This window comes from Rhizobium sp. CFBP 8752 (assembly GCF_014842035.1).
In the GTDB taxonomy this organism is placed as follows: Bacteria; Pseudomonadota; Alphaproteobacteria; order Rhizobiales; family Rhizobiaceae; genus Neorhizobium; species Neorhizobium soli.
The window spans coordinates 225,875-283,545 of sequence record NZ_JACYUZ010000004.1; the positions used below are offsets into that span (position 1 = coordinate 225,875).

Sequence of the window (57,671 nt, forward strand, 5' to 3'; positions counted from 1 at the left end):
TAGTAATCTTCGGGAGACAGTCATGCCTAAGGTTTTTATAAGTAATATTGCAGGTATCGCGCTTGCCACTGCTCTAGTTTCAGGTATTGCTGACCTTTCTTCGGCTCATGCACAGTCGGCTTTGCCAACGGCGGGATGCTTCGTCGCGCCGGCCCGGATGTCTGATGCCGAGATCAGCGCGTTTCTCGCAGCTCCAGAAAGTCTGTTGTCGCAGTTCTCGTCTGGCGGACTTCCACTGTCCAATCAGGCTCGTTCGCTCGCCGGATCCAGCGCCGACGCACTGTCCCCGCTGATTGCCATCGCTGCAAAGGCTAATGCCGGTCAGGCTGCGGCGATCGGCGCGGGGCTTGCTCGTGCCGCAAGGGCCTGCGCTACCGTCAATCCCGAATATGCCTCCCGTATCCAGGATGCTATCGCGGACAGCGGCAATCGCGCCCTCGAGACAGCGTTTCTCGCGGCCAACAGCGAAACGCAGACTGCGTCTCTTGGCGGCGGCCTCAGCGGTGGCGGCTCGGCAACCGGTGGCGCTGGCGCGATTGGCGGCGGCGGCACGCCAGGTGGCGGCAGCAATGGTGGCGCTGGAACGACTGCGTCGACCGGCTCGGGCTCGTCCAGCTTCTCTTCCGGCGGCGGTAGCGGATATTACGCGAGCGAAGACGGCGGCTCGACGACGATCGTCGAAGGCAGTTCGACCACGGCGTCGTTCTGAGGCGGCTACTGTCTGGCATTTCATTGAGCGAGGTTTTTCTTGCAGATTCATAACAAGAGTTTCTCTGGTGGCCTGCAAGGCGACGATGTCGATCTAGAGCGCTCCGTTCAAGGAATTGATTTCGACGCTGTTTTAGCGATCGCCAGACGACAATGGATGATCGTAGCGGCCGCAGTGGCGGCCGCTATTGTCCTAGGATTGGCGTATATATTCACGGCAGTTCCTCTTTATACGTCCAACGTCAGCGTCTTGATCGACCAAGGCAATAGAGAAGTCGTTCAGCAGCTTTCGACAATTGGTGGCGTGGTCGACGACGAGGGTTCCGTTCTCAGTCAAGTTGAACTCCTGAAATCGGACACGATTGCCTTGTCCGTCGTGGATAAGCTCGACCTTACGAATGATGCGGCGTTTGCGAGTGCCGGAGGGTCTGTCATTGGAACAATGGCCGGAACGCTCCGGTCGCTGGCAAATGTCTCTTCGTGGTTCGTTGTTGAACCCGAAACCAGCGATCAGGTGGAGGCGAAACGCCGCGCCGCTGCGAACACGCTCCTTTGGAACATGGAGATCAGCCGCGTTGGTCGCACTTATGTTTTGAGCATCAGCTACACCTCTCCATCGTCTTCTCTCTCTGCGAAGATCGCCAACGCGATCGGAGAGGCCTATCTGGTTGACAAGCTCAATTCGAAATATGAGGCAACCAGGCGCGCAAGCGGCTGGCTGCAGGATCGCATAGCCGAACTGCGCCAGAAGGCTTTGGACTCGGATCTTGCAGTCCAGAAGTTCCGCAGTTCCAACGGCCTCGTTGCTGCCGGCTCGGTTCTGGTTGCTGACCAGCAGTTGTCCGAACTCAACAGCGCATTGATCGTCGCGCAGTCCGATACCGCGAAAGCTGAGGCGCGCCTGCAGCGGATCGCGCAGATCATCGCTTCGGGCCAAGGAGACGCGATCGTTACGGATGTTCTCGACAGTTCCATTTCCAACGAACTGCGCCAGAAATATCTTGATGCCTCCAAGCGGGAAGCGCAGATATCCGATCGTCTCGGAGTCAATCATATTCAAGCGATCAGGCTGCGCAGCGAAATGACGGAATACAACCGTCTGATGTTCGAAGAGGTCAATCGTATCGCCGAAAGCTACAAGAGCGATCTCAACGTTGCCAAGGCCCGGGAAAAGAGCCTGACGGATTCGGTCGCGCAGGCCACAGGCATCAGCGCCACCGCGAGCGAGACCCAGGTACAGCTGAGAGAACTCGAGCGGGAAGCTGACACCTACAAGAACATGTACCAGACCTTCCTGCAGCGGTATCAGGAGGCCGTACAGCAACAGTCCTTCCCGGTCACAGAAGCACGTATCATCACGCGAGCCGCTGCACCCGACAGTCCGAGCCATCCCCGCAAGCCATTGGTGCTGGCACTGTTCGTGATTATCGGTGCCGCGGTCGGGAGTGGCCTTGGCGCGTTTCGCGAGTTCCGGGACCGTTTCTTCAGAACCGGCGAACAGGTTCGCGACGTTCTCAATCTGGAATTTCTGGGCATTGCGCCAATAGTGGCTCCGGCAAGGGCCGTCGATGCTCCGGATAGCTCTGACGGTCGTGGCATCGGCCAGGTTCGAAAGACCCATGCCGTTTCGAATTACGTCATCGATCACCCACTCTCCGCCTTCGCGGAAACGCTTCGAAGCGCCAAGATTGCTGCAGACCTCGCGCTTACCGGCAAGAGTTGCAAGATCATCGGCGTCGTTTCGTCATTGCCTGGAGAAGGCAAGTCAACGATTGCGGTGAATTTTGCCGAGTTGCTGGCGGGGCAAGGAAACAGAACCGTCCTGATCGACGGCGATTTGCGCAACCCGGGCGCGACGCGGGCGATCGGGAGACATGCGGAATCCGGCCTTCTTGAAGTGCTCATCGACAACAGGGATCCGCAGTCGCTTTTCCTCCGAAACGATCGGACTAAACTTGCGTTTTTGCCTGCAGTTGTCCGTCACCGCATTCCGCATTCGTCCGAACTGCTATCGTCCGCGCGCATGCGCCAGGTGCTCGCAGACATCAGCAATACCGCAGACTATATCATTATCGATCTGCCGCCTCTTGGCCCGGTCGTCGATGCCCGCGCCATTGCAGGCCGAATTGACGGGTTCATCTTCGTCACCGAATGGGGCAAGACAGCACGCCGGGTCGTTCGTCAGGTTCTCGCTTCCGATCCCTATGTCCGCGACAAGTGTCTTGGTGTCGTGCTGAACAAGGTCGACCAGGAACGGATGAAGCTCTACCGAGCCTATGGCTCCAGCGAATATTATTACTCGCGATACTCCCAGTACTACCAGGAAGGCTGAGAATGACGCGGCGTGGTCGCAGACCGCTTCTCATCGGAGCGGTCGTCCTGCTCTGCATGGGAAGCCTGGCGATCTCGGTGACACAGATCTCACGCTACGCCCGGTTCGGGACCATGCGACACATCGCGGCCCAGATTGAACGCGACAAACCGGTCTCGCGGGAGTTGCTCGAAGGAACTCTACCGCAGATGAGACTGCTTCTCAGAGACGATGTTTGCCAAAGCGAATTCGTCAAAGCAGCTGTAACGGTTACGCTCTTCCGGCTGGATACACAAAGCCCGGATGTCGATTACGACAACTGGTCGAGCGCGCTTGGGGAGGCAGAGACCGTGGTTCGCTTTGCGCTTCACTGCCTCCCGAGTGATGGAAACTTCTGGGTCCGGTATGCGATGGTCAGGCAAGCGGTCGGGGAACAGCCAGAGGAAATCGCAAAGCTCGTCACGCTGTCACAGCTTTACGCCCCCGCAGAAGAAAACACGATTGCGGCGCGGTTCCGCTTGTACAACCGCCTGACGAAGCCGAGCCTTACCCTCGCGGCAGCACCGCTGAAAGCGGATCTTGCGGTGGTATGCTCCTTGAAAGGCGCTGCCCTGCGGCGGCGTTTGCCTTTGGCGAACCCAGTCCTTGCCCGTGAGGTCCAATCTTACGCGCAAGATTGTCAACTCGGTCGATCGTTGCGCGACAAAACGGGGAGATAGGTTCGGCCACCCAGCCGGGCGTCAGATCGTTCGAGAACGGTCGGTCGCGACCAGTTCTCGAAGGAACAAGTGAACCCGGTTCGCCTCCGCCCTGTTTTTCCTTCCGAGAGCGGAGGACCATTCCGCATGATCCTGGCTCACTCTTGCGGGTAGAGACACGGAACCCGTCAGCGATCGGGTCCATTCATTCTGCGGGGCGCTCCTTAGATGCTCCGTCGCCGGCCTATTTCCACACGGTCAAACACGGCTTCCGTCATCCAGTTTCCCGAGAAATGCAGAAGCACTGCTGCGATAGGCCTGCTGCGTTCCTGCCGACATCCGTCGCCATGACGCATACATCTGCGCCAAACGGTGGTTGTCCGACAGTGACTCGGCATTACGGGCGAGGAAATCCCAGTACAAGGCATTGAAGGGACAGGCTTTCTCGCCAGTTTTCTGCGACACGTCATACCGGCAGCTTTCGCAGTAATTGGACATACGAGAAATATACGCGCCGCCTGCGGCGTATGGCTTGGAGGCCATAAACCCACCGTCGGCAAACTGACTCATTCCGATCACATTCGGCAGTTCAACCCATTCGTAGGCGTCGGCATAGACTTCCAGATACCAGCGATGGACCGCGTAGGGATCAAGACCTGCCAGCATCGAGAAATTTCCGACCACCATCAGACGCTGGATATGATGCGCGTAGGCATGGGTAATCGTGTGTTTGATCACTGTGGACATGCAGGCCATGTCCGTTTCACCGCTCCAGAAAAAGTCCGGCAGGGGACGGGATGCGGCGAAGAAATTGCTTGTCTCGTATCCCGGCATTTTCAGCCAATAGATGCCGCGGATATATTCGCGCCAGCCGATGATTTGGCGGATGAAAGCCTCGACCGCATTCAGCGGCGCGTGTCCTTCGAAATACGCGCGCTCCGCAGCCCGGCATAGTGCGAGCGGATCGAGCAGTCCAACATTGATGTAGAAGGAGAGAAGCGCGTGGTTCAGGAACGGCTCTTCGGCCAGCATCGCGTCCTGCGTTTCGCCGAAATTCGGTAGGAAATCGCGGATGAATCCATCGGCTGCCTTCTCCGCATCGGTGCGGGTCACTGCAAACGAGAAATTCTCCGTCGAACCCATATTGTTCGGGAACGTGCGCTCGACGAGCGCAAGAACCTCCTGCGTTGCTGCGTCGGGCGGAAAGACATGATGCTTCGGGCGAAACAGGTCGGGTTTGGCAGGTTTGCGATTTTCACTGTCGAAATTCCACCGGCCACCTTCGGGGTGGTCACCGTTCATCAACAGGCCGGTCTTGCGCCGCATGTCCCGATAGAAATACTCCATCGTCAGAGCCTTGCGGTCCTTGGCCCAGGCTTTGAACTCCGTCGTCGAACAGATAAACCGCGTGTCCTGCCGCACCTCTACCGGCAGATTTACCAAACCTTGCCAGTCTTCCATGGCCGAAAGAACGCGCCACTCGGCAGCTTCGGTGACGATGATCGATCGGGGTGACGTCTCTGCAATCGCGCGCAAAAGCTCGGTCGTGAAGGAGCCTGAATTGTCGCGATCATCAAGCCGCACGTACCGGACGCAGAAGCCTTTCGCACGCAGCTCATCGGCAAAATGGCGCATTGCGGAAAAGATGAAGGCGAGTTTCAGTTTGTGATGCTCGACATAGGTCGCCTCCTCCACCACCTCGCACATCAGGACCATATCCTGCGTGGGATCGGCACCCTCAAGGCTCGATACCGACAAGGATAGCTGATCGCCAAGAATGAAAATGAGGTTGCGGGTTGGATTCACGGCTCCTTTGATCCTCTCCTATAGTGACGGATACCGTGCCTTTCCGCCAAACCCCTGCAAGAGCAGAGGTCGGGATTGAAGAGGGAGCATGTCGATCTTGTCTATCCGGTGAATGCCGACGGGGTCGAAGCGTTGCATTGCTATACGCGAAAATCACAGGCCAATGATGACGGCGCGAGTGTACGCGCCGCCGCCTCCCATTTCGCTCGTCGATTGTCCATTCTCTGATCGGACCGCGAGCTGTGCGCAGACAGGCTTGCCCGTCGGTCCAGCCCCCGAGTTCGAACGCTCCTCACGCCGCCCCGCTTCATTCGCGAAGGCTACTGGTCCAGCACCTTCCGTATTTTATCAGCAAGCTGATCGAGGCTGAAGGGCTTTTGCAAGAGGTGCGTTCCACCCTCCAGCACGCCGTTATGGACAACGGCGTTGCGGGTGTAGCCAGTCGTATAGAGAATATTCAATTCTGGCATCAGAACCTTGGCGGCGTCGGCCAATTCGCGGCCTGTCATCCCCGGCATCACGACATCAGTAAACAACAAGGTCGGCTTGAGACCGGCCCTGATCAAGGTGAGCGCCTGCTCGCCCGATGAGGCTTCGAAGACGGTATATCCCAGTTCCCGAAGCGCCTCGGTGGAGAAAACGCGCACGCGCTGGTCGTCCTCTACGACAAGGATCGTCTCGGAAACGCTGCCCCGGCCCGGCTGCTTGACGACGCCCTGGATGTTTACGGGGGCTTCAACCTCACCGTGATGCCGCGGCAGGTAGATCTTGATAGATGACCCGACGCCTTCTTCCGAATAGATTTTGACGTGCCCGCTCGACTGCCTGACGAAGCCGAAGATCTGGCTTAGTCCCAGACCCGATCCCTTGCCGACCTCCTTGGTGGTGAAAAACGGATCGAAAGCCTTCGCCATAACCTCGGGCGTCATCCCTGTTCCGGTATCCGATACGGCAATCATGACATATTGCCCGGCTGCCACTGCATTGTCCTGCGCGTATTCGTCGGAAAGATACGAGTTTGCGGTTTCGACCGTCAGGTTGCCGCCGCGGGGCATGGCATCGCGGCCATTGACGGCGAGGTTGAGAATGGCGTTTTCCAGCTGACTGCTGTCGGCATAGACTTTCCACAGTCCGGCCGCCAAGACGGTTTCCACGGAAACATGCTCCCCGAGCGTGCGGGTCAGCAATTCCGACATTCCGGCAATCATGCGATTGGGGTCGATCACCTCCGGCTGAAGCGGTTGCCGTCGCGAGAAAGCGAGAAGGCGGTGCGTCAGTGACGCAGCTCTCGTTGCGCCATCTTTTGCGGCCTCGATGTAGCGGCCGACATCGACCTCACCGCGCGCCAACCGCTTTTCGAGCAGGCTGATCGAACCCAGTATGACGGCCAGCATATTGTTAAAGTCATGCGCGATGCCGCCCGTGAGCTGACCAACGGCTTCCATCTTCTGCGCCTGGCGCAACTGGTCCTGCGCGTCGACCAGCTTCGCGGTTCTTTCTTCTACTTCACGCGCCAGTTGCTCGCGGGACTTCGACAGAATATCGCGTGCATCGACGATGTCCTGGATATCGGTGCATGTCCCGAACCAGCGGCTGATTTCGCCATCCTCCTTCCGCACAGGCTGCGCGCGGCCGAGAACCCATCGATAGTTACCGCTACGATGTCGGAGGCGGTACTCGATGTGGTAGGGCTCTCCTGTGACGAGGCTGCGACGCCAGGTGGACCAGGCGCGATCCTGATCGTCAGGGTGGAATACGCCGTTCCATTCCTCGCCGTCTGTCGAGCCTTGCGGGACGCCCGTGAAGTCGTACCAACGCTGGTTGTAATAATCGTGGTGGCCGTCGGGTTGCGTGGCCCAGATCATCTGGTCGATCGAATTGGTGATCGCACGGAAGCGTTCCTCGCTCTCCCGCAGCGCGATTTCGACAACGCGGCGATCGGTGATGTCAAATGACACACCCGGAAACCGCAATGGTGTACCGTCCGGCGCAAGCGTGACGCGGCCTTGGGCAGTCACCCACCGGACGGAACCATCCGCGTCGACGAGCCGGTATTCCTGCGAAAATATAGTGCCCCTCTTCAGCGCTTCGTCGATCGCGGATTGAAGGGCCGGCAGATCATCGGGATGAACCAGACGGAAAAAAGCACCGATCGGAGCGCCGCTGGCGGCAACGCTCCGCTCAACGCCGTAGATCTTGGCAAATCGCGCGTCGGCCACCACGCTGTCGTTCGGGATGTCCCAGTCCCACGTCCCGACAGTTTCTGAGGCGCCGAGTGCGTATTCCAGTCGCTCTTCGCTCGCCCGCAACGCCCGTTGCGCAGAGAGGCGGGCGGTCGTCTCGGTACCTTGGTTGAAAACCCCGACGACACGACCTTCCGCCGAAAAGATCGGTGCGAAGCTGTAGTCCCAATGCGTATGCTGAACGCGTCCGCCGCGAAGCATCGGCAGCATTTGATCGGCCACACGAAAACCCTTGCCCGTCTCGACGACGGCCATGAGTTGCGGTTTTATGATATCCCAGATGTCCGCCCAGACGGTCGACGCGGGGCGACCCAATGCCCACGGGTGTTTCTCTCCAGCGATCGGCGACCACGCATCGTTATAAAGGAGACGCATTTCGTCTCCCCAGTAGATGGCAGTTGGCAGGTCGGTATTGAGGCACAAGGCCAGCGTGGTCTGCAGCTCTATCGGCCAGTCCTCGATAGGTCCTAAGCTGGTTGTGTTCCAATCGACCGCGCGAATCCGCGAAGCCATTTCGCCTTCTATCTCTGAAAGGATCTGCATCACGTCAGAGGCTCACTGGCTGTTCGGCACATGAAGGCTACGCTCATTTCAGTTTAATGGCTTCAGTCTGGAGATCGGGTCTAACAGAAAACGGGAGGGGTGGGGAGACGGTGTTTGACGCGTGGAGGATGGTGGCCACAGTCTGTGTTCAACCTCTAAGGCGAAGAGTTGTTTCCGCAGAATATTCCCGAGAAGCCGGTCTTCTCGCGCAACTGCTGTCTCCGGCAAAACCAGAGGCGGCGTCTTGGCGGACCGGTATGAGTCAGCGAGCCCTCGGTACGGCGCAAGAGGTCACCGAATTAACCACACCGCCAAAAGACCAACAGCGACGACTGTTGTTGCGGCACCGTAGCCGTAAAACGATTCAAGCAATTTGCGGTGCATGGGTTTCGTATCTCCATCCCGTGCGTCGGACGGGGCCCCGGTCATTGTCATTTATGCAAAGGTCTCAGTCGAATTCGTCGCCTCAAGCGATCCCTCGCGTCGTAACGGTAAACGCGGAGTCATCCCTTGGTCGCTCTGCATAACGCCGTTTGCGCAAAATGGTTCCATAAGAGCATGTCAAAGCATACACTCTCTGATGGTCTGGAGAAGTACGCCCGGCCCATGGGGTTTGGGGATAAAGCGTTCTGCAAACGTAAGCTCGGATTGTTGAAGCGTCCAGTTTCCCGACGTGAGGATGATCCGGATCGGGGGCCATCTATCGCGCACCATCCGAGCGAGTTCCACGCCTTCACCCTCGGCAAACAGGTCGATATCCGTCAGGAGAAGTTGGATATCGAAGTTGCTCTCCAGGATGTCTATGGCTTGGGCTGCATCGACCGCGGCGAACACCTCGTACCCGGCATCCTGCAACTCCTCCACCAATATAAATCGGAGGACGGGCTCATCTTCAACGACGAGAATAACTCCGGCTTGGCTCATTTCGGACCTCGGCATCACATTCTCTGTACGTTACCGTACAATTGAACATTTTGGCGAGGCATCAGTTCCGACTTTTACACAGGCGTTGCCTGAATCTGAGCCGAACTCTCATTCACATCCTCTACGGCTTGATGATCGGGCGAACGAGAAGTCGCGACAAGACGTTTCGGCCGCGTGTGTAAGGCGCGAGATCGACGTCGCTAACCAGCCTTGCCCCGCCTTCCCGGCGCTCGAGCGTGATCTTGCGGCTGTGAAACTGTTCAAGCTCTACGCGGTGTGCCACGCTCAGGATTGTGGCGTTGGGCAGCTCGTCGATCATCATCTCCATGATTTTGTCCTGCGTCTTTTCGTCGAGAGCGGAGGTCGCTTCATCAAGGACAATGATGTCAGGGTCGTTGAGGAGAAGCCGGGCAAACGCCAACCTCTGCTTCTCTCCTCCTGACAGCGTGTGGTCCCATGGCGCTTCGTCCTCGATCCTGTCGCGCAGGTGCCCGAGCCCGACTTTGTCGAGGGCAACATGAATTTCTTCTGCCGACCACGTGTCTGCCGGTTTCGGGTAGGCGACGGCGCGACGCAGGGTGCCCGAGGGGATGTATGGTTTCTGGGGTAGCATGAACAGTTCCTGGCCCTTGCGGAAGTTGACACTTCCTTCTCCCCATGGCCACAGCCCCGCAATGGCTCGCACCAGCGTACTCTTGCCCGAACCGGATTCACCCGCCACGAGGACGCGTTCGCCGGGCCCGATCTCCACCTGCGTTTCCTTGACAACGGCAGTGCCGTCGCCAAGCGAGACGGAGACCTCGTTCAGCCTGAGCATGGTGTCGCCCTCAGTTTCGCCATGCTTGATCCGTCCGACAGTTTCATTCTGTTCGGCCTGTTCCAGACCATCAAGTGAAACCATCAGCGAGGCTACGCGACGGGCGCAGGCATTCCAGTCGGCGAGACGGGGATAGTTGTCGACCAGCCATCCAAACGCACCTTGAACGATTGTGAATGCCGATGCCGCCTGCATGACCTGACCCAGTGACATGCTGCCATCGAGGAACTTTGGGGCACAGAGCAGGACCGGAACTACCGGTGCAATGAGCATCGATCCGTGCGAGACCAAGGACGTGCGCATATATTGCCACGCAAGCAGACGCCACTGCTGACGGACATTAGCGAAGGTCCGATCGAGATCGTTGCGCTCTTCCTCTTCGCCGCCCAGCAGCGCGATGCTCTCGCCGTTTTCGCGCACGCGGGTCAGTGTATAGCGGAATTCGGCCTCCACTTGGTTCTTATTCTCGGACACTTTCACAAAGTTCCGGCCGATGACCGCGATCGAACTCGATGTGATGATGGCATAGACGACCGCCGCAATCACGAGGAAGCCGGGTATGGTGACGTAATTTCCGGCGATCGGAATGGTCAGCGCGCCACCGATCGTCCACAGGACGACGATGAAGGTCGACGCCGACACGAAAGCCGAAATCACCCCTGACGTGAAATCCACGGGCGATTCCGTCGCGATCCGCATATCCTCGGAGATGCGGGCTTCCGGGTTCTGGTGATCGCCTCCGATCAGGTTCAGCTGGTAGTAGCGTCCATTCGTAAGCCACCGCGAGATCAATGATTTCGTGAGCCACGAGCGCCAGCGGCGCTGCATCAGCATGCGCAGATAGACCTGCGAACTGACGAGCGCGACGCTTCCAAGCACGAGCGGCGGAAACAGAAGGCCTAGCGAATAGACCTGATCGGCATTCCGCTGCTCGATCGCATCGAACAGTCCGCGGTTCCAGACGTTGATACCATACTGGAAAGCGACGTTGACACCGATGAGCGCGAGAAGCGTTATCGAGCATACCCAGGCGATCTTGTCGCCATCGCGACCCCAGTAGCCGCGAGCGCTGACCCAGAAACGTTTGAGAAGATAGGCGCGCCGTGCCTGTTCTGCCTGTTCCGGGGTAAGGGTGGCGGCTGTTGCGCCTGGCTTGGTCGAGGTGGTTTCTGACATTGACACTCCGGTCGAGATCGTCCGCTGGGCAGCGCACTTAGAAACTGTAGAAAGATTGACGGAAACGGAAAGCAGGTGGGGTAGGTGTGGCCTATGCCTGCGGATCGAATGGCGCTGCTAAAGCGACAAGCTGCGCTGCGGCCATCGCTCTCGTTTCAAACATGATTTGCTTTGCTGGAGTGCCAAAGTGGCGTTGTACGAAAACGCTATGTTCAATCATCGTTTCTCCTCCCCTGATACCCGCAGGTGGCGCAGAAACGTAGTTTGGAACATTAAGGTTCCTGCCGCCGGAAAGACGATAGACACTAGGATTTTTGAGGGGTGTCGGGACTAGGTTCCCAGTCGCCACTAGGCCTGCCCGTTGAGCGAGCGTCGACGGGGTATGGCCACGGAAAAGGACAGGTGAATCTTGTGTCGACATCTTTCAGTCGGGGAGGAGGGCGTGACCGGACATTATCCGGTCACGGAAAAGGTTCAGCGGGCGTTGTACTTCCCGTCTACCTCGTTGATCGCCTGGACATTTCCGGCCGAGCGACCGTTCTCGTCAAAAGTCTGCGCCAGAAAGGCGTCCGCAATCGCCTTGGCCAGTTCGGTGCCGATCACGCGGGCACCCATGGTAATGATCTGGGCGTTGTTGGAGAGGGCGGCGCGTTCAGCCGAATAGGTATCGTGTGTCAGTGCGGCGCGGATGCCGGGGACCTTGTTGGCCGAGATGCAGACACCGATGCCGGTTCCGCAAACCAGGATGGCCTTGTCATAGGTGCCGTCGATGACACCGGAGGCGACACGGTCGGAAAGCGTCGCGTAGAACGCATCGGGACCGGCATCGGTACGCGATACTTCATGCACGTCGAAACGGTCTTTCAGATGATCAGCGAGAACCTTTGCGAGGCCTTCGCCGGCGCTGTCTCCTGCAATTGCAAGCTTCATGGTCATGTCTCCTCAGAGTTTGGCGGCACATTTTGCCAGGATGTCGAGATAGCCCTCGGCATTCCAGGCGGAACGGCCAATGAAGAGCCCGTCGATATGAGGGCTCGAAATCAGTTCTTCGCAATTGCCGGGATTGACCGACCCGCCATAGAGGCAGGGGATGCGGCGTCCAAGGATGGACTGCGCCACATCGATGATCTCGGCATGGCGGGCGGATGCGTAATCTGCGGTGGCGGGTATGCCATTCTCGCCGATCGCCCAGACCGGTTCGTAGGCGAGCAGGATCTCGGCATTCTTCTGGTCGCCCGACAGTTTGGAAAGGGCACCGCGAACCTCATCCGCAAGGACCTGCTGTGCGTTGCCGCTGTCGCGATCGGCGAGCGTCTCTCCGATGCAGATCAGCGGGATGAGCCCGTGGCGAACCGCTGCTTCGGTTTTCAGCCCGACGGTTTCATTCGTCTCGCCGAAATGCTCGCGCCGCTCGGAATGGCCGAGCTCGACGATGTCGAGCTTGCAGTCCTTCAGCATCAGCGGCGAGATCTCGCCGGTCCATGCACCCTGATCGGCCCAGTGCATGTTCTGCGCGCCGACCTTGACGGAGGTTCCGGCAAGCGCAGCCTTGACCTCGCGCGTGGCGGTATATGGGGGAATGACGAAGCGCTGGATGCGTGAATCCCTGTCTTCATCGGCTGCCTTCACGGCGGCCGCGAACTCCAGAGCTTCGGCAAGCGTCTTGTTCATCTTCCAGCTGGTGCCGATCCAGAAGCTTGGCGATGTGGTCATGGATGTGATCCTCCCGACGATGCGATGGTCAGTGTGACGCCCGTGTCTTCGATGTCTCGAAGCAGTTGGGCCTCAGGCTGATTGCTGGTGATGACGGCGGCGAATTGATCGAGACCGGCGAGGACATGCAGCGCCGTGTGGCCAATCCGCTCGTGGTTGACGAGCAGGTAAGCGCGCGCCGACGATGCCATCATCGCCCGTTTTACCCGGATCACGGCGTCGTCCATGTGATAGGCCTGCCCCGATGCGACGGCCGGGGTTGAGATGAACGCAACGTCGGCTCGCAGCCGCGATAAAGCCTCTTCCGTGACCACGCCGAAGAATGCGTTGAACTTGGGCGAATAGACGCCGCCGAGGGCGATCAGCGTGATGCCGGTCTCGGTTTTCAGCCGCTCCATGACGGCCGCGTTGTTGGTGATAACCGTCAGCGGACGTTTGTCGGCCAGTGCCTCGCCGAGCACGGCCGCCATCGATCCGTCATTGACCATGACGGTCATGCCGGGTTCGACCAGATCGACAGCTGCCTTGCTGATGGCGTGCTTGGCGGCATGATCCTGACGTTCGCGGATCCGAAAATCGCTCTCGAACTGGGTACCTGCGTCGATCGTTGCGCCGCCGCGCACTTTGCGAAGCACCCCTGCCTGCTCAAGCTCGTCCAGATCACGGTGAACGGTCATCTTGGAGATGGCAAAAAGCTCCGCCAGATCGTCGAGATCGACGGTTCGCTTTTCGATCAGCAGATTGATGATCCGTTGGTGTCGTTCTTCGCGCTTCATCCGAGACCGTCCGCGTGGGATGAAACGGATATAACACTTATATTGTTATAATCAACATTATGGATGTGATTTTGTGGCAGCCATGTTGGCTCTGGAGATTTCGACTTGAGCTATATCGCGTCTTTGACGCGCTGCCACGCATTGAGCAAATGAAGCCCCAATACCTTGGACAAGGTTTTCCCGTCCCGCACTTCGAGCGCGACAATCATCTCCTCATGCTCGGCCATGGCCGCCGACCACTTGTCCGGACCCTCGTGGCCGATGAACCGGATTCTCTTCAAGCGCGACTGCAGTTGCGCTTGAACGCTGCTAAGTGCCTGGTTGTCCGCGATCCGACAGATTTCGGTATGGATGGCCTGGTTGAGCTTGTAGTAGCGCAGGCGATCCTTCACGTCGTAGCAGGCCCGCATCTCGTCATGCAGTTGCCTGACCCGGGCGATATCGTCATCCGTCGCGGTCTCGCAGGCAAGGCTTCCGGCAAGCTCCTCCAAGTTCTTCAGAACGATGAGCATGTCGTGCACATCCTTGCCGCTGAACCTTTTGACGATCGCGCCGCGGCTTGGAATGAGTTCGACGAGCCCTTCGCTGGCAAGGTACTTGATCGCTTCCCGCAGCGGCGTGCGCGAAACGCCCAGCTGTTCGCCGAGCTGGCTTTCGTGCATCCGCGAACCGGGGGCAAGCTCTCCCTCGATGATCATGTCGCGCAACCGAGTGACGAGCGTGTCGTGCAAGGCCGTCCGCCGGATGGGGCCGGATGGCGAGACAGGCGATTCGGGCAGTGTATCACTCATTTTGAAAGCTCGATTTCTGGACCGCCGTGATGATCAAAGCGTCTCGCCAGGATTATACCAGAACCCGAACGGCACCAAACGTAAAAATGCTGCATACAAAATGCAAAAGACTTGTCCTGCGATTTCGGATGGCTTAGAAACGTCCTCACCGAGGTAGGAGAATTGACCCATGGATATCACCCAGCATCACGATAGCCGTCCCACCATTGCGCTTGCGATGGGAGACCCGGCCGGTATCAGCCCCGAACTGACCGCACAGCTTCTGGCTTTGGATGACATCAGAGAGCAGGCCTATATCGTTGTGATCGGCGATCGGCGCATTCTCGATAAGGGCGCGCAGGAAGCAGGCGTTCAGCCAGATCTGATCTCGGCTTCGCTCGATGATCTTTCGGGTCTCGATCGCTCGAAGCACGCATTTATCGATTTGGGCCATCTCGCTCCGGAAGAGGTGGAGCGCGGCGAAGCGACGCTGGCCGGCGGCACGTTCGCCACGCGCAACTTCCGCACCGCCCTTGAGCTCGCCCATGCCGGAAAGGCCGATGCGGTCTGCTTCACGCCGTTCAACAAGAAGGCGATGCGCTTTGCCTATCCGGGCTACGATGACGAAATCCGTTTCGTCTCGGACGTTCTGTCGTTCACCGGCAAGATCCGCGAGTTCAACGTTCTCGAAAAGATCTGGAACGCACGTGTCAGCTCGCACATCCCGCTCAAGGAAGTGGCTGCCAACCTGTCCGTGGACCGGCTTCTGTCGGAACTCGAACTGACTGTTTCTTGCCTGAAGGCCGCCGGTATCGATGAGCCGCGCGTCGCGGTCGCCGGTCTCAACCCGCATGCGGGCGATGGCGGCAGCTTCGGAATGGAAGAAATCGAGATCATTGAACCCGCCGTTGCCGAAGCAAAGGCGCGCGGTTACGGCGTCGAGGGTCCGTTCCCGGCCGATACCGTGTTTCTTCGCGCCATGAAGGAAGGCTATCACGCCGTCCTCACCATGTATCATGACCAGGGTCAGATCGCCATGAAGCTGATTGGCTTCGACAAGGGCGTGACGATGATGGGTGGCCTGCCATTCCCGCTTTGCACGCCGGCTCATGGCACGGCCTATGACATCGCAGGCAAGGGAATAGCCGATATCGGCGCGACCCGTGAAGCGATCCTGCTCGCGACTCGTATGGCAAAGCGCCAGCGCCTGGCAGCACAGGCCGCGTGATCACTTGATCATAAATGACCGGCCGTGAATGGCCGGTCATCTCAGCCCGAGAGGACGCGGGCTTGGCGCATGTCGGTCGGCTTGAACGCCGGCTGCCAAATGTCAGAGTGTGCGGCTTCCCTGCGCCATCAAGAGCGCGGTGGCGTCGCGGTTGGAGGACGACAATGACAAGTTCAGCTCCCAAGTGGACGCGTGAGACCTGGCCGATCGCGGCCGCAATGATTCAATACCCCAATATGTTGCCGGACGGTCGTTCGGTTCAGGATCAGACCGTCGAGGAATGGGCCAAGACTGTCGCCGAAGTCGCAGATGCAGGCTTTACCGAACTCGATCCCACGGACAGCTGGCTCCGCGTCGCCGATCTTTCGGCTGATCGCCGTCGTGCGTTCTGCGAGGTCGTGAAAGATGCAGGGATGACCATCCCGGCGATATCGACATCGCGGCGCAGCGTCATCGACGAGAAACACGGCGACGATTACCTCGCTTACAGCCACCGCGTCATCGAGACTGCCGCCGAGGTCGGCGCACAGAGCGTTTCCTTCGGCTTTTTCGAACCGCTGACGGACAAGCAGAAAAGCGCCTTGTGGTTCTGGACCGAACAGGGCGCCAAGAATCCGGATGACCCGGCAACGTGGAACAAGGCGGTGGCCCGCATTGCCGAACTTGGCAGGCACGCTGCGGAGGTCGGGATCGAGGTCTCCCTGGAAATGTACGAGGACACCTATCTCGGAACGGCGGACAGTGCTGTCCGCTTCGTCGAGGAAGTCGGTCTCGACAATGTCGGCATCAACGCCGATCTCGGCAATCTCATCCGTCTCCACCGGCCGGTCGAGCACTGGCTGCAAATGATGACGAAAGTCGCGCCTTTTGCCAAATACTGGCACGTCAAGAACTACATGCGGATCGAGGACGAGCATGCGGGCCTGATCGCCAGCCACCCGGTTCCCCTCGAATCCGGCTTGATCAACTATCGCACAGCAATCAAGCTTGCGCTGGAACACGGTTTCAACAGCCCGTTCCTGTGCGAGCATTATGGTGGCGACGGCCTTTCCGTCAGCGCGACCAACCGCGACTATCTCCGGCGCATTCTGCCGCGTAATTGAGGACCGCTAAAATGACGACGATCTTTGATGCTCCAGACGAATTCGCCTCGACCGCGCTTGCCGGCTTTTGCCAGATCTATCCCAACCATGTGCGTCTCATCACCAACGGTGTCGTGCGCGCCACGAAAGTGCCTGATGGCAAAGTGTCGGTGGTTGTCGGCGGCGGCTCGGGTCACTATCCGGCTTTCGCGGGCTATGTCGGCCAGGGCATGGCCGATGCAGCGGTCGCCGGTGACGTGTTTGCGTCTCCATCGACGGCGGCGGTTGCACGTGTGTGCCGCCATGCCGACAATGGCGGCGGCATCATTCTCGGCTTCGGCAATTATGCAGGCGACGTGCTGAATTTCGGGGTCGCCGCAGAGCGCCTTCGTGCCGAAGGCATCGATGTGCGCATCATTGCAGTGACCGACGACGTTGCGAGTGCGTCGGCGGACGAACACGCCAAGCGCCGTGGCATCGCCGGCGACCTCATGGTCTTCAAGATCGCGGGAGCGGCGGCGGAAGCGGGGCTTTCGCTTGACGAGGTAGAGCGTATCGCCCGGCTTGCCAATGAGCGCACGGTGTCGTTCGGTGTCGCTTTTGCGGGCTGCACCCTTCCCGGTGCAAAACAGCCGCTGTTCACGGTACCCAAAGGCCGGATGGCACTCGGTCTCGGAATCCATGGCGAACCTGGCATTAGCGAGCAGGATATCGCGAGCGCGACGGATCTCGCGGATGTGCTCACGGACAAACTGTTGGCCGAAAGGCCGCAGGGTTGCACGCGCGTCGCGGCCGTCCTCAACGGTCTTGGTTCGACGAAATACGAAGAACTTTTCGTGCTCTGGACCGCCGTCCAAAAGAAACTCACCGGGTCCGATCTTCAGATCGTCCTGCCGGAAGCCGGTGAGTTCGTCACCAGCCTCGACATGCAGGGTTGCTCACTGACGCTGACCTGGCTCGATGAAGAGCTTGAGCGCTATTGGGCGGCACCCTGCGATGCGCCGGCATTTCGTCGCGGAAGGCCTGAAGTCGCTGAATTGCGAACCGACGTCCTCTCCGATGAAGAGGCTGCCCCGGTGATCCCGGCGGCCTCCGAAGCGTCGCAGACGTCGGCTGCCTGCATCTCCGATCTGTTTGGCAGGATTGCCGCCATGCTCAGGGATAAGGAGTCCGAGCTTGGCCGCATCGATGCGATCGCCGGCGACGGCGACCATGGGCAGGGAATGCAGCGTGGTTCCGATGCCGCTGCCAAGGCGATGGCCGCTGCCGTATCGGCTGGAGCCGGGGCGCAGACGACGCTTGCGCTTGGAGGCGATGCCTGGGCTGACCGGGCCGGCGGCACGTCAGGCGCGATCTGGGGATTGCTGCTGCGGTCGTGGAGCAGCGCACTGAGCGACAACGACGTGCCTGATGAAGCAGCGATTGCCGAGGGCGCGCGCAGGGCGCTCGATGCCGTCACCAGTCTCGGCCGTGCCCGTATCGGCGACAAGACGCTCGTGGATTCCCTTATTCCGTTCGTCGAGACGCTGACGGAGCAGACCGCGGCCGGCAGGTCACTGCCGGAAGCCTTCAAGGCTGCGGCTGACGCTTCGAGCGCGGCCGCCGAAGCAACAGCCGCACTCACGCCGCGGCTCGGGCGTGCGCGTCCGCTTGCGGAAAAGAGCATCGGCCATCCAGATGCCGGCGCTGTATCGCTGTCCATGGTGGCGCAGCTTGCTGCCGGCTTTATCGCCGACCGCGGCTGACCCTGAAAAGGTCTTTTCGGTTTCAGCCGAACAGACCGACACATGTGAGCCAAAGGCCGGATGCGAGCGTAATGGCATCCATCATGAGGCCAAACTTGCGCTCGGACATGCTGACGACATAGCGTTTTGCAAAGAACGTTCCGGCCATCAGTGACGAACCAATCACGAGGCCAATGATCACGAGATCATGGGTCAGCGCACCTGCCTGATAGAACGTGAAAACCTTTGCGGCCTGCACGAAAATCGAGGCCGCCGCTTCAGTCGACAGGAAGGCGCCCTTGGTCAGCCCGAAGGCCAGGAAGGCTGGAATGCTGAGTGGGCCGGTCGACAGGAACATCCCCGTCAGAAACCCGATACCGGCACCGGCGATCGACATTCCACCCAGCCCGATGGTCATGTTGCGGTGGCGAATGTATCGCCGAAACGGGACGAGCAGCATGATGAAGAGGCCGAGCAGGGTGCCGCTGACCGCTGCCGGCAGATGGACCAGGCTGACAGCGCCCAAGGACGCTGCCGGCATGCCAGGCAGCGCATAAGCGAAAACGGCGCGCCAATTGACATGCTTGTGCCAAGCCATGACGCGCGCGGCATTCGCCATCAGCCCGGCGATCGCCATGACGGGAATGGCGCGAGCGGGATCAAACATCGGAACAAGGACGGGCAGGAGAATGAGGCTGGCGCCGGTGCCGATCACCCCGCTCAGGCAACCGGCGACGAAACCTATGGCGCAAACGAGGATATAGGAGAACAAGGCTTATCCTCGGCGCGAGTTCGGCCACAAGGGCCTTAGAGAAAGCGCGGCCGGCATTCGACGCGGCCGCGCGTTGCCTTGGGAGGCTTAGAAAAATGCCGTGTCCTGCTCGCGCCGCAGTTCGAGCAATGTCGATGTCTCGTAGAGTTCGACATCGCCGCACAGGATCGGCTGGCCCGCCTTGACGGCCCTTTTCAGCGTGCGATTGGCTGCCAGATAGAAGGGAACGGCCCTGTCATCCGAGAGCGGGCCGGCCGGGATCATCCGCGCCGAGACGTTGACGATCGAATGGTGGTGGCCGCTTGCCGTCAGAACTGTTCCGGCTTCGATATCGGCATCGGCGTGGGCGACGAGGTCGATCACCGGCCGCGGCTCGGCTGCACCACTGGAGACGCCGCGCAGGCCGACTTCCAGAATGCTCGTCGCAGCCTCGACGCCCAGAAGATGGCGTGGAATGTAGAGCATGGCGACATCGCCCTTGCGGCTCACGACATGGCCTTTTTCCGCCAGCATCTGCCACGTCTCCGCGTCGTCGCAACGCACCGTCACGAAGACGCCGCCGGCAAAGCTCAATCCGCCGGGAAGCCGCAGGCAGTGGAAGACGTCGAGCGCCTTTGGCGCGCCGAGCAATCCGCCGCTCGAACGCTCGGAAAAGAAATCGGCAACTTCGGTGATCCGCGCGATCGGAACATGCAGATCGGCCCGATCGACCAGAAAGCCCGTGGCATTGGCAACCAGCGTCATTTCGCAAAGATCGGGAACAGCTCGCTGCGGAAACTCCGCTGCGATTTCCGATCGTCTTGCCGCGATGGTCGACAGGTCCATCGTCGCCGGTTCGATCCAGTCGCCAAAATCAGGTGCAGACGCCGTCTTGCCGTTCGAGCTCAGCGTCTTCTGCTTGGGGTCGTAGACGAAATCGTATTCGCTGGCCTTGCCGGCGGCGATGATATCCAGTCCGAGCACTTCCGCCCAAGTCACCAGACCCATCAACAGGCTCGGCTGATCGCCATCGACGGGGGTGACGATGACATTGTTGTTGCGGGCGCGGAGAGCTAGGCCTGGACCGACGACGCTATCGACTTCCTTGGAGACAAGCGCGACATGCTTGCCGGCATCGATCGCAAGTCGGCAGTGCTTGGCGCCGGCCTCGGGATGACCGGTGGCTTCGACAACCACAGAGATCGGAAGGTCGAGGACGACGGAAAGGTCTCCCACCGCGATATACTTGCCGTTCTCCCAGGCCGTCTTCGCTTCGTCTGAGGTTTCGCATTGGGCAATATTTGCCGGATCGATCCCAAGGCCGCGCAGAACGTCTGTCGCGGTTTGCGCCTTCAGATCGACCGCAACGCGGGTGCTGATCAGCGCCTGCTTCAAACTCTGCGCGATGAAACTGCGGCCGAAGCCGCCGGTGCCGACGATGCAGCATTCCACCGGGTCGGACTCTCTGCCGAAATAGGTGTGATAGTTCATGGTGTTCCCCTCCTAAACCGAAACGAAAAACTGGTGGGCGCGGCTTATGCCGCCGCGTCCACTTTCTTGTGGCTTCTGAGGAAATTGATGAACTTCAGGCTCTGCGGAATGATGAGAAGAGCGAGTGCCACGGTCATGATCGAGCCGACCAGGTAGTTCGAGAAGAAGATCCCGAGCGATCCATCGGACGCAATCATCGACTGGTGGAACGAGCTTTCCGCCTTGCTGCCGAGAACCATTGCGAGAACCAGTGGTGCCAGCGGGAATTCCAGCTTGTTGAAGACGAAACCGACGACGCCGAAGATCAGCACGAGCCAGAGGTCGGAGGTCGAATTCGCCACCGTATAGGCGCCAACGAAGCAGATCGCCACGATCATCGGTCCGATGATTGAAAACGGGATGCGAAGCAGCGCTGCAAAGAACGGAACGGTCAACAGTACCAGGATGACGCCGACGAAGTTGGAGATATACATGCTGGCGATCAGGCCCCAGACGAAGTCCGGCTGCGTGGTAAACAGCATCGGTCCCGGCGTCAGGCCCCAGATCATCAGTCCGCCCATCATCACGGCGGCGGTTGCAGAGCTTGGAACGCCCAGGGCAAGCATTGGCAGCATGGCACAGGTGCCGGCCGAATGGTCGGCGGTTTCCGGTGCAACGATACCTTCCGGACGGCCGGTACCAAACTTTTCGCCCGGCTTCGACCACTGGCGTGCGAGACCATAGCTCATGAACGAGGCTGCGGTCGGGCCGCCGGGCGTGATGCCCATCCAGATCCCGACGGCAGACGAGCGCACGATCGTGGTGAAGTATTTCGGCAGCTCCAGCATGGTCTTGAAGACGTCGCGCGGATCGATACGAGACGCGACGCCGCGGAATTTCAGCCCGTCCTGAACAGTTGCCAGAAGTTCGCCGATCCCGAACAGACCGATGACGACGACCAGGAAGCTGACGCCGCTCAAAAGTGCTTCGATGCCGAATGTCAGGCGAAGCGATCCGGTAACGGTATCCATTCCGACAGTGGATAGAAGGAGGCCGAGGCTAAGCGAGACGGCCGTCTTGATCGGAGAGGCACTTCCCATGCCGACAAAAGCGCAGAATGCGAGGAAGTAGACGGCGAAATATTCAGCCGCGCCGAAGCGAAGCGCGAAGCGGGCCGCCCAGGTGGACAGAAGCGTGATGACGACGATACCGACGAAGGCGCCGATGCCGGCCGACATGAAGGCAAGCGTGAGAGCGCGGGTCGATTGCCCGGATCGCGCCATCGGATAACCATCGAATGTGGTCGCCACCGAACTCGGCTCGCCGGGAATGTTGAAGAGGATCGAGGTCGTCGAGCCGCCGAACAGCGCGCCCCAATACATCGACGCCAGAAGGATGATCGCCGAGACCGGGTCCATCGTGAAGGTCAGCGGAATGAGCAGCGATACGCCGTTCGGAGCCCCGAGGCCGGGGAGGACGCCGACGATCAGCCCGAGAAGGACGCCGACGATCATCAGGGTGATATGCATCGGCGTAAGTGCCGTCGCAAAGCCACCCATAAGCAGTTCGAAATTTTCCATGATCAAGCTCCGGGTGCTTAGTAAATGCCGAGCATTTCTTCGATCGGGCCCTTATGCAGCGGCACCTGGAACGCTTTTTCGAAAACGAAATAAAGCGCGATGGAGAAGACAATACCGATCAGGATCGCGATCCACGGCTTGTAGCCGCCGTTGCGCCAGGCGACGTAGAAGAGATACAGCGCCGTCCCGATATAGGTGCCGAGAAACACCGTCACGATGACGAAGACGATCATCGGCAGAAGGAAGGAAAGAACCCTTCGGGTCTGTTCCGGCTCGAGGAACGTCTCGCGCATCTCCTCGCTGCCCATTCTCAGCCTGAAAATGGCCTGAGCCGCACTGGCAAACGCCGCAACGATCAGGATGATACCGACATAAAACGGAAAGTAGCCCGGCATTGGACCGGATTCACTCCAGCTGACGCCGAGTTCCAGGGCACCTGTTGCACCCAGCGCGCCGACGGCGGCAAGCGTGATGGCGGTGACGATCTCGACATGGAGTCGCTTGATATGCATGATTGTTTTCCCTCGATCGCAAGATCCGGCACGGGAATGCCGGATCTAAAATCGCATTGGCGTCAGGACTTTACTTAACCAGCCAACCTTCGGCTTCGAAGACGCCGACGGCGTTCTTCTCGCTGGTAACAATGAAGTCCTGCAGCTTCTGGCCGGACATGAAATCGCCGGTCTGCGAGGTCTTGCGGACATAGTCGGCCCATTCCGGGGTCTCGCTGACCTTTTTCAGAACGTCGCTGTAGTAGGCGACCGCATCATCAGGCGTTCCTGCCGCGGTCCAGACCGTGCGGGGCATCTTGTAGGACGGAATGTTGACGCCGCTCGAGGCGCAGGTCGGGATGTCGCCCCAGCCCTTGCCGTCATGGACCGGATCGCTCTTGGCCATCGGCTTGTCGGAGAAGACGCAAAGCGGCTTGATCGCGCCCGCCTGCCACTGGCCGACATTCTCGTTCGGATTGTTGACGTTGGCAGCGACATGGCCGCCGGCCAGCTGAACGCCGACTTCGCCACCGCCATTAAAGGGCAAATACTTGAAATTGGTGCCTGTCGTCTGCTCGATCAGAGCGACCAGGGTTTCATCCGTGTCCTTCGACTGGCTGCCGGCGAAGGAAAGCTTGTTCGGCGCAGCTTTCGCGGCTTCGATAAGATCCGTCGGCGTCGCGTATTCGGAATCGCCCTTCACCCAGATCAGGAATTCGTCGAATGCGAGCGCTGCGACGGGACGCAGGTCCTCCATCGAATAGGCGAGCTTTGCGACATGCGGCAGGAGATAAGCGTTGTTGGTTCCGAAGTAGAGCTTGTTCGGATCGCCTTCATTCTTGCGAGCGTATAGGAACGCTTCCGCGCCGCTGCCGCCGCCCTTGTTGAGGACCACCATCGATTTTTCCATAAGCTTGTGCTTGGCGATGATCGACTGGATGGTACGGGCAAAGTTGTCGGTGCCGCCGCCCGGGCCGGATGCGACGACGAACTCGACGGGGCGTGTCGGTTCGAAGGCAAGCGCCTGTCCCGCCAGCACGACCGCGGCCGCAAATGTCAATCCTACGGATAGCTTCTTCATCTTATTCCTCCTTTAGATGAAATGGCTGCAGGTTTGCCTACAGCCGATCGGTCCTCGTGTTCACGAAGCGGCAGCGAACTGCGTCCTCGGCGCACCTCGTGAGATCGACCCGGCAATGAGCGGCCAGGCAGACGCCGGCTGCGATCTCGTGATGTCGGGCAGTTCTTTGAATTCGAATGAGAAAGAAGCGAGCGCGCTGAAGCCACTCTGATCGTGGCGGTTGGGCCTCGCCGAGACGCCTCTTGCGGGCGCAAGTCCGACTGATTTTGGGCTTCGTCCTGACGCCATAATCTCCTCCATCCGAGGAAAATCATAGGCCATCTATTAGCACACATCAAGTCTTCAGAATTTTGTATACAAAATTTTGCGGACAGGGGAGCGCAGGCGGCGATACGATCGATCAGCGCGATCTAATCGATTTGCTCTTGCTTTACGCGATAGCCCGACTGTTCAAACTCGCGTTTGCGAACGCGAGTTTGAACGGATCGCGAGATTTTTTTTAGAGAACTTAGGCTGATCGGCACCGGGAACCGTCATGCGGATAGCACAACAGCAACCTTAGATTCAGGTCCCGATCGGCGATTCGCGATCGCAGCCAGGTCTATTCAGCCTTCGACTGCGTGCTACCCAAAGAGAGCCGTCCGGGCGACCTCAGGCGCGGTGCCGGTCATGCCGGCTTCGTTCGCCATCGGCAGCCGGTAGTATTTGCGTGCAGTCCCCGCAAAGAGTTTTGCCTGATCTCTCAGGGAATAGCGTGCCGCCACGTCCTTGAAGCCCGAATAGATCGTGTCAAATGAACCGCATAGACTATCGACCGGGAAATTGCTGGCAAACATCGTCCGCTCGGCTGAGAACATAGCAATGGTTTCGGTGATGATGGCGCTGTTGTCCTCGATTGACCAGGGCCGCCCTTTCTGGCCGATCCCAGAAATCTTGACGCAGACATTGGGCATATCCGCAAACTTGCCCATCGCCGCGTGCCATCCCTTCATCCCTTCGCTGGATCGATCCGATGGCAGACCCGTGTGGTTGAGGATGATGGTCGTGGAAGGAAAATCCCGTGCCAGCAGCATGGCCTCGTCGAGATGCCACCAGTTCGTCTGGAGATCGAAGCTCAGTCCATGCGTCTCGAGAAGGGCGTAGCCTTTGCGCCAGGTCTCGTCGGTCATGAGAGTTCGGTGATCGGCAGCAACAGCGGCGCTTTCGGCGCCGCCCGGCTTGTGACGCACGCTGCGCACCAGCTCGAACGCTGCCTGATCGGCAAGGACATCAGCCACATCGGGCCTATCGAGCCATGCCTGGGCGACGATGGCATTGGGAAGCCCGAATTCATCCGCGACCTTGGTTGCGTATCGGCTTTCCCCAATGGGATCGGCCGGATCCCACTCGGTCTCGACATAGACCGTCTGCACGACGTTGTGACCTTCCGCGTCCTTCAGGTAGTCGGGCGGAAGATAGCGCCGCTTGATCGAGCTGTAGTCGCCATACCGGAAAGGAATGTTTGCCTCCGGCTTCAGCCAGGGGTGGTCGTTGACGACGGGGTCCCAGAAGTGCTGATGCGCATCGACGATCGGCCCGTCCCAGAGAGGAAATTGTTCCAATTAGCTGCCCTTCCGTTCACGATTGCCTTCGTTGAAGTCGATGGTGAGAGTGGCGATGACATAGACGACGGCGCAGCCCGCAAAGAAGCCGAGCACGGTGCCATAGGAGCCATCAGTCCATTGAAGGATGAAGCCTGTCAGGATCGGGACGATGATGCCGCTGACACTGCCGGCAAAGTTCATTGTGCCGCCGATGACGCCGACCCGGCTCTTCGGCGCGAGGATCGAGGGGAGGCTCCAGTAAAGGCTGCCGAAGTAGAGCAGGAATAGTGTGGCGGAGAGAAGCGCGACCGCGGCAACCGGGCTGCTCACATGCGGCAGAGCGATGAATGTGGCGGCGACGCCGAGGCCAGTGATGCCCAGAAGAAGCTTGTAGACGACGGATCGTTTAAACCCTGCGGCCACCATCTTGTCGGCGACAAAGCCGCTCGCGAGCGAACCCAGCATGCCGGCGAGGAAGATGACGAAAGTCGCTCCGCCCATTTCCTTCAGGTTGAAGTTGCGCGCCTGCGCAAGATAGCTCGGGCCCCAGGTCAGCAGACCGAAATTAATCATCGCCCATCCTGCGCGACCTGCCACGAGGCTGACGATCGACCGGCGAAGGATTTCGGTCGGTTCGCTTTCCGTAGCCTCGGACTTCGGTTGCCCCACTTCGTTGATGATATCCATTTCCGCAGCGTTGATGCCCGGATGCGTGGACGGATTGTCACGGAGGTAACGCCATGCGAGCCAGCCCAAAAGAATGGTCACGAGCCCGGCGACGATGAAGGCAAGCCGCCAGCTTCCGAGCGTAAGGATGAGCCAGCTGATCAGGACGCCGCCGATGGCAGCCCCGAGCGGGGCACCGCTATCCATGAAAACGGCACCGCGTGCCCGTTCCCGTTTCGAAAGCCAGATCGAATTGAGTTTTGCTCCGGCCGGGAAGAGAGGCGCTTCCGCCGCGCCGAGACCGATGCGCGTCAACAGAAGCGAGATGCCGCCGGTCGTGAAGCCCGCAATGGTCTGGAAGATACCCCAACCGAGTGTGGACACCGTGATGACCGAGCGTGCGCCAAAGCGGTCGATCAGCATGCCTCCGGGGATCTGCATCAATGCATAGCTCCAGAAGAAGGAGCTCAGGATAAGACCCTGCATGGCGGGGCCGAGCGAGAATTCGGCGGCAATGCTGGGCATGGCGATCGACAGAGCCGTACGGTCGACCATGTTGATGACAACGAGCAGGAAAACGACGACGAAGATGTACCATCGTACATTCGTTGCCGCTTTACCCTTTAGCTCCACGCGGCCAGCGGCAACGGGTTGCTGTTCAATTTCGGACATAGATACAAATCCTCCCTGACTTGTCGGCGCAGGCCTCATCAGGCTTGCATCCACCCGGTTGTCACCGACCTCCTTGATCGGCGTTCCTCTCCACCGTGCATCCCGGGAATATAGTTGACTGGCTATGCCGAAATAATGAAATATACAGATCATGTGATCGGCTTTTCCGATCACGGCATCCGCCGGCTGAAATGGATTGCGCCAATGACATCAGAGCGTTTCGACCGCGGGCTGTCGCTCCTGCGCCATCTGAAAAGCACGCAACTCCTGCTTCTCATCGAGCTTGGAAAGGTCGCGAGCCTCCGAAAAGCCGCCTCGGCTCTCAACATGACGCAGCCGACGGCGACGAAACTGATCCAGGATCTGGAGGCGGCCGTCGGCCATCCGCTGTTCGAGCGCAGTTCCAGGGGCATGCGCGCAACGCCCTATGGCGAGGTGATGATCAGACATGCGCGGCTCATGCAGATGGAGATCGTCCGGACGAGGGAGGATCTCGATTCGCTGTCGTCGGGTGCATCCGGCACGTTGCGGATCGGGGCTGTCATCAGCGCCGTTCCGTTTCTGCTGGCAAAGGCTGTCGCTGCGCTCAAGCGCGAGCATCCCGGCCTGCAGGTCTCGATCGATGCTGGGACAAGCGATGCGCTCGTTGGCTCCCTGTTGAACGGTCACCTCGATGTGCTGCTGGCACGACCGATCGTGCTCGGCGATCGCAACGACTTCGATTACGTCGATCTCATCGACGAACCGCTGAAAGTCGTCGGCCGGCGGGACCACCCGCTCGCGAGCAGGTCGTCCGTCACGGTGCGCGAGCTGGGCGAATGGCCCTGGACGCTTCTGCCGGCCGGAAGCCCCATGCGAAAGGTTCTGGCGCCTGTCTTTGCCGAAATGCGACTGTCCGGTCCCCAAAACATCGTCGAAACTTCGTCAATGATGACGATGGTGGCGCTGATGCACGAGAGCGACATGCTGGCCGTGATGCCCGGCGACGTATCGGACTTCTACATCCGCCATAACCTGCTGGTCGAGATCCCGGTCACGCTGCCTGCGGTGATGGGATCATACGGGATCGTCACGCGTCGAGATCGGCCGATGACGCCAGGCGTCGAGGCGTTCTTGACGCAACTCCAGACGGCGCTGCAAGAACAGCGACGGATCAGGGCGGAACTGACGAGCGACGGATGATGCAAGCCGGATGCATACTTCGGTAAAGGGTGAGCCTGGTTCAGATCGAACTCATCCAGCCCAGTCCGTCCTCGGTTACTCCGGCAGGCCGGTATTCGCAGCCGACATAACCCTGGTAGCCGAGCGCGTCGATCTCTTCGAAGATCATGCGGTCGTTGAGTTCGCCTGTCATGGGTTCATGCCGGGTAGGAACCGCCGCAATCTGGATATGCCCGATGCGCGGCGCCATCTGCCTCAAGGCTGTGATGACATCTCCGTGCATGATCTGGCGGTGATAGATGTCGAACTGAAGACTGACATTGGGGCGATCGAGATCGACCACGAGATCGAATGCGCGATTGAAGTCGTTAAGAAAATAACCCGGCATATCGCGTTTGTTGATCGGCTCGATGACGAGACCGATACCGGCTTCGGCCGTTGCATCGGCCGCCTTTTTCAGATTGTCCACATAGCAGGATGCAGCGGTGGGATCATCCGCTGGCGCGATGCCGGCCATCATGTGAAGAAGCGGCGTTCCGATCGCCTTGCCATAGGCAATTGCCTTGACCAGCGACGACTCGAACTCCTCGCGCCGGTCGGAAAGGCTCGCTAGACCCCGATCGCCGCCTGCCCAATCCCCGGGTGGCATGTTGAACAGGGCCTGGTTCAGCCCGGCATCACGAAGCGTCTCGGCGACGACCTCGGCTGGATAGTCGTAAGGGAAGAGATACTCGACGGCGCTGAAGCCAGCCGTGGCCGCAGCCGCGAACCGCTCCAGGAACGGTCGCTCGTTGAACATCATCGACAGGTTTGCGGCAAACTTCGGCATGGGCCTATTCTTTCTCTGGCATGCCGGGCAGGTGAAGCCCGGTGATCTGGGCGAGCAGCCGCGCAACCGAACTGTCGTCATCGCGACCCATCCCGGCAGCCTCGGTCATGATGAAGAGTTGCAATGCGGCCGCGGTGATCGGAAGCGGAAACTTCTGCTGGCGGCCTATGTCGGAGACGATGCCGAGATCCTTGGTGAAGATCGAGACCGCACTGTGAGGACTGTAATCGCCATCGAGCACATGCGGTATGCGGTTTTCGAACATCCAGCTATTGCCAGCCGATTTGGTGATGACGTCAAAGACCCTGGCAATGTCGAGATCGAGGCTTTTCGCGAATGTGATCGCTTCGCAGGCGGCCGCTATATGGACACCTGCCAGCAACTGATTGACGATCTTGAAGGAGGAGCCGACACCCGGCTGGTCGCCAAGCTCGTAGACGGTGGCGGCCATCGCATCGAGCGCCGGCCGCGCCGCCTTGAATGCTTCAGGTGAGCCCGATGCCATGAAGGTCAGTTCTCCCGAATGCGCCTTCTTCGAGCCGCCGCTGATGGGGCCGTCGAGATAAAGCAGCCCGGCTGCCTCGGTTCGCGCAGCGAAGGATTTGGCGTCGCTGGGCGACACGGTGGCACAGCAGACGATGACGCCGCCGGAATGCATCGCGCTGACGATCCCGGCCTCGCCGAAAAGGACTGTTTCCGTCTGTGCCGCATTGACGACCACGACGACCGCGATGTCAGCGCCTTCAACAGCATCGCCCGGCGAGGAGGCGGCAACGCCACCTTCATTTTCGAGGGTCGAGAACGCGTCCCGGTTGACGTCGAATCCGCGAACCTTGTGACCGGCGCTCAGCACAGAGCGTGCCATGCCTAGTCCCATTGAGCCGAGGCCAATGATGGCGATAGTGGTTGGGCTGGGCATGAGCGGCACCTCCATGAAGCGCTGTGTAGTCAGAATCTCAGAGCTAACATGTTTTCAACCACATCCTCTTGCCCTGTTCAAGCGACATATGTTAGCGCTGAGATAAATGGAGGAGAGAACGACTTGGACGGGGATGGGAGGTCCATTGCAGACGATAGCGTGCCCTCGGCCGCTGAGACGCCGACGCTTGCGCATGTCGCTCGGCTGGCAAAAGTCAGCGAGAACACCGTCTCGCGCGTGATCCGCAACAAGGGACCGATCGCACCGGAGACAAGGCTCCGCGTCAATGCGGCAATCGACGCACTCGGCTATGTCCCTAACAGGGCTGCCGGTTCGCTTGCGTCCTCGTCTTCGCCGATCATCGGCGTCATTTTGCCGTCGTTGTCGAACATCGTATTTCCCGAAGTGCTCAGGGGTATAAATGCCGGGCTGATTGGCACGTCCTATCGCCCGATGATCGGTGTGACCGACTACAGTCTCGAGACCGAGCAGGATATTATTTCGTCGCTTCTGGCCTGGCATCCGGCGGCGATCATCACCACAGGTTTCGAGCATACCACGGCCGCAAGACGCATGCTTGAAGGCAGCCGGGTGCGGATCGCCGAACTGATGGATATCGATGACCGGCCCATCGACCTTGCGGTCGGCCTGTCGCATCGCGACGCCGGCCGCGCGATGGCACGCCATCTCGTTCAGCGCGGCTATTCGAGGATCGGCTATGTCGGCCATGACTGGGCTGCGGATCGGCGCGCGCGTTTGCGGTATGAGGGGCTTTGCGAAGGTTTGTCTGAGACGGGCTTGTCACTGGTCTCGGAGTATCGGACAGAGGCGCCAAGTTCGACGCTCGAAGGACGTCGAGCTCTGGCGAGTCTTCTTGCCGACGGTGCCGCCATCGATGCGGCGGCGTTTTCCAACGACGACATGGCGGTGGGCGGTTTCATGCACTGCATGGCGGCCGGAATGCCGGTGCCGGACGGTCTCGCGCTGATGGGCTTCAACGGGCTCGAGATCGGACAGGTTCTGCCAAAGCCGCTGACGACGGTGCTTTCCAATCGCTTTGCCATCGGCAAGACGGCAATCGAAGCCTTGCTGGAGACGCCTCAGCGTCCGCAGGCGGCCAGGATCATCGACACGGGATTTTCAATTATAGAGGGGGCAACCGCCTGAAGGCGGAGCCCATCCTCAAGACGGGAGAATGATATGCTGCTTGGCGCAATCGCCGATGATCTGACCGGCGCAACGGACCTTGCCCTGATGCTGTCGAGGGAGGGCATGCGCACGATCCAGACGGTGGGCGTTCCGCCCGCCGATTTCGATCTGAGCGATGTCGACGCGGTCGTCGTCGCCCTGAAATCCCGTACCAATCCCGCTGACGTGGCGGTCGCGATGTCGCTCGAGGCACTGCGTTGGCTGAAGACGGCCGGTGCCCGCCAGATCATCTTCAAATACTGCTCGACCTTCGATTCGACGCCGAAGGGCAATATTGGGCCCGTCACCGACGCGCTCGCACGCGAGCTTGGGACGGATCTGACGATCGTCTGCCCCGCTTTCCCTGCCAACCGCCGGACGATCTACAAGGGTCATCTCTTCGTGGCAGATCAACTGCTGTCGGATAGCCCCATGCGCCATCACCCCCTGACGCCGATGACGGATTCGTCGCTGGTGCGTCTGATGGCGGCACAATCCAAACTTCAGGTCGGCCTTGTCTCACATGAGAACGTCGCAAAGGGTGCCGAGAGCGTTCGTGCGGCATTCGACGAGGCGCGTCGGCGTGGTGACGGCGTCGTGGTCGTCGACGCGATTACCGACCAGGATCTGCGCGTGATCGGTGAGGCAGTCGCGGAGTTCCCGCTGATCACCGGAGGTTCCGGCATCGCAGTCGGTCTGCCCGAGAACTTTCGGCGCGCGGGGCTTTTGCAACGAGACATCACGGCAGGACAGTTTCAGGCGCCGGACGGGAGGGCCGCCATTCTTGCCGGTTCCTGTTCAGAGGCGACACGGGGCCAGATCAAGGCCGCTATCGAGGCCGGCATGTCCACGCTCAAGCTCGATCCGGTCGATATCGCACAAGGGCGTATGGACGTTGACGAAGCGATCAGATGGGCTCTGGCGCAGGAAGGCGTTCCACTGATCTACTCGAGCGCTGATCCGAAGGATGTTCTGGCAGCTCAAGAGAGCCTTGGACAGGAAAAGGCTGGCGAGATCGTCGAGCAGTTCCTCGCAAAAACCGCCATCGGACTGCGCGAAAACGGGGTCCGGAGGCTGATCGTCGCCGGCGGAGAAACGTCAGGCGCCGTCGTTGGAGCACTGGCGCCGTCCGCCTTGTTTATCGGCCGCGAGATCGACCCGGGTGTGCCCTGGACACTGACGATGGGTGATGGCGCACCTATGGCGCTTGCACTCAAATCCGGCAATTTCGGCACCGCCGACTTCTTCCTCAAGGCGTGGGAGCTTTTGAAATGACGGCAGTTCTTTCCGAGGAAACAAAGCTTCGCGACGAGATCGTCACGGTTGGCAAGTCGCTTTTCGACCGGTGCTTCACGTTCGGATCGACCGGCAACATCAGTGCACGGCTATCGAATGGCGATATGCTGATGACGCCGACAAACGCATCGCTTGGCGCGCTCGATCCGGCGCGCCTTTCGAAATTCTCCGCTGAGGGCGTGCATGTCTCCGGCGACAAACCGACCAAGGAAGCGTTTCTGCACCAGTGCATGTATTGCGAACGCAGCACGGCTTCAGCGGTCGTTCACCTTCACTCGACGAATGCCGTCGCGATCAGCCTCATCGAAGGACTGAACCCGGAGGATCTTCTTCCGCCACTGACGGCTTATTACGTCATGCGGGTGGGAAAACTGCCGATGGCTCCGTATTTCCCGCCAGGCGATGCCGCTTTGGCGGAGGCGGTGCGGGAGCGTGCTCGCGACAGTCACGCCGTCCTGCTCGCCAATCACGGGCCGGTAGTTGCCGGGAAATCGCTGCGCGAGGCGCAATACGCGACCGAGGAGCTCGAGGAAACGGCAAAACTGTTCCTGATGCTGCGTGGCGAGAAAATCAGGCCACTGACGCAGGAGCAGCGTGACGATCTTATGGAGCGCCACGGCTGATCCTGCTTGGGTAGGTGACCGCGTGCTGGGCTTCACCCGCGGAAACTTCCTTCATTCATGTCCTTGGGATCATAGTTGAGATCAAAATCCTTTTCGGATTTCTTTCCCGGCGCATCGCGGTGAACGGTCGCGTCTTCAGAGCCCGTCACGACTGTCGGCTTTGCGCTGTGAACCCCTGTCGCCTTGCGATCGGCCTGGGACGGGGCGTACTGACCCTTTGCATCGTCTTCCGGTTTACTCATTGCAGTGCTCTTTTTCTGTCCTATCCAACAGGTAGCAAGAGCAGGAGTTCCGTGACGATCAGCCTGATACTCGCAAAAGGGGAACGAGGGTTGTTCTCGCGCTCCGTCCGGTTCGAGCAAACACGCGTGCCGGCGGATGGACGGTTCAGATATAAGCGACACCGGCCTTCCGGGCTTCCGCTGCCGCATAAAGGTTGGACCGATGGCAGCGTTCATAAAATGCTGCCGTTTCGCCCGGCATATCCCCGGGCAGGCTCAGGAAGTCCCGCAGGCGCAAGCCGTCTTTCTGGTCGAGATCAGCGTTGGCCAACGCGGAGCCGTCAAGAGCGGCGATGCGGTCGTGCAGTCGTGAAAAGTAAGCAAGGTTCGCTTCGACGATCGACGGTGCGGAGGTCTGGCCGTGAGCTAGAACGACGTGGCGGGCATCAAGATCACGGATTGTTTTCAACGAGCAGCAAAGCGCCTTGAGATCGTGAGGATACTTGCTCCAGACTTCGGGGATCGGCCACTCGACGGCATCGACCGCAAGACAGGTTTGGATGGAAGGGATCCAGACCGCGATATGATCCGGCGTATGTCCGGGCGTGTGAAGCAATTCGAGGACCAGATCGCCGCCATCCAGGATCATGCTCTCGCCAGCGAAGCATAGATTGGGGGCAACAATCTCGACATCCCGAAATCGTGCGTCGCGCTGTTTTTCGACCAGCTTATCTCGTGCAGCGGGATCGTTCAGCCGCTCCAGCGCCTTGGCGTGCGCGATGATCGGTATGCGATCGTCAAGCCCGGAATTGCCCCAAAAGTGGTCCCAGTCCATGTGGGAGTTGATGACCAGCAGAGGCCGGTCGCCCATCTGGTCGTCGAGCAGTGCTAGCGCCTCCCGACACAGGGATGGGGTGCCAAGCGTATCGACGAGGACATTGAACCGATCGGTCCGCACGAAGACGGCATCGACCTCGTCGCCAGCCCTCACGATGACAATCCGATCATCGAGGCCAGGGTAAGTCGTGAGCCGAACCGAAATATCCATCGCCAGTCCTTTCGATGCGTCACTTGAAAAGGCGATGGCCCGCCGTCAGCGGAACGAGGGCAACCCATGACTAGGTTTCGGCATATCCAGCTTTGGCAGAGAATTCGCGAGAGCCGCAGCCTCGCCGGAATAAGGGAAGTCATCGCCCAGCTGGCGATCGCCTTCGTACACCTTGAAGGATGGCCCATCGACCTCGACGATCTTGTAACCGTTCACGTATTCGACCTTTGGCGTTTTCCAACCCATATCGATCTCTCTTTCTTGAAAGCTGACACGACGGTCAGCGCGATGTCATGACGGTCGATCCGTTGGCAAAGGTCTAACAGGTGCACGCTCAAACGCCTAATCATGACCGAGCGGCAGCCGAGAGCTTGATCGGCGCAGGAAATCAATAAGGCCAACCACGCCGTGCGTATCCTGTTATGCCACAATCCGCGGGGCTTAGCCTCAGGGTGGAAGGGAACAAATCGAGGTCAAATGCATTCGAGGTCGCAGTCAATGCCGACTTCTCTTGGGGGCCCTTATGAAACGACTTTCCGTGACCGCCTTTGCCGCTCTTTGCCTCACCGCCGGAGCAACCTACGCGCAGACGAACAACGACGAGGCAGCCCAGGCATGCCAATCGACCGGCTTGCTGGCGCTGCAGGAAAAATCGTCCGCCATCACCGATCTGGTGCTCGACATGGAAACCCTGGCCGTGAGCTCCGCGGATACCAAAGTCGAGAATGTCGCGGTGAAGACCGTCGTCATGGGCGATGCCTATATCGCACGCGGCGGCGAAACCGGTAAGCCTGATCGTTTCGTCTGCCTTCTGGGCGAAAAAGGAAAAGTGCTTCTGACGTTTTTTACCGCGCAGTAGCCGACGGAGCCGCGTCGCAGCCGGTGCCCGATTTGCGACAGTTCGGCTAGGTACGGCGGGTGTCAAGGATCAGATAACTCAGCGCTATCCACGTCATTTGCTCGGAACCGATCCGCCGCTGCGGGATTACTGTAGGCCTCGAAACATGCACCGGCTGGTTCCTCGAAGGAAGCAGGCGGTGCTGACTATGGAGACCCTTATGCAGCTACCACAGAACACGATCGTTGCCGTTGCCGATGGCGAAAAGCTCAGCCTTTTCAAGAATGAAGGTGACGCAGCAAACGTCAAGCTGAGAGCGATGCCGGCCACGGACATCGACAGCTCGAAAATCTCTTCCGGTGCGCGCCATTCCAGCAGCTCCGCAAACCCGGATGACAGCCAGCAGGACGAAGACGGTTTCAGCAACGGCATTGCCGACATGCTGAACAAGCATGTGCTGGATGGAAAGATCAAAAATCTTGTTGTCGTGGCGGCGCCCCGCACACTCGGTGAAATGCGCAAGAGCTACCACAAGTCGCTGTCTGACGTTCTGATTGGCGAACTCGACAAGGACCTTACGGGCCATTCGATCCAGGATATCGAAAAGGCGCTGGCTGCAGCCTGATCGCTACAACAGCACCAGAAGTGGAGGCCCTGCAGCAGCGGGGCCCTACTTTCGAGAAGTGAAGGCCATCAGTATCCGATGTCTGCGGATAGATGGACACTGTTAGACAGGGCCGCGCCCATGCTTCTAGACAGTCAGGCGACCTCGGAGGCCAGGATTAGGCCAGGAGGGGGGCTCGGTACTTCCCCACCGTCGACCCGTAGCGCCAGATAATCCAAAGCGTTCTGCAGTCCGTTCATTGTGTACGGCTTCTCGATTGCGCCGAGCGCGCCGGCAAAATCATCCGGGATCCGCTTCAAATTTCCTGAAACAAATATGTAAGGGACGTTTTTCGAAGCAAGGAATTTTCCGACGTCGATCCCTGTCGGGCCATCAAGAAGTTGGATGTCGACGAAAGCGAAGTCAGGCGCAGTCTTTTCAGCAAGTTCGTATGCGGTCGAGCTTGAAGCCGCCTGGCCGACAACATCGTGACCCGCAGCCTCGACCTCAGTTTCAAGTTCGAGCGCCAGCAGCGCCTCGTCTTCCACGATCATCACGCGCAAAATTTTGTTCCTTACTCATTGACCATCAGGGTAACGCTCACTTCTGTGCGCTTGCCATCCGTTTTCCGTTCGATTTCAGCGCCCAGCTGCCTGGCACAGGTCTCCAGCATCAGTCTGCCGAAGTCGTGTTCGCGCTGGTCAAAGACAACGGGGGTGACCGTGTCGACGACCCTTACCAAGAAGTGTCCGTTCAGGCGTCTCACTTCCAGGTGAATTTCGCCGCCGCCATCGCTCAAGCCGCGTCGAACGACATCACCGATCAGCTCGTTCAAGATAAGAGCGAGAGGTGATGCCTTGTCAGCCGGGACGATGACTTCGTGCAGGTCGGTTGTCATCACAATGTCAGATCGCCTAAGCGCACCGACCACATCGACGATCAGGTCGCCTGCGAACTCTGCAACATCGAAATGGCCGACATCATCGTCATTCAGAAGCTTGCGGTGAACAGTGCTCAGCGCCTCGACGCGGCTGAGGACGGAAAACAGGGTCCGCTTTGCCACTTCGTCCTCCGCCATCCGCGCCTGGAGCTTGACGATCGAGGCGATGGTCAGAAGATTGTTTTTGACGCGGTGGTCGACTTCGTGAACGAGCGCGGTCTTTGTTGTCAGCGCGTCCGTCAGGTCCGCTGTGCGCCTTGCGACTTCCTCTTCCGCGATATGCCGAGCCGCCGCTAGTTCTGCCTCTTTGCTCTTGATGTTGGTAAAGTCCAACTGAGACGCGAAGAAGTAGATGACTTGCCCATCTTCGTTTCGAACCGGGCTGACGAACAGAGCATTCCAGAAGGTCGTGCCGTCGCGCCGGTAGTTGAGAATGTCGATCGCAAGATCCCGCTCTTGCGACACCGCTTCCCGAATTTTGGCAACAGCCGCAGGGTCAGTTTGCGGACCCTGTAAGAGGCGGCAGTTGCGCCCAACAAGTTCCTGCGCCGAGTACCCGGTTAACTTCGAGAACGCTCGATTTGAAAAGATGATCGGGTTATCGACCTGGCGTGGATCGGTGATGATCATCGGCATGCGTGTTGCTTTGAAAGCTGCTGCGAACGGATCTCCGGATGCGTGGGCGGCGATTAGCCGGTCGCCTGCGTCTCTTGCGCCGCGAACATCTTTTTCCACAGCCATAAAGTCCGTCGCCCCTCATAAGCGTTGCGAAAAATAATGCTTTAACCGCGGACAGGTTCCGACATCCTGTTAAAATTGACGGTCGTCAGCAATCCGCTCCATTCTCTAGGGAAAACCTGAAAAATCCGTGTTTCCAGATGTTGCGGAGATTAGGCACTGTGCAGTCGCGGGATCACAAATGGTTAGTGGCGCTCACGTCTGGTCTCAAGACCGGCATAACGTATGGCAATAAAGGCCATCAGGCATGCGACCGAGAACATGTTGAGCCTGAGCAGGATGGCAAGGTCAGGATCGCTCCAGACCCGCAATGGTGGACCGAGAAGATACTGCGAGAATAGAAACACAGCGAAGACAAAGGCCGCCATGCTGCGCTGCCACCACTTCTCCTGGGCAAAAAAGGACAGTGCGGAAAGCATGAAGCAGGCACCAAAGAAAAGCGCCGTCCCCGAACCATGCCCGAACAGTTTTGTCTCGAACAACGTGTCGAGCGTGCCGACGATTGGCAACGCCAACCGCGCCATGAAGGGTGATTGGCGAGCAATGAAAGGGATCGCGAGAAACAGGGGGGCGGCAAACAAGGTAGCGCATGACGCAGCCACGCCATTGCCGACGAGATACCAGACATAGACGGGATAGAATGGCTTGTTGAATACGATCACCCAGGCGATCGTGACCGTCGCCTGGGTGAGGGGATCGAGTGGCGGTCGTGTCTGTGTCATCGCTCGGCAACCCCTGTCTTTGAATATGCAAACAACGGCCGCACGCGGTTTCAGCAGTGGCGTGCAGCACCGGAATGGCTACGCCGAGAAGGTCTGCGCGGCGTTGATCGACGACACGAACTGACGTGTGCGTTCGTGGACAGGGTTGCGAAAGACCTGTTCGGCGCTGCCGATCTCGACGACCTGCCCCGCCTCGAGAAAGACAACGAGATTGGCAACCTGCGAGGCAAGTCGCAGATCGTGCGTCGCCATCACCATGGTCGTGCCCTCTCTGGCAAGGGTGCCGAGCACGTCGACGACCTCGGCGGAAAGCTCCGGGTCAAGCGCCGAAGTCGGTTCGTCGCACAAAAGAACTTTCGGCGAGGGCGCGAGCGCCCGTGCAATTGCCACACGCTGCTGCTGGCCGCCTGAGAGATTGGCGGGCCAGGCATCGGCCTTGTGTTCCATGCCGACTTTCGTCAGCAATTCCATGGCGCGCGCCCTGGCTTTTTCGCGGGACCATTTCTGGACGACAAGCAGCCCTTCCATGACGTTTTCGATGGCCGTGCGATGTGGGAAAAGCTGGAAGTTCTGAAACACCATTCCCGTCTGGCTGCGCACTTTCTGAATGGATTGCCACGGCGCCTTGCGGCCGGGTGCAAAGTCGACGCTCTCAGCGCCTATGCGCACGCTTCCGGCAGTCGGTTGCTCTAGGAGGTTGATGCAGCGGAGCAAGGTACTCTTGCCGCCGCCCGACGGTCCGACCAGAGCCGAAACGCTGCCCTCCGGAAAGCTGAGAGAGATATCCTTCAGAATGACGGCGTCGCCGAAACGCTTTTCGATATGCGACAGTTCGATCATCGGTTGGCCTCCAGCATGCCGCCGTATCGGGCAAAGCGAAATTCGAGTCGGGACTGCAGGTGAGACAGGATGGAGCTCAAAGCGAGATAGATGATGGCGGCCTCGATATAGAGAATGAGCGGCTCATACGTCGTGGCAACGATACGCTGCGCGGACTGGAAAAGTTCGGGCACGGTAATTGCCGCGGCAAGCGAGGTATCCTTGACCAGCGATATGAACGTGTTTGACAGAGGCGGCACGGATACCCGGCTTGCCTGCGGCAGGATCGTGCGCCGCATCGCCTGGCGCCAGTTCATGCCGGTGGAATAGGCGGCTTCCCACTGACCCTTGGGGACGGAGGAGATGGCGGCACGGATGATTTCCGACGTGTAGGCACCGACATTGAGCGTAAAGCCGATCAGGGCCGCCGTAAAGGCATCAAGCAGAATTCCCACACTCGGCAGGCCGTAGAAGATGACGAAGAGCTGCACAAGGAGTGGTGTACCGCGAATGATCCATACATAGAAGCGAGCGATTGCTGAAACCGGCCACGGCCCGAACAACCGTGCGACCGCGGTGACAAGCCCCAGCGATAGGCCCAGCACAAAGGAAAGGAGTGTCAGCGGGATCGTAAATTTCACGCCGGCCCACAGAAGTGTCGGCAACGAATCGATCATCAATTGAAGCCAGTGCGGCACGGCGAACCTCAAAACATATGACGCCCGGCGATGGTCGCCGAGCGCTCTGATCTCAATACATATGGCGCAGTTTCAAGAACGGAACAGTCCGTTCTTACTTCGAGACGTCCTGACCGAAATACTTGTCAGAAATCGTCTTGTAGGTTCCGTCCGCCTTGATGTCGGCGAGCGCCTTGTTGATGGCTGAAACCAGCTCGTCGTCGCCCTTGCGAACGATGATGCCAGAGAAATCGGCATCCGCCTTTTCGGCAACGATCTTAACGGGAGCCTGAGGCTGCTTCTTCTTGAAATCGAGGAAGGAGAGGCTGTCGTTGATCGTGGCATCGGCGCGGCGGGTCAGAACCAGCTGGATCGACTGGTCAAAGCCGTCGGTGCCGACGAGCTCTGCTCCAGACGCCTCGGCCAGCTTGCCGAAGTTGCTGGTCAGCGACTGTGACGACTTCTTGCCCTTTAGACTTTCGAACCCTTTGATCTCCTCGTCATTGCTGCGAACGATCAGCACGGCCTTGGACGCGATATAGGGGTCGGAGAAGGCATATTTCTGCTTGCGGGCTTCGGTGATGCCGACCTGATTGATGACGGCATCATAGCGTTTGGCATCGATGCCAGCGATGAGGCCATCCCACTTGCCTTCGATGAATTCTGCCTTCACGCCAAGCTTGTTGGCGACAGCCTCGCCGATCTCGACGTCGAAGCCGGTCAGCTTGTTGGCGCTGTCGTGGAAAGTGAAGGGCGCATAGGTGCCTTCCGTCCCGATCTTGATCACGCCGGCGGCCTTGATCTGGTCGAGGTTTTCGCCAGCGACAGATGGGGTGATGGCAACGGCCTGCAGCAGGGCGGCAGCAGCGATGGATTTCAGCCAGTTCATGGTCATTCCTTTCGGGCATCAGGCCTGATGGCCTTTCGATGCGGTGTTATCTAGGAAAACCTGTGCTGTTGGAGGAGAGGATCGAGCAAATAAAACAGGCAAATGAGATTATTTTGCTCATTTTTCTTCGCGCATGACCCGACGCAACCACGACACAGCCTTTGCGCAGGATTTCCGGCAAGACGCCATCGTGCCGCAATCTGTTGTCCCGGAAGACCCGGGCGGAACCCTTGCGTTCTCTAGCTGTTGTTTCGCCGAACAGGAGCAACATCATGACCGAAGAAAAACGCGACGAAACCGGCAATGAGGAGCCACAGGCGGAAGGGAGCACGCAGGGCGAGCAGACGGCGGGCGATTCAAAGCCTCATAGCAGCTCGCCGCAGACGTGGTCGGCCGATCACGGCGGAGGTGTTTCGCCCCCAACCAGCAAGCCGGTGAGTTCAGACGATAAGGCGGATTAGGCGTCTGAACATCTGGAGCCTTCGAACCGTATCAAAGCCCTTGCCAACGGATTTTGGCCGGAGGCTGTGATGGCCCACGTCTAGGCTCGAATCATTCTTCGTTTAGTAGCAGCTGAATAATAAAACGCCTCTAGCGTGCGCTGCGGTAGCGAGATATTATGCTTTCCGTTAGCGCATGCGCTCGGGTCAGTGCCAACGTAATATTAGAATAATAAAACGATCGATATTGCCATTTCTGTAAATAAGAAAGTCGGGTTCGCGCAATTCTAATGCACGCCAGATTGTTCTCAGTTTTTATTTCCTAAGTACCTTTCCTGTTTTTTGCAGTGCTCACGAGGTTTTCTTGGCTTGAGCAGATATTACAACGATAGGCGGTTTGCGGAAGGGGCAAGGCATCGGGGGCCGGGAGGTCTCGTCGTGTTCATGCTCCTGTTCGTCGCCTTCTCAAGCGCAATCGGCGCAAGCCTTCTCCTGTCCAATGATCACATGCGTCTCAAGCTTTTGTTGCTGCGGCTGGGTTTCCAGCAAAGCAGCGTTGCGAACCTGAGCGTGCCCTTTGTCAATGCACAGTCCGCCGCACAGGCAAGCATGGGGGTGTCGGTGGTCTTTGCAAAGAAAGCCCGCCTCTTGAAGGGCCGCGCCCCGATACGTGCTGACGAGCAGTGCGCTACTCTTGCAGCCCTTGCCGAGGTAGAGCCTGTGTTTACCCGCGAAGACGGTGGCGCCAAATGGGAATGCAGCTATCTCGTGACGGGAGCGGATTTGGGACGTCAGTCATCGATATTCGTCCAGATCCGGGGTAGGGAGGCTGCAGGGAACGCGACATTCCGGCTGAAAATAAGCTTCGGAACTTTGTCCGAACGGGAAGCGCTCGCCTATCAGGCGTCCGCAATTGCTGCACGCTTGCTCGATCTCGATGCGTATCTGTCCATTTCGCTCGGAGACGCCTTGGCGCGCGGGCAGGATTTTCGCAGAGAGATTGCGGCGGCAACCATTTCATATAAGCGGGAAATGCTGGATGAAAGTCGATACAATCTCGTTGGAACGTATCCGCTTCCGAAAGCCGCTGCTCAGCAAGTCACAAACTGAGTTGCGTTTCGGATCTACTTGATACTTGCCGTGACAGTCGTGTCGTGAGGCGTGCCGATGTGCTCGGCAATCTGGCTGATGCCCTGGATGATGACAGCCCAGAGAGCAATGGAGACACCGAAAGCAAATGACAGATTTCTGAAACGACGCGACATTTTTCCCTCACAAGATGAGGAATATGTACCGCACAATAGTTCGAATACAGTTAGTGTGATCGGTCAAATTGAAGCGAACTGTAGCGCCCGCCGATCGACCATGAAAACGCTCGCCGAGAAACTTCGCGCTCAGAAAATCGGCGGGTAACAGACCCTGACGATTTCGATCTGGCGCGGTTCTCGGTAGGTGATCTCAAGCAGTTCGCATTCCTCTGTGACGTAGCTCGAGCGTACAAGATGTGTATTCGGTTGCGTCTCGTTATACCTCGACCGCTGAATGATATCCGCCGCGTATGCCGACGCCCCGAGCGAAGCTGCGAGGAGTAATGTCGCAATAGTTAACTTCGAGATTACGTGTAAAGCGGCCATCTCAACCTCTCCAATCACCCGTACTTTGCGTCTATATCTAGTATATTTTTCAGATTAAAACGCAAGACGCAAATAACATCACGCCGAATGGATCGTAGCTGTTGGCGAGTGATGTGACCGTAGTCCTGGAGTGCTGCGGCAAGAGCCTGATTGTAGGTCGGAGCGATCACCTTTTCTGGTGATCATTTCAGAGCGCTTGCCGTCGGTTTCGACGCTTACGCAACCTTTCTGTCCGTTCGGAAATCGCAGGCAGATCTTGCCGTTGTCGATCTTGTACCCGATCGTCTTACCCGTTTGGTAAGTATACCCGTCCCCTTTTTTTGCAGCGTTCCCCGAACCTTCGCTCATGCGCCCGGGGATTTCTGCTTGGAAGCAACGCACATCTCGGTATGTGCATACTGTGCGGGAAGCGACGAAATTATTGCGGCAATGATAGCTAAAACTGTGCAGCGGATAACTTGATCGATCTCTCAAGTCGTCGCCGCAAAATATCACGGTTCTCTCGAACGAACCGGAGGGCTTCGCCGCACGTTGCTGCGAATCTACGTATCGAATCTAATTTCATATGTAATAATAAAGCAATATTGCTTGTTTTATATTTAACCATTTATTAAGTTCCGGGCTGACTCGTGTTTAGAATCGAGATATGGAGTATTGATAAGACGGTCATATATTAACTCTCGTATATTGGATGGTTCCCTTGAGTGCTGTGGAGCTTGTGGTACAACTGGATGCTAGTGAGTACCTCGCCGGTAGTTCGGCGAATGATAATTATAAGCTTACATACAGTGATCAGCCTGCGGCTTGGGAATTTGCGGCCAAGCGCGCAGTCGACATGCTGATATCCCTGATTGCCCTGGTTACGCTTCTTCCCCTGTTCGTCCTGATATGCGCGATCATCCGTGCCGAGAGCAGAGGGTCACCGCTGTTTTCCCAGATTCGATGGGGGAAGGACGGTCGCAAAATTAAAATCTATAAGTTCAGATCGATGTTTACCGACCGGGGAGATGTGTCTGGCGTCGCACAGACAACTCGGAACGATCCCCGGATTACACGGGTCGGCCAATTCATTCGCAAATCCAATATCGACGAACTGCCGCAACTCATCAACGTGCTCAAAGGGGACATGTCTCTTGTCGGTCCGAGATGCCACGCCGTCGGCATGCTTGCGGCCGGCGTTACCTATGAGGAACTCGTTCCGGATTATCACCAGCGACACAGCATGCGGCCTGGTCTTACCGGGCTGGCACAAATGCGCGGCCTGCGAGGGCCAACGGATCGTGCTTCGAAAGCCCGGGCTCGCATCGCCTGCGATCTCTATTATGTTGCCAATTTCTCGATCTGGCTTGACGTCTACATCATCCTCCAAACCATCAGGATGGAACTGACGAATGGCAAGGGCTTCTAAGCCAACCGTTCTTCGAACCGATCTAATAGCAAACGGCGGCACACTCGTGCCGCCGTCGCTTGTTTGATATTTCGGCGGTTGGGTCTCAATCAACGCTGCCTTGGATCGCCGACGACAACCCGGGGTCAACCGCTCGGCCCCCTGAAGACACAACGCTTGCTAGCAATCCGTTTTGACAAGCCCGTCCGTCGTCCCATCCCGGATGATTGGCGATCGGGTAAAGGCAAATCCCCTCGAACGGGACACCGGACTGCATGGCACGTTTTGCCTGATCCGAGACATAACGGTACCAAGGCCCACGCCGCTCATCCTCGATGCCGGTTTCTGCAATCAAAATCGGCTTGCCATAACGCGCGTAGGTTTCGGCAAGGATCCTGCTCAGCGGCTTGTAGCTGGGATGACCGATGTCGATCGGCGGCCCGCCATGGATCCATTGGTTGTTGAAATAGTAGTTGACGCCAATGATATCGAGAAACCGCTCCTGACCGCCGATCTGCGGCCACATTCGGCCGGCGATGAGGTCCCATCCCTGGAACTGCGACTGCCTGTGACCTTCGGCAACGCCGGACTCGAATGGTCTCGATTGGTCCGCCACGACATTGATAACCGGATCGCAGTGAACGAAGCGCGCGCGGGGGTCGACCGAGAGGATTTCCTCCATGGCAGCGATTGCGGCCCGGGCGAGCTGAACCTTGAGCTCGAATCCTCGACCACGCGCGAACGGGTTGAGATAGGCAGCATCTCCGCCGCCCCACGAGAAGAATGAGATTTCGTTGACGGGGCAATAGAACGGCACTTCGCTTGTGTTGTCGCGAACCAACCGTGCACAGGCGCCGGCGAAGGCTGCAAACCGATCGACAAATTGCGGCGACCAGATATCGAGATCGTCAGGCCATCCGTAGTGTAAGAGGTCCCAGATGACCTGCGTGCCGGTTTTCTGCGCAGCCTCGATCATCGGCAATACGCTCGACCAGTCATAGGTCCCGGACTTTTCGATCAGATGCCAGCGAAAACCATCGCGGACCGTACGGATTCCAAGTCCTGCAAGCTGACGATAGTCCTGCTCCGCAAAGCGATCGTGCTCGATTGCCGCAATCATATCCAAGCGTCGACCGGTTGTTTCGCCGTCAGCGGGACGTAGTCGATGCGTCGAGCATTCGAAACCGCCCATCAGAAACGATTTGAAGATGCCGGTCGGCCCCTGCGGCGATTTCTCCGCAAGGACGTCGCTGAAAAGCTGTGTCCACTGCGGCAACACGGCCTCGATCGAGTAGCTCGCCTCGACCTTGCGCCGCAACGCTTGTCCGAGAGAACGGCGGAAACCTTCGTCGCCCGCAAGTAAGCGGATCTTGTCAGCGACGGCGGCCGGATCGTTATAGGGCACGAAGAGGCCGGAGACCTGGTCGTCGATCTGCTGCTGGGCGCCGTTGTCAGGTGTTGCGATGACGGGCAGGGCGGCGGCACCTGCTTCGGCAATGACATGCGGCATGCCTTCGCCGCGCGACAGCCAGACAAATATATCGAACGCCGACAGAAGCTCGGCCACATCCTTGCGATCGCCTAAAAACATGAGCCTGTCCGCCAAGCCCAGCCGGCGGGTGAGATCCTTCAAGTGATCGGCATAGTCCGGCATGAAAGCATCGGGGCCGCCGACAATGACGAACTGCGCATGCGCATTGTCTCTGACGACCAGTGCGGCGGCATGGATGAAGTCTTCGACATTCTTCTTCGGATCCAGCCGACCGACCCAACCGATGACGACCTGCTCGTCCCGGAACCCAAGCTTTGACCGCATGACCGAGCGGTTCGCCGAATTGAACTCGGAGAGATCGACCATCGAGGGTATCTCGAGCGCGTGCTGCTCGCGGCCGGGCATTTTTGACGCAGCCGCGTCGCGGATGGAGCGGCAGACGCCGACATACCGGCTCGTGAGGTGTTTCGGGCCAGCTTCCGCCTCCGAAACAAGACCTCCATGCTCGATCAGCGGGGGGCGGAGATGGAGCCGTTCGAGTGCCGGATAGATGTCGGCAACGTTCTGGCTGGAAACGACGATGTCGTATCCAGGAACCTTGCCGGCCAGATAGCCAACCGTGTCCTCGAAGGACAGATCGTAAGGCGTCGTATCGACATCGACCCCGAGCGCCCGCAGTTGCTCGTGAGTCTGCTCCGGCATTCCGGGCTTGCGGAAGCAGGCAACGACATCGATCCGGTAGAGATCAGGATCGAGGTTTCCCGCGAGGAGCCGCACTTCGGTCTCCTCGCCGCCGACCACCAACCACGCGAAGACGAACAGAATCCGTACAGGCTGAGGTTCAGGTGTCATTCGCCCACCTTGAACACAACCTGCAGGAATTCCGGACGGTTTTCGATCAGGTCCGTCAGGAAGGCCGGCGCGTCGTCCATCGGAATGACGTGGGTGATCATCTGCTCGCGGATGATGTCGCCATGCGTCCGGAGAAGATCGACCGTTGCGCGGGCAAGGCGGCCGCGGTTCCAGAGCGCACCAAGACCACGCGGAACGCGGTTGATCTGCGCGCAACGGATGTTGAGGCCGTTATGGTGGAACTCTTCACCCAGCCGCAACTGATCCGCGCCGCCCTGGTAGAAGGCAAGGTCGATCACCGTGCCCTGAGGCCGCAGGGCTTTCAGCGCCGTGTTGAGGCTGCCTGAATACGCACGTGTCTGGAACACCAGATCTGCACCGCGTCCCATCGCGCCATCATGCCAGCGGGCCTTGGCATGCTGCCACGCGTGCTCCTCGGTCATGGCCTGAAGGCCCATCGCTTCCGCTTTTTGACGGCGGAACTCCGATGGGTCGGTCACGATAACCTCGGATGCACCCAGGGATTTCGCAAACAGGGCAGTCATCAGCCCCACTGTGCCGGCGCCGATCACGATAACCGGGCGATCCTTCACGCCCGCACCGAGGAAGGGCACGTGAGCCCCATAGGCTTCGGCATCGGCATGCAGAATGCCGTTTGCGGCAATCGGCCCCATCTGGGCGACAAGGACGCCGAGCACGGGATCTATTTCGGCCGGCAATGGCACCAGCAGATCGTGGAACGGGTTGGCCGTGTGGCCCGATTTATGGCCGTAGGCGGATGCGACCACCTCGCCTTGCGCAAAACCGCCTGTGCGCGACTCTGAGACCCTGGCAACTTCCATGTAGCCAAGGAACGGGACCGGATAGTGCAGGTCCGGTTCGTTCTCGATAAACACCCCGCGCTCGCCGTCAAAGCGTGAGCGGAAATAGGGATTGGTGTTTTTGAGGAACGTCAGTTCCGTCCCTGCGGAAAGACCGGTGTAGAGCGTGTCGAGCCGAACCTGGCCATCGCCGGGAGGGCCTTCCTCGTATTCGAAGAAATAGGACCGCCCGGGGGCATCGACGCCGAGTGAGCGGATGATCCGGTGGCCAGGTGCCAAGCCCGGCGCGGGTGCTTCCGGCCGAGGCTGGAATTGCAGGGGCAGAGGCTCGGGCTGCCGCATCTCTGGCGGCGCGATCGAAACCGGCTTGCCTTCCTGCACAGAGGCAACGACAGCCAGCGCCAGCCGGTGCGTTGCAAGGGCTTCGGAATAGGGGCAGCGGATCCGGTTTTCCCCGCCGCGAACGGCATCGATGAAGTCGCGGTCTTCGCGCCACACGGGGTCGCCGTCTGCGCCACGGACCGGCCGGCCTCGGCCGACATCCACCATGATGTCGCGGTCGGTAAGCTCGATTGCGAGACGGTCTGCGAAGATGTGAAGCCCGACGCGATGGCTCCAGCCGAGAAGGCAGGTGGAGGCAACGTTTGCGACGACGCCGGTTTCGAATGTCAGAGTGGCCGTCGTCACGGTGGGCACGTCGAGGCCGGGAAATTCGGGCCTGTCCGTGTGACCGGCACGTCCGTAAACCTCGGTCACCTCACCAACAAGAAAACGCGCAAGGTCGAGAAGATGGGTCGCCTGCTCCACCATCTGTCCGCCGGACTTGTCCTGCTTCCACCACCACTGCGGCGGAGGCGTGCTATCCAGCCAGTAGCCGGACAGAAGCTGGGCGGGATTGTCCTTGAGGAGATTGCGGGCCTCATCGACGATGTCGAGGTAGCGCCAGTGGTAGCCGACGCCGGTCACGAGACCCTTCGCCGTCACGGCAGCCGAGATCTCTTCGGCCGTCTCGATGTCAAGCGAAACCGGCTTTTCGACGAAGAAAGGAATGCCGCGCTCGATCAGGTCCCGCTCCGGTTCCCCGTGCGCAAACGGCGGCACGCAGACATAGACGGCATCAGGGCGGACGGCGTCCAGCATGTCGCGGTGGTGGGCGAAGGATTTCGCTCCGAAGCGCGCTGCGGCCTGATCGGCGCGGCCGATATCCGGATCCGCGAACCCGACGAGTTCCACATCGTCGAAGCCGGAGATGACATCGAGATGGCGGTGCGCGATACCTCCAACGCCGATAAAGGCGAGGCGTGTCTTCTGCATGGATAGGTCCTTTTGCATGAGATTGGCAGGCTGGGAAATGAACCGGTCGTAGACCGCTCTCGTTTCCCTCGCCATGCGATGTGCGGAAAAGTGTTTGTCGAAGCGGACGCGGGCAGCCTCGGCGACATGCGCAAGTCTCTGCCGATCCGAAAGCGCCGCGATGACGACAGAGGCCATCGAAGCGGAACTGCCGGGTGTGGAGAAAAGTGGGTGGTCCTCCCCGAGCGCCTCGACGGTGCCGCCGATCCGGGTGGCAACGACCGGGCAGCCGAGCGACATCGCCTCGAGCACCGCAAGCGGCAGGCCTTCAAACAGCGATGGCAGAACGAAGAGGTCGCCGAGACCGATGATGTTGGCGACATCCGGGCGATGTCCGGTAAATCGAATGCGGTCGGAGATGCCGAGCTCATCCGCCAAAGCCCCGAGCCTCACGCGTTCCTCGCCGGATCCGACCAGAAGAAGGCACAAGGAGGGGTGCGCCTCCAGAATCTGCGGCATGGCTTCGAGGAGGGTCTTGTGATCCTTCTGCGCGGTCAACCGTGCAATGGTCACGAGCACGATCTCGTCACGCACATCGAGGTCCCGACGAATTGCGTCGCCTGTTGCCGTCTGCTGCGGCACGAAGATACCGTTGTGGATAACCGTCAGTTGGTCGGGCGCAATGTGCCCGCGAAAACTGTCCCGGGAGGCTTCCGAAACCACGACGTGATGGGCGACATCCCGCGTGCGTCGCTGATACTCGTCCTGCTGGTCGCGGTCGGTGAGGAGATAAGGAAGATGCTCCGTGCGAATGACCGGGATACCGGCTCGGTTCGCGGCCTCGACCAGCGCGTGCCCCTCCCATCCGATCCCCGCATGGACATGCAGGAGGTCGACATTGCTGCTGGACAGCCATTGAGCAAAGTCATCGACGTCATCCGCAAGTTTGATGCCGAGGCCGAGACGGGCAGCGCGCGGGAGCAATCCTGCCCGGTCTTCCGACAATAGCGCAATGAACGCATCAGCCTGCCCGCACAGCCCGCGCGCCAAGGCAAGCATATGCTCGCCCATGCCCGATGGGTCCAGGCTATCCGTCGCAAGGACTATCCGCGGCATCCTAGTCACGCTCGGAATGCACCAAAACGTCGTTTTTGCCGAGCAGCGCAGATGGCAATGGAGGATCTACAGCCGTCTGGTCGACGATCATCGCCATGCTCTTGAACGTGGCATCCCAGGACGAGCGCGCGAGCATCTTGTCAACCGCTTCGAGCCAGGACGTATCGGCGCGGGCAATGGCAAGCGCGGCATCGCATCCGCTGACAAAGCCGTCGGCATCGTCGGCAAAAAACACGCCCGGCGTATCACCGTAGGTACGAACGACGTCTGCAATCTTCGTGCTGACGACCGGTCGCCCTGCCGCCAGATATTCAGGCGTCTTGGTGGGGCTGATGAAACGGGTTGCCTCGTTGAGCGCAAACGGCATGAGCGCCGCATCCCAACCCGCCAGATAGGACGGCAGGTCGGCATAGGACTTGTGCCCGAGGTAGTGAATATTAGCCGCGCGAGGCAGATCGGACGGCGATATCTTGGCGATCGGACCGAGAAAAACGAAGGAGTAGTCCGGTCGCGCTGCAGCCGCTGCGCGGATCAGGTCGAGATCGAGGCGTTCGTCGATGACGCCGTAGAAGCCTAACCGTGGGTGAGAGATCTTTGCCTGATCGCTTGGATCGGCAACCGAGTTTCGTGCTGCGCGGAAATGGTGCGAATCGACACTGGATGGGAAGGCATGGATGTTGTCATGCAGATCGCGCTTTGCCTCGTACAGGCTCACCCCGCCGGTAAAGACCGCGTCCGCGCGCGCCATCAGCGCGTTTTCCATATCCTTCAGCTGAGGCGGCGCAAACTTGAAGTTGGCCAGCTCGTCCATGCAGTCGTAGACAACCGCCGCCGCGTCTACATGCTGCGCGAAAGAATACATCATCGGCGTGTAGAACCAGAGTATCGGCCGCCGCCCACCGTGAAGCAGGATGAGATCGTCGAGCAGTCGGCTAAGCGCCCGATCCCGCTCGGCTTCGCTCCACCAATGCGGAACTCTTGGCCGGATCGCCTTGACGGACGTATCGGCGAATGGGTGAATTTCCAGGTAGGCAAGATGATGATCGGTTGGAATGAATTCCTCGAAAAAGAAGACCTGACGATCCTGAGAGAAGCGCTGCATCAGGTGCTGCGGACGCTGCAGGACAAAGTCCCAGCGCAAATGCGAGAAGCAGATGAGCGGCGTATCGATAGGCAGGGAGGCATCAGGCGTTTGCGGGAAGGAATTCAGAACGTTCATCAAGCACCTCGAAACAGATGCCGCCAAACAAAGCCTGGGCAGCAAAGTTCCGGACGCTCATCATAATTCTGTTACCTGTCGTTCATCAAATCTCGCAGGCGGCTGATGCTATGCTGCCACGTCCAGTTTTCCAGCACTGTCTCGCGTGGTTTCATCCCGTCGGCGAGCCCGAGCAGATCCCGGATACCGTCGTGAAAGTCCTGCTCTGAAGCCATTCGGCCCGTCTCCGGCATAATGTATTGTAATCCGCACCGAAGCGCGCTGTTGGCGAGGACGGGAATGCCGGCCAGCATATATTCGGTGAGAATGGCAGGTGCTCCGTCGTCGACGCCGCAGACGACGCCGATCCGTGACTGGTTCATCAACCGGTTGACGTCGTCGAAGGGTATTCCCGGCGGCTCAATGAAATCGACATTGATGCCCAGCGCGTCCGCATGGCGCCTCAACTCCGGTACGAGTTCTCCGTAACCGAAGACGCAAAGGGTCCGAAGCGACCGCGGTAGCTTACCCAGCGCTTCGAAGAGCATGTCGTGGCGCTTGTAGGGCTGGGCGGCGGCCACATAGATCACGTCATAGATCTTCGGAAGGTTCAGCGGCCGGAATGTCATCTCGGATGAGAATTCGGGTCCGATCGGCATCACGACTGTGCGCATGTCAGGATGCCGGGCGCGAACAACCTCCGACTGCCACTCCGCTCCCGTGATCACGAGATCGAAATGACGGCTGACCTCGAACGGCACGCGAAGTGCCGGGGCGTCGATGGAGTTGTAGATCTTAAAGCTGTCGCGGCAGGCAAGCATGATCTCCTCGCTCACCCCAAGTCCCCAGACACACAGTATGTCGGGAGCGCCGAACGCCTCGATATGCCCGAGCATGTCGTTCGAGGCAAAGGGAGCCTCCGGACCGTTCATCCGGAATGAACGGCGCACCAGCGACGGATTGCCGGAACGCCACTCTGGCGGAGGATCACCGCCGCGCCAATGCGTCCAGATTTCCGCGCAATCGACCAGCCCGTCCTTGAGGGCTGCGAGGGGAAGCCGCTCGATATAGCCGCCGTCGACAACCACGTCGTTCGTATCCGGAATGGAAAGGGGAGGAGATCCGCGTGAACCTGATGACCATAGCGTTCCAAAGCTTCGAGGAGATGGGAGGTCTTCGCCGCTCCAGCTTCCATCCTGAAAATCACTGATGACGACAATACGCCGTGGTCTCATACACGTCTCTAATCATTGACACTGAAGAACGGGATGGCGATGTTCGACGTCCCAAACTTCCGGAAATGGGAACGGTTCCACTGTCAGGCAGACATACAGCCGGACCTTAATCCTGACGTGGAGCGGCGATCATTGCGTCGTGACGGAACCTCGAGGCATCAGCCTTGTTGGCGCAGTCTCCAGACTTTCTGGTTCCTGCAAGGATAGATCGGGCATATGTCATTGAGAGTTGCAATCATCGGATCCGGTCCGACCGGCATCTACACGCTGAAGGGCCTCATCGGGAAGTCTGAACCGCTCGAGATCACCATCTTCGAAAGCGACGCGGAACCCGGCAAGGGAACCCCCTATCGCCCCGATCTCAACGATGCGGCGATGCTCTCCAACATTGCCAGCATCGAGCTGCCGCCAATCTGCGAAACGTTGACCGAGTGGCTTCGCCGTCAGACGGATATGGAGTTGCAGCATCTCGGCGTCGAACGCGATGCCATCAGCGAGCGGGAGTTTTATCCGCGCGTGGTTCTAGGAGAGTTCCTGCACGCGCAGTTCCAGCAGCTTCTGAATGCCGCCACCGCCAACGGCCACGCCATCCACCTCAAGGCGCGGCATCGTGTCGTCGATATCGAGCTGCGCGCAGACGATATCCGGTTGAGCGTAAAAGCCTTGGACGACGAACCGGCGGAATTCGGTTTCGATCACGTGGTGATGGCAACGGGCCACGACTGGCCGGAGACCACCGAGGTGCGGCCCGGATACTTCATCTCGCCCTGGCCGGCACCGCTTCTCAAAACCATACCTCCATGCAATCTCGGCATTCTGGGCACGTCGCTGAGCGGCATCGATGCGCTGATCACCGTCTCGACTGCGCATGGTGCCTTCATGCTCGATGGGCAGGGTGATCTTCAATACGAGCCCCTGCCGGGAACCGAAGCCTTCCGCGCAACGATGATGTCGCGCAAAGGGGTGCTGCCAGAAGCCGACTTCTACTGCGAGATCCCGTACCGCCCGCTGACAATCTGTACCGAACCGGCGATCGAAAACGCGATCGCCACGCGGAAGCTCGATCTTCTGGATGCGATCTTCGACCTGTTCAAGCAGGAGCTGGTGGCCTGCGATCCGGACTATGCAGCAAGCATCGGCCTGTCGCTTCTGACCGTTGAGACGATCGCACCCGCCTATTTCCGTGCTCGGGAAACCAACGACCCGTTTGCCTGGGCTGCTCGCAACCTCGCCGAAGCGGATCTGAACAAGAAGCTGAAGCAGACGGTGGAATGGCGCTATGCCATCCTGCGGATGCATGAGGTGATTGCGAAGGCGATACCGCATCTGGACGCTGATGACCTCACGCGGTTCCACAAGCACTTCAAGACCGTCTTCATCGATGACTACGCGACGGTTCCGCGTGAATCAATCCGCCGATTGCTCGCTCTCCATCGCACCGGCAAGCTTGAGATCTTAGCGCTCGGAAACAGCAGCGAGATCGACAACAAGAGCGTGGAGCGGGGCGCTGTCGTTCGCACGGAAGGACGGGAGCTTCGGTTTGAGGCTTTCATCGACGCCACAGGACAGCACGAGCTGTCGGCCCGCGACATTCCGTTCCCGACGCTCGTTGGCCAGGGTGTCGTTCGAAAAGCGGCAACAAAGGCTGCGTTTTCTCTTGATGGCGCCGAGCAGGAGATCGTCCGGACAGGAGGGATCGATCTCGACGACGATTTCCGGCTGGTGTTCGAAGACAATCTCTCGAACAACCTCTACTGCGGTTCGATCGCTTTTCTGCTGCACAAGCTTCCGTTCGTGCAGGGAATCACCAGCGCACGCGATATCGGCGAGGTGATTTCGAAAGCGATCCTGAAATCGAACGCGCCGCCTCTGATCATCGCGCAAGCTTAAGGCGTCAGCCCGTCACGATCTCGACCGGGTCACCCAATGTCAGCTTCCCGGATATCTCGACATCGCCGTAAATGCCGAAGTTTCGCTTGTTTTGTCGCAAAAGCGAGCGAAGCACGTCGGGGTTTTCGGGAAGCCCGGGTTGCGCGATCAGCGTCATTCCGCACCGCTTGGCTTCTTCGCAGATGTGGATGGTCGCTTCTCCCATCTGCATCCGCCTTCCAAGCCATGACTTCTCCTCAAAGCCCTCGGCCGCAGGCGTTCGCAGCACGACGTTGGGGCGAAACCGGCGGCTGTCGATATCGTCGGTTCCGACGATCGTGGACAAGTGTCGAAGTGAGTTGGTCGTCACGAGATGGACCGGGCTCACTTCATAACGGTTGACGGCCGTCTGTGCATCGCCGGTCGCGACATAGGGACGCGTTTCGACCTCGAAGCCGAAATAGAGGGTCAGCTTCGCATCGGTATCTCTCTCTCCGACACGCAGCCACTCCCCATCCGGAAATCCGATTTCAGGCCGGTCTCGACCTGATCTCGAGTGGAGGAAAAGTGCCGGTTTCCAGCGAGCTTCTTTCTCGGGCGCCGCCGGATGGCCGGACTGCGCATCAGCAACGCACCATGAACGATCGCCCTCGATTCCGTCCGTTCCCAGCTCGACGGAGGTCAAACGCTCGCCGCCAAGCGAGCTTACCGGGTAGCGCCAGATCTCTTCGATAGTCCCAAATTGCGGCGGTGCCATTCATTCCCTCGTCAATGCGTCTCAAGGGCAGGGAACTGAATTTGCCACAGGTGGTTCCCTCAATGCCTGCGAACGCTTCGACAGGACAGAGGAGAAACAATGGCAAAGATCGTATGCGCAGGTTTTGTCGAAAATGGAAAGATCCTGCTTGTCCGGCGCGCATTGCACCGAAAGTGGTCGGCAAATTTGTGGGATCTGGTCGGCGGTCATGTCGAAAAAGGCGAGGGCCTGGACGAGGCTCTGGTGCGGGAATGCGAGGAAGAGGTGGGGCTCACGCCACTTGCCTTCAACAAGGTCGCGACATTGTACGAGAGCCGTGACGAAAAGCAGAAATCGCCCTTCCACACCTATGCGGTACCGCTCTGGAAAGGTGGACAGGCTTCCCTGCTCGGCACCGAGCATTCCGAATTGGGCTGGTTTGGCCGGGAAGACCTCGAGGCAATGGAACTGGCCATGCCGGAGTACCGCTCTGTCATCCTGCAAATGCTGCAGGACTCGTAGCGCAATTTCGTCCGCTGCAGCGTGATGTACCTCGCAGAGCAGAAACTCTTTCCTAGTCCGGGCATTGCGCCGGGGAACTTCCTCAACCCGCAGACGGTTTGGGCTCAGAAATCGACGTTGGAGGAAAGCTGCATGCTTTGCCTGCCGACCGTATAATATTGACGAGGTGGGCTAATGAAGCAGAATATTGACGACGCCATGCTCGATCGGGGCCAGAGCTCCGAGGCCTACGATATCGAAAACAAAAGACCCTCACCCCAGGGCAATGACGTGCCCGTTTCGACAGCCGGCCGGGCGAAAATCCTCGCGTCGCTGGAGCGGTACCCGCAAAAAAACGACCAGGACCAGACCGCCTCGGTCGAAGCCTCCGGTCAACCCCAGTGCTTTCTTCCTGATCTCCAAGGCGAGCGGGTCTGGGGCGTGGCGCTGCAGCTTTACGAACTGAGATCGCGCCGAAACTGGGGGATCGGCGATTTTGACGACCTGTCCACTTTCATTGATCTCGCCGCAGGCTGGGGTGCCGACTTCGTCGGTCTCAATCCGCTCCATGCGCCGTTCATGGCCGCTGCCGAACGGTGCAGTCCTTACGAACCCTCCAACCGGCGTTTTCTCAATCCCCTCTACATTGCTGTCGATCGGATCGACGGCTTCGCAAGCTCGCCTGAGCCGGAGGAAGATATTGCCAGGTTGCAACGAACGGAACTGGTCGACTACGGTAATGTCGCGCGGATCAAGCGCGAGGTGCTCTACAGAATCTGGACGACAGAAAAACGCCGAGAGGACCCCGCGTTTCAGGATTTCTGCAGGGAAGGCGACGCTGAACTGAGGCTGCACGCCCTGTTCGAGGCGATCTCGGAGACCCTTGTCGCATCTGGGGGCAGCGTCGGTTGGAAGGCGTGGCCGCAAGAATATCAGGATCCGCAGTCGGAGACGGTAAAGCTGTTTGCGGAAACGCACGGCGATCGCGTCGATTTCCACCTGTGGCTCCAGTATCTGGCACATGGGCAGCTCACCGAGGCTTCAGCTCGTGCAAAGGCTGCAGGCATGCGCGTCGGCCTCTATCTCGACGTCGCCGTCGGCGAGGCACTGGACGGATCGGCCACCTGGAGCAGCCGTCATGCCTATGTCGAAGGTGCCAGCATCGGCAGTCCGCCAGATCCCATGGCGGTTTACGGTCAGGACTGGCAGCTTGCAGCGTTTCACCCTTCGGCGATCGCTTCCGGAAATCCGTCCCCATTTGAGACCACGATGGAAGGTGTCATGCGCTACGCGGGCGCGGTTCGCATCGATCATGCAGCAGCTCTGCGGCGCCTTTTCCTTGTGCCATCGGGAGAAAGCCCCGAAGAGGGTGCCTATGTCGGCTACCCCCAACAAGCGTTGATCAACACGCTTGCGGACCTCTCCAACACATATGGCTGCCTCGTCATCGGAGAAGATCTCGGCAATCTGCCGCAAGGGCTGCAGGGAGAATTGGAGGCAGCCAACATTCTCTCCTACAGAATTCTCTCTTACGAGCAGGGAAAGCAGGGCTTCCATCCGCCCGACCAGTATCCGGCGCTGGCCTTGGCATGTGTATCAACCCATGACCACCAGACGTTTTCCGGCTGGTGGCGGGCAGCTGACGTCATGATGCGGGAAAAGAACGATCTCGTGCCGGAGGACGCTGCCCGTCAGCAGAAGAGCGAGAGAAAGAGCGAAAGGCGCGACGTGCTTTCCGCATTCCGGGCGGCCGATCTTATGGGGTCGGAAGCGGTCGATCACTCCAGTCGTAGAAATCTGGCGGCGACTGCCCATGCCTTCGTTGCCAGAACCCCATCCCTCCTGATGGCTGTACGGCTCGCCGATCTCACGGACGAAAAGCAGCCCACCAACGTCCCTGGCACGAGCGACAGTTATCCGAACTGGAAACCGAAACTGTCCGTCATGCTGGAAGAGCTCGACGCACTTCCGGAACTGCATGACATCCTGGGTGAGGTCGCGGCCGCGCGGCGAAAATAAAAGCTAGGTCTTGGGAGCAATAGAGGCGCGCCGTCACTCGGTGACCGGTGCGCTTCCGATGCGATGATCCTGCGTCCGCTCGTCTGCCGGCTCTAATGTTGGGGCAAAAGGAACAACCGAAACCGCTGCATGTTCTCCCCGTGCAACGAATCGGAGTTTCATTTGTCCATTTCATCGAACGACACGAATTTTGCGGCGCGCGATGCCGCCGTAGCGATCAACACCTACACGACCGTCCTTCGTCGTCCAAAAGTGCCGCACGAAACGTTCGCCAATTATTGGCGCGATGTGCATGGCCCGCTCTGTTCCCGGATCCCCGGGCTTGGATGGTATGTACAAAACCACTTCAACCGCGAACAGGACGCGCATCTCTGGTCTGAAATCGACGGGGTTTCGCCATTTGAAAACTATGTCCTGGACGGCGGCGTCGAGATCGGCTTCGAGACGGCGGCCGACCACGAGGAATTCAATGACGCCTGCTCGATCCTGTTTGCGGACGAGCAGAACATGTTTGCAGCAACCGTTGCCTATGCCCTTCCCAAGGGCTCAACCACACTCATCGATCGCAGCGCCGACCCGGTTCCCAACGGAGACGACGGACTTGATCGCATCCACGTCCATCTCGGCTCCAGGACAGGCGATGCGTTTGCCTTTGCAACGTTCATGACGAACCTTGCCGAGAAGATTTCCTCAGACCCTGCCGCTATGAAAGTGCGTCTGCACCTGCCCGATGTCTACGACAACGCAAAACCC

At 59.1% G+C, this 57,671-nt stretch carries 51 protein-coding genes and 1 pseudogene (1 of these 52 cut by a window edge); 19 read left to right on the top strand and 33 right to left on the bottom strand.

All coding sequences use genetic code 11. The features are described 5' to 3' along the window. Positions 1-22: 22 nt before the first annotated feature. From IFT59_RS19615 to IFT59_RS19625, 3 genes are all read left to right on the top strand, one after another. Positions 23-709, top strand: coding sequence for a hypothetical protein (locus IFT59_RS19615; RefSeq protein ID WP_192087908.1), 687 nt, complete (start codon positions 23-25; stop codon positions 707-709). 72 nt (positions 710-781) lie between these two features. Beyond that, positions 782-3,040 carry a polysaccharide biosynthesis tyrosine autokinase gene (locus tag IFT59_RS19620; RefSeq protein WP_249407674.1) on the top strand — a complete coding sequence of 753 codons (2,259 nt, stop codon included), beginning with the start codon at positions 782-784 and terminating at the stop codon, positions 3,038-3,040. A 2-nt stretch (positions 3,041-3,042) separates the two neighbouring features. Then, positions 3,043-3,738: a hypothetical protein gene (locus tag IFT59_RS19625; protein ID WP_113165051.1), complete on the top strand. Its 696-nt coding sequence runs from the start codon at positions 3,043-3,045 to the stop codon at positions 3,736-3,738. A 237-nt stretch (positions 3,739-3,975) separates the two neighbouring features. Here the strand turns inward: IFT59_RS19625 and IFT59_RS19630 are convergent, their stop codons facing one another. The 9 genes from IFT59_RS19630 to IFT59_RS19665 all read right to left on the bottom strand — a co-directional run bounded on the left by IFT59_RS19630 (position 3,976) and on the right by IFT59_RS19665 (position 14,506). Further along, a complete protein-coding gene (locus IFT59_RS19630) occupies positions 3,976-5,523 on the bottom strand; it encodes a cryptochrome/photolyase family protein (protein WP_192087911.1) in 1,548 nt (515 codons plus the stop codon). A gap of 320 nt (positions 5,524-5,843) precedes the next feature. After that, positions 5,844-8,279, bottom strand: coding sequence for a PAS domain-containing protein (locus IFT59_RS19635; protein WP_192087916.1), 2,436 nt, complete (start codon positions 8,277-8,279; stop codon positions 5,844-5,846). Between the two features lie 591 nt (positions 8,280-8,870). Continuing rightward, positions 8,871-9,233, bottom strand: coding sequence for a response regulator (locus IFT59_RS19640; protein WP_162237932.1), 363 nt, complete (start codon positions 9,231-9,233; stop codon positions 8,871-8,873). Positions 9,234-9,354: 121 nt separating this feature from the next. Beyond that, the gene (locus IFT59_RS19645) at positions 9,355-11,226 is read right to left on the bottom strand and encodes an ABC transporter ATP-binding protein/permease (RefSeq protein WP_192087918.1); all 1,872 of its coding nucleotides are present in this window, start codon (positions 11,224-11,226) and stop codon (positions 9,355-9,357) included. Positions 11,227-11,317: 91 nt separating this feature from the next. Beyond that, on the bottom strand, positions 11,318-11,446 hold the full coding sequence (locus tag IFT59_RS23325) for a hypothetical protein (protein ID WP_274598295.1): 129 nt from the start codon (positions 11,444-11,446) through the stop codon (positions 11,318-11,320). Positions 11,447-11,700: 254 nt separating this feature from the next. Beyond that, a complete protein-coding gene (derI, locus tag IFT59_RS19650; protein ID WP_062460374.1) occupies positions 11,701-12,156 on the bottom strand; it encodes a D-erythrulose-4-phosphate isomerase in 456 nt (151 codons plus the stop codon). 12 nt (positions 12,157-12,168) lie between these two features. Further along, the gene (locus IFT59_RS19655; RefSeq protein WP_192087920.1) at positions 12,169-12,939 is read right to left on the bottom strand and encodes a triose-phosphate isomerase; all 771 of its coding nucleotides are present in this window, start codon (positions 12,937-12,939) and stop codon (positions 12,169-12,171) included. Continuing rightward, positions 12,936-13,715, bottom strand: coding sequence for a DeoR/GlpR family DNA-binding transcription regulator (locus IFT59_RS19660; RefSeq protein WP_192087921.1), 780 nt, complete (start codon positions 13,713-13,715; stop codon positions 12,936-12,938). Before IFT59_RS19660 ends, IFT59_RS19655 begins: the two co-directional genes overlap by 4 nt. Before the next feature lie 110 nt (positions 13,716-13,825). After that, a complete protein-coding gene (locus IFT59_RS19665; protein ID WP_192087922.1) occupies positions 13,826-14,506 on the bottom strand; it encodes a GntR family transcriptional regulator in 681 nt (226 codons plus the stop codon). A gap of 169 nt (positions 14,507-14,675) precedes the next feature. Between IFT59_RS19665 and IFT59_RS19670 the strand changes: the two genes are divergently transcribed. The 3 genes from IFT59_RS19670 to IFT59_RS19680 all read left to right on the top strand — a co-directional run bounded on the left by IFT59_RS19670 (position 14,676) and on the right by IFT59_RS19680 (position 18,540). Next, positions 14,676-15,713, top strand: a complete 1,038-nt coding sequence (locus tag IFT59_RS19670) for a 4-hydroxythreonine-4-phosphate dehydrogenase PdxA (RefSeq protein WP_092664350.1) — start codon at positions 14,676-14,678, stop codon at positions 15,711-15,713. 164 nt (positions 15,714-15,877) lie between these two features. After that, a complete protein-coding gene (locus tag IFT59_RS19675) occupies positions 15,878-16,816 on the top strand; it encodes a sugar phosphate isomerase/epimerase family protein (RefSeq protein WP_192087923.1) in 939 nt (312 codons plus the stop codon). An 11-nt stretch (positions 16,817-16,827) separates the two neighbouring features. Then, on the top strand, positions 16,828-18,540 hold the full coding sequence (locus tag IFT59_RS19680) for a dihydroxyacetone kinase family protein (RefSeq protein ID WP_192087924.1): 1,713 nt from the start codon (positions 16,828-16,830) through the stop codon (positions 18,538-18,540). Positions 18,541-18,562: 22 nt separating this feature from the next. Here IFT59_RS19680 and IFT59_RS19685 read toward each other — a convergent pair whose 3' ends face one another. The 7 genes from IFT59_RS19685 to IFT59_RS19715 form a co-directional block, all read right to left on the bottom strand. Further along, a complete protein-coding gene (locus IFT59_RS19685; protein ID WP_192087926.1) occupies positions 18,563-19,291 on the bottom strand; it encodes a sulfite exporter TauE/SafE family protein in 729 nt (242 codons plus the stop codon). 87 nt (positions 19,292-19,378) lie between these two features. Next, positions 19,379-20,761 (bottom strand): NAD(P)H-dependent oxidoreductase, encoded by a 1,383-nt coding sequence (locus IFT59_RS19690; protein ID WP_192087928.1) that lies wholly within the window; start codon positions 20,759-20,761, stop codon positions 19,379-19,381. Positions 20,762-20,805: 44 nt separating this feature from the next. Then, the gene (locus tag IFT59_RS19695) at positions 20,806-22,320 is read right to left on the bottom strand and encodes a tripartite tricarboxylate transporter permease (protein WP_192087930.1); all 1,515 of its coding nucleotides are present in this window, start codon (positions 22,318-22,320) and stop codon (positions 20,806-20,808) included. A 17-nt stretch (positions 22,321-22,337) separates the two neighbouring features. Beyond that, entirely contained in the window at positions 22,338-22,832 is a 495-nt protein-coding gene (locus IFT59_RS19700) for a tripartite tricarboxylate transporter TctB family protein (RefSeq protein ID WP_192087932.1), read from the bottom strand. Positions 22,833-22,902: 70 nt separating this feature from the next. Beyond that, positions 22,903-23,892 carry a Bug family tripartite tricarboxylate transporter substrate binding protein gene (locus IFT59_RS19705; RefSeq protein ID WP_113165061.1) on the bottom strand — a complete coding sequence of 330 codons (990 nt, stop codon included), beginning with the start codon at positions 23,890-23,892 and terminating at the stop codon, positions 22,903-22,905. Positions 23,893-24,515: 623 nt separating this feature from the next. Then, positions 24,516-25,493 (bottom strand): amidohydrolase family protein, encoded by a 978-nt coding sequence (locus IFT59_RS19710; protein ID WP_192087934.1) that lies wholly within the window; start codon positions 25,491-25,493, stop codon positions 24,516-24,518. Further along, positions 25,494-26,813 carry an MFS transporter gene (locus tag IFT59_RS19715; protein WP_192087935.1) on the bottom strand — a complete coding sequence of 440 codons (1,320 nt, stop codon included), beginning with the start codon at positions 26,811-26,813 and terminating at the stop codon, positions 25,494-25,496. A gap of 135 nt (positions 26,814-26,948) precedes the next feature. Between IFT59_RS19715 and IFT59_RS19720 the strand changes: the two genes are divergently transcribed. Continuing rightward, positions 26,949-27,995: a LysR family transcriptional regulator gene (locus IFT59_RS19720; RefSeq protein WP_249407658.1), complete on the top strand. Its 1,047-nt coding sequence runs from the start codon at positions 26,949-26,951 to the stop codon at positions 27,993-27,995. A gap of 40 nt (positions 27,996-28,035) precedes the next feature. On the opposite strand, the gene otnI is transcribed toward IFT59_RS19720, so the two are convergent. Next, the gene (gene otnI / locus IFT59_RS19725) at positions 28,036-28,803 is read right to left on the bottom strand and encodes a 2-oxo-tetronate isomerase (protein WP_192087936.1); all 768 of its coding nucleotides are present in this window, start codon (positions 28,801-28,803) and stop codon (positions 28,036-28,038) included. A gap of 4 nt (positions 28,804-28,807) precedes the next feature. Further along, positions 28,808-29,722, bottom strand: a complete 915-nt coding sequence (gene ltnD, locus IFT59_RS19730; RefSeq protein ID WP_192087938.1) for an L-threonate dehydrogenase — start codon at positions 29,720-29,722, stop codon at positions 28,808-28,810. Between the two features lie 123 nt (positions 29,723-29,845). Between ltnD and IFT59_RS19735 the strand changes: the two genes are divergently transcribed. From IFT59_RS19735 to otnC, 3 genes are read left to right on the top strand one after another with little or no spacing between them, the layout of a single operon-like run. Beyond that, a complete protein-coding gene (locus IFT59_RS19735; protein WP_249407659.1) occupies positions 29,846-30,889 on the top strand; it encodes a LacI family DNA-binding transcriptional regulator in 1,044 nt (347 codons plus the stop codon). A 33-nt stretch (positions 30,890-30,922) separates the two neighbouring features. Further along, positions 30,923-32,185 (top strand): 3-oxo-tetronate kinase, encoded by a 1,263-nt coding sequence (otnK, locus tag IFT59_RS19740; RefSeq protein ID WP_192087942.1) that lies wholly within the window; start codon positions 30,923-30,925, stop codon positions 32,183-32,185. Continuing rightward, positions 32,182-32,829, top strand: coding sequence for a 3-oxo-tetronate 4-phosphate decarboxylase (gene otnC, locus IFT59_RS19745; RefSeq protein ID WP_062458713.1), 648 nt, complete (start codon positions 32,182-32,184; stop codon positions 32,827-32,829). The genes otnK and otnC overlap by 4 nt, the downstream gene beginning before the upstream one ends. A 32-nt stretch (positions 32,830-32,861) precedes the next feature. On the opposite strand, the gene IFT59_RS19750 is transcribed toward otnC, so the two are convergent. The 3 genes from IFT59_RS19750 to IFT59_RS19760 all read right to left on the bottom strand — a co-directional run bounded on the left by IFT59_RS19750 (position 32,862) and on the right by IFT59_RS19760 (position 34,344). Further along, positions 32,862-33,071 carry a hypothetical protein gene (locus tag IFT59_RS19750; RefSeq protein ID WP_062458716.1) on the bottom strand — a complete coding sequence of 70 codons (210 nt, stop codon included), beginning with the start codon at positions 33,069-33,071 and terminating at the stop codon, positions 32,862-32,864. Positions 33,072-33,216: 145 nt separating this feature from the next. Then, entirely contained in the window at positions 33,217-34,098 is an 882-nt protein-coding gene (locus IFT59_RS19755) for an MBL fold metallo-hydrolase (protein WP_192087944.1), read from the bottom strand. Positions 34,099-34,143: 45 nt separating this feature from the next. Beyond that, positions 34,144-34,344: a hypothetical protein gene (locus IFT59_RS19760; protein WP_062576573.1), complete on the bottom strand. Its 201-nt coding sequence runs from the start codon at positions 34,342-34,344 to the stop codon at positions 34,144-34,146. 277 nt (positions 34,345-34,621) lie between these two features. On the opposite strand from IFT59_RS19760, the gene IFT59_RS19765 reads away from it, so the two are divergent. After that, positions 34,622-34,957 carry a hypothetical protein gene (locus tag IFT59_RS19765; protein WP_062458725.1) on the top strand — a complete coding sequence of 112 codons (336 nt, stop codon included), beginning with the start codon at positions 34,622-34,624 and terminating at the stop codon, positions 34,955-34,957. Between the two features lie 199 nt (positions 34,958-35,156). Continuing rightward, the gene (locus IFT59_RS19770) at positions 35,157-35,561 is read left to right on the top strand and encodes a host attachment family protein (protein ID WP_062458727.1); all 405 of its coding nucleotides are present in this window, start codon (positions 35,157-35,159) and stop codon (positions 35,559-35,561) included. A gap of 134 nt (positions 35,562-35,695) precedes the next feature. Here the strand turns inward: IFT59_RS19770 and IFT59_RS19775 are convergent, their stop codons facing one another. The 6 genes from IFT59_RS19775 to IFT59_RS19800 all read right to left on the bottom strand — a co-directional run bounded on the left by IFT59_RS19775 (position 35,696) and on the right by IFT59_RS19800 (position 40,325). Continuing rightward, on the bottom strand, positions 35,696-36,103 hold the full coding sequence (locus IFT59_RS19775) for a response regulator (protein ID WP_192087945.1): 408 nt from the start codon (positions 36,101-36,103) through the stop codon (positions 35,696-35,698). Between the two features lie 11 nt (positions 36,104-36,114). Further along, positions 36,115-37,221 carry a PAS domain-containing protein gene (locus IFT59_RS19780; RefSeq protein WP_062458733.1) on the bottom strand — a complete coding sequence of 369 codons (1,107 nt, stop codon included), beginning with the start codon at positions 37,219-37,221 and terminating at the stop codon, positions 36,115-36,117. Between the two features lie 182 nt (positions 37,222-37,403). Beyond that, positions 37,404-37,940, bottom strand: coding sequence for a hypothetical protein (locus IFT59_RS19785; protein WP_192087946.1), 537 nt, complete (start codon positions 37,938-37,940; stop codon positions 37,404-37,406). Positions 37,941-38,018: 78 nt separating this feature from the next. Beyond that, positions 38,019-38,780: an amino acid ABC transporter ATP-binding protein gene (locus IFT59_RS19790; protein WP_192087948.1), complete on the bottom strand. Its 762-nt coding sequence runs from the start codon at positions 38,778-38,780 to the stop codon at positions 38,019-38,021. Further along, the gene (locus IFT59_RS19795; RefSeq protein ID WP_062458746.1) at positions 38,777-39,457 is read right to left on the bottom strand and encodes an amino acid ABC transporter permease; all 681 of its coding nucleotides are present in this window, start codon (positions 39,455-39,457) and stop codon (positions 38,777-38,779) included. Before IFT59_RS19795 ends, IFT59_RS19790 begins: the two co-directional genes overlap by 4 nt. Positions 39,458-39,551: 94 nt before the next feature. Continuing rightward, positions 39,552-40,325, bottom strand: coding sequence for an amino acid ABC transporter substrate-binding protein (locus IFT59_RS19800; RefSeq protein ID WP_192087950.1), 774 nt, complete (start codon positions 40,323-40,325; stop codon positions 39,552-39,554). 272 nt (positions 40,326-40,597) lie between these two features. Here IFT59_RS19800 and IFT59_RS19805 point away from each other — a divergent pair, with 272 nt between their 5' ends. Both IFT59_RS19805 and IFT59_RS19810 read left to right on the top strand, forming a co-directional pair. Continuing rightward, positions 40,598-40,786: a hypothetical protein gene (locus tag IFT59_RS19805; RefSeq protein ID WP_192087952.1), complete on the top strand. Its 189-nt coding sequence runs from the start codon at positions 40,598-40,600 to the stop codon at positions 40,784-40,786. Positions 40,787-41,209: 423 nt separating this feature from the next. Next, on the top strand, positions 41,210-41,875 hold the full coding sequence (locus IFT59_RS19810; protein WP_274598300.1) for a DUF6030 family protein: 666 nt from the start codon (positions 41,210-41,212) through the stop codon (positions 41,873-41,875). Between the two features lie 14 nt (positions 41,876-41,889). Here the strand turns inward: IFT59_RS19810 and IFT59_RS19815 are convergent, their stop codons facing one another. Continuing rightward, entirely contained in the window at positions 41,890-42,030 is a 141-nt protein-coding gene (locus IFT59_RS19815) for a hypothetical protein (protein ID WP_156461709.1), read from the bottom strand. A 1,096-nt stretch (positions 42,031-43,126) separates the two neighbouring features. Here IFT59_RS19815 and IFT59_RS19820 point away from each other — a divergent pair. Continuing rightward, on the top strand, positions 43,127-43,807 hold the full coding sequence (locus tag IFT59_RS19820) for a sugar transferase (protein ID WP_256413911.1): 681 nt from the start codon (positions 43,127-43,129) through the stop codon (positions 43,805-43,807). A gap of 85 nt (positions 43,808-43,892) precedes the next feature. Here the strand turns inward: IFT59_RS19820 and IFT59_RS19825 are convergent, their stop codons facing one another. The 4 genes and pseudogenes from IFT59_RS19825 to IFT59_RS19840 all read right to left on the bottom strand — a co-directional run bounded on the left by IFT59_RS19825 (position 43,893) and on the right by IFT59_RS19840 (position 51,793). After that, on the bottom strand, positions 43,893-46,130 hold the full coding sequence (locus tag IFT59_RS19825) for a glycosyltransferase family 4 protein (protein WP_192087956.1): 2,238 nt from the start codon (positions 46,128-46,130) through the stop codon (positions 43,893-43,895). Further along, on the bottom strand, positions 46,127-49,360 hold the full coding sequence (locus tag IFT59_RS19830; protein ID WP_249407660.1) for a glycosyltransferase: 3,234 nt from the start codon (positions 49,358-49,360) through the stop codon (positions 46,127-46,129). Before IFT59_RS19830 ends, IFT59_RS19825 begins: the two co-directional genes overlap by 4 nt. A 52-nt stretch (positions 49,361-49,412) precedes the next feature. After that, positions 49,413-50,579: pseudogene (locus IFT59_RS19835) on the bottom strand (glycosyltransferase family 1 protein); the annotation flags it as partial. Positions 50,580-50,650: 71 nt separating this feature from the next. Further along, complete coding sequence (locus IFT59_RS19840) at positions 50,651-51,793, bottom strand: glycosyltransferase family 4 protein (protein ID WP_192087961.1); 1,143 nt, start codon at positions 51,791-51,793, stop codon at positions 50,651-50,653. 216 nt (positions 51,794-52,009) lie between these two features. On the opposite strand from IFT59_RS19840, the gene IFT59_RS19845 reads away from it, so the two are divergent. Further along, on the top strand, positions 52,010-53,683 hold the full coding sequence (locus IFT59_RS19845) for an FAD/NAD(P)-binding protein (RefSeq protein ID WP_192087962.1): 1,674 nt from the start codon (positions 52,010-52,012) through the stop codon (positions 53,681-53,683). Positions 53,684-53,687: 4 nt separating this feature from the next. Here IFT59_RS19845 and IFT59_RS19850 read toward each other — a convergent pair whose 3' ends face one another. Then, positions 53,688-54,419: an MOSC domain-containing protein gene (locus tag IFT59_RS19850; protein ID WP_192087964.1), complete on the bottom strand. Its 732-nt coding sequence runs from the start codon at positions 54,417-54,419 to the stop codon at positions 53,688-53,690. A 99-nt stretch (positions 54,420-54,518) separates the two neighbouring features. Between IFT59_RS19850 and IFT59_RS19855 the strand changes: the two genes are divergently transcribed. The 3 genes from IFT59_RS19855 to IFT59_RS19865 all read left to right on the top strand — a co-directional run. Beyond that, a complete protein-coding gene (locus IFT59_RS19855; RefSeq protein WP_113110097.1) occupies positions 54,519-54,920 on the top strand; it encodes an NUDIX hydrolase in 402 nt (133 codons plus the stop codon). A 174-nt stretch (positions 54,921-55,094) separates the two neighbouring features. Continuing rightward, positions 55,095-56,918, top strand: a complete 1,824-nt coding sequence (malQ, locus tag IFT59_RS19860) for a 4-alpha-glucanotransferase (protein WP_249407661.1) — start codon at positions 55,095-55,097, stop codon at positions 56,916-56,918. A 162-nt stretch (positions 56,919-57,080) separates the two neighbouring features. Beyond that, positions 57,081-57,671 carry the 5' portion of a hypothetical protein gene (locus IFT59_RS19865; RefSeq protein WP_249407662.1) on the top strand. Its footprint extends 324 nt past the window's final position, so 591 of the gene's 915 nt are visible here — the first part of the coding sequence; it begins with the start codon at positions 57,081-57,083; its stop codon lies off the right edge, out of view.

Bases quoted from the DNA above. Each gene is read 5' to 3' on its own strand.
- IFT59_RS19615 (WP_192087908.1), top strand. From the start codon at position 23: ATGCCTAAGGTTTTTATAAGTAATATTGCAGGTATCGCGCTTGCCACT.
- IFT59_RS19625 (WP_113165051.1), top strand. From the start codon at position 3,043: ATGACGCGGCGTGGTCGCAGACCGCTTCTCATCGGAGCGGTCGTCCTG.
- IFT59_RS19635 (WP_192087916.1), bottom strand. From the start codon at position 8,279: ATGGCTTCGCGGATTCGCGCGGTCGATTGGAACACAACCAGCTTAGGA.
- IFT59_RS19640 (WP_162237932.1), bottom strand. From the start codon at position 9,233: ATGAGCCAAGCCGGAGTTATTCTCGTCGTTGAAGATGAGCCCGTCCTC.
- IFT59_RS19645 (WP_192087918.1), bottom strand. From the start codon at position 11,226: ATGTCAGAAACCACCTCGACCAAGCCAGGCGCAACAGCCGCCACCCTT.
- IFT59_RS23325 (WP_274598295.1), bottom strand. From the start codon at position 11,446: ATGATTGAACATAGCGTTTTCGTACAACGCCACTTTGGCACTCCAGCA.
- derI (WP_062460374.1), bottom strand. From the start codon at position 12,156: ATGAAGCTTGCAATTGCAGGAGACAGCGCCGGCGAAGGCCTCGCAAAG.
- IFT59_RS19655 (WP_192087920.1), bottom strand. From the start codon at position 12,939: ATGACCACATCGCCAAGCTTCTGGATCGGCACCAGCTGGAAGATGAAC.
- IFT59_RS19660 (WP_192087921.1), bottom strand. From the start codon at position 13,715: ATGAAGCGCGAAGAACGACACCAACGGATCATCAATCTGCTGATCGAA.
- IFT59_RS19665 (WP_192087922.1), bottom strand. From the start codon at position 14,506: ATGAGTGATACACTGCCCGAATCGCCTGTCTCGCCATCCGGCCCCATC.
- IFT59_RS19670 (WP_092664350.1), top strand. From the start codon at position 14,676: ATGGATATCACCCAGCATCACGATAGCCGTCCCACCATTGCGCTTGCG.
- IFT59_RS19675 (WP_192087923.1), top strand. From the start codon at position 15,878: ATGACAAGTTCAGCTCCCAAGTGGACGCGTGAGACCTGGCCGATCGCG.
- IFT59_RS19680 (WP_192087924.1), top strand. From the start codon at position 16,828: ATGACGACGATCTTTGATGCTCCAGACGAATTCGCCTCGACCGCGCTT.
- IFT59_RS19690 (WP_192087928.1), bottom strand. From the start codon at position 20,761: ATGAACTATCACACCTATTTCGGCAGAGAGTCCGACCCGGTGGAATGC.
- IFT59_RS19695 (WP_192087930.1), bottom strand. From the start codon at position 22,320: ATGGAAAATTTCGAACTGCTTATGGGTGGCTTTGCGACGGCACTTACG.
- IFT59_RS19700 (WP_192087932.1), bottom strand. From the start codon at position 22,832: ATGCATATCAAGCGACTCCATGTCGAGATCGTCACCGCCATCACGCTT.
- IFT59_RS19705 (WP_113165061.1), bottom strand. From the start codon at position 23,892: ATGAAGAAGCTATCCGTAGGATTGACATTTGCGGCCGCGGTCGTGCTG.
- IFT59_RS19715 (WP_192087935.1), bottom strand. From the start codon at position 26,813: ATGTCCGAAATTGAACAGCAACCCGTTGCCGCTGGCCGCGTGGAGCTA.
- IFT59_RS19720 (WP_249407658.1), top strand. From the start codon at position 26,949: ATGAAATATACAGATCATGTGATCGGCTTTTCCGATCACGGCATCCGC.
- otnI (WP_192087936.1), bottom strand. From the start codon at position 28,803: ATGCCGAAGTTTGCCGCAAACCTGTCGATGATGTTCAACGAGCGACCG.
- ltnD (WP_192087938.1), bottom strand. From the start codon at position 29,722: ATGCCCAGCCCAACCACTATCGCCATCATTGGCCTCGGCTCAATGGGA.
- otnK (WP_192087942.1), top strand. From the start codon at position 30,923: ATGCTGCTTGGCGCAATCGCCGATGATCTGACCGGCGCAACGGACCTT.
- otnC (WP_062458713.1), top strand. From the start codon at position 32,182: ATGACGGCAGTTCTTTCCGAGGAAACAAAGCTTCGCGACGAGATCGTC.
- IFT59_RS19750 (WP_062458716.1), bottom strand. From the start codon at position 33,071: ATGAGTAAACCGGAAGACGATGCAAAGGGTCAGTACGCCCCGTCCCAG.
- IFT59_RS19755 (WP_192087944.1), bottom strand. From the start codon at position 34,098: ATGGATATTTCGGTTCGGCTCACGACTTACCCTGGCCTCGATGATCGG.
- IFT59_RS19760 (WP_062576573.1), bottom strand. From the start codon at position 34,344: ATGGGTTGGAAAACGCCAAAGGTCGAATACGTGAACGGTTACAAGATC.
- IFT59_RS19765 (WP_062458725.1), top strand. From the start codon at position 34,622: ATGAAACGACTTTCCGTGACCGCCTTTGCCGCTCTTTGCCTCACCGCC.
- IFT59_RS19770 (WP_062458727.1), top strand. From the start codon at position 35,157: ATGCAGCTACCACAGAACACGATCGTTGCCGTTGCCGATGGCGAAAAG.
- IFT59_RS19780 (WP_062458733.1), bottom strand. From the start codon at position 37,221: ATGGCTGTGGAAAAAGATGTTCGCGGCGCAAGAGACGCAGGCGACCGG.
- IFT59_RS19785 (WP_192087946.1), bottom strand. From the start codon at position 37,940: ATGACACAGACACGACCGCCACTCGATCCCCTCACCCAGGCGACGGTC.
- IFT59_RS19790 (WP_192087948.1), bottom strand. From the start codon at position 38,780: ATGATCGAACTGTCGCATATCGAAAAGCGTTTCGGCGACGCCGTCATT.
- IFT59_RS19800 (WP_192087950.1), bottom strand. From the start codon at position 40,325: ATGAACTGGCTGAAATCCATCGCTGCTGCCGCCCTGCTGCAGGCCGTT.
- IFT59_RS19805 (WP_192087952.1), top strand. From the start codon at position 40,598: ATGACCGAAGAAAAACGCGACGAAACCGGCAATGAGGAGCCACAGGCG.
- IFT59_RS19810 (WP_274598300.1), top strand. From the start codon at position 41,210: ATGCTCCTGTTCGTCGCCTTCTCAAGCGCAATCGGCGCAAGCCTTCTC.
- IFT59_RS19815 (WP_156461709.1), bottom strand. From the start codon at position 42,030: ATGTCGCGTCGTTTCAGAAATCTGTCATTTGCTTTCGGTGTCTCCATT.
- IFT59_RS19825 (WP_192087956.1), bottom strand. From the start codon at position 46,130: ATGACACCTGAACCTCAGCCTGTACGGATTCTGTTCGTCTTCGCGTGG.
- IFT59_RS19830 (WP_249407660.1), bottom strand. From the start codon at position 49,360: ATGCCGCGGATAGTCCTTGCGACGGATAGCCTGGACCCATCGGGCATG.
- IFT59_RS19840 (WP_192087961.1), bottom strand. From the start codon at position 51,793: ATGAGACCACGGCGTATTGTCGTCATCAGTGATTTTCAGGATGGAAGC.
- IFT59_RS19845 (WP_192087962.1), top strand. From the start codon at position 52,010: ATGTCATTGAGAGTTGCAATCATCGGATCCGGTCCGACCGGCATCTAC.
- IFT59_RS19850 (WP_192087964.1), bottom strand. From the start codon at position 54,419: ATGGCACCGCCGCAATTTGGGACTATCGAAGAGATCTGGCGCTACCCG.
- IFT59_RS19855 (WP_113110097.1), top strand. From the start codon at position 54,519: ATGGCAAAGATCGTATGCGCAGGTTTTGTCGAAAATGGAAAGATCCTG.
- malQ (WP_249407661.1), top strand. From the start codon at position 55,095: ATGAAGCAGAATATTGACGACGCCATGCTCGATCGGGGCCAGAGCTCC.